Origin of the sequence: Nonomuraea sp. MG754425, assembly GCF_021699195.1 — a bacterium.
Lineage (GTDB): Bacteria > Actinomycetota > Actinomycetes > Streptosporangiales > Streptosporangiaceae > Nonomuraea.
Genome location: NZ_SSXE01000046.1, coordinates 1 through 52,179, shown reverse-complemented (window position 1 = coordinate 52,179; position 52,179 = coordinate 1). Strand labels below are relative to the sequence as shown.

At 73.2% G+C, this 52,179-nt stretch carries 40 protein-coding genes and 1 pseudogene; 10 read left to right on the top strand and 31 right to left on the bottom strand.

Features of this window, described 5'->3' with window-relative positions:
• The 9 genes and pseudogenes from FAF44_RS18210 to hutH all read right to left on the bottom strand — a co-directional run.
• Nucleotides 1-1,315 (bottom strand): annotated as a pseudogene (locus FAF44_RS18210) (hypothetical protein); the annotation flags it as partial.
• Nucleotides 1,315-2,316 (bottom strand): hypothetical protein, encoded by a 1,002-nt coding sequence (locus FAF44_RS18205; protein WP_237104379.1) that lies wholly within the window; start codon nt 2,314-2,316, stop codon nt 1,315-1,317. The pseudogene FAF44_RS18210 and the gene FAF44_RS18205, both read right to left, overlap by 1 nt.
• Entirely contained in the window at nt 2,313-3,338 is a 1,026-nt protein-coding gene (locus FAF44_RS18200; RefSeq protein WP_237104378.1) for a hypothetical protein, read from the bottom strand. The genes FAF44_RS18205 and FAF44_RS18200 overlap by 4 nt, the downstream gene beginning before the upstream one ends.
• Nucleotides 3,322-5,157 carry a hypothetical protein gene (locus tag FAF44_RS18195; protein ID WP_237104377.1) on the bottom strand — a complete coding sequence of 612 codons (1,836 nt, stop codon included), beginning with the start codon at nt 5,155-5,157 and terminating at the stop codon, nt 3,322-3,324. The genes FAF44_RS18200 and FAF44_RS18195 overlap by 17 nt, the downstream gene beginning before the upstream one ends.
• 2 nt (nt 5,158-5,159) lie before the next feature.
• Entirely contained in the window at nt 5,160-8,270 is a 3,111-nt protein-coding gene (locus FAF44_RS18190) for a tubulin-like doman-containing protein (RefSeq protein ID WP_237104376.1), read from the bottom strand.
• 7 nt (nt 8,271-8,277) lie between these two features.
• Nucleotides 8,278-10,458 carry a vWA domain-containing protein gene (locus tag FAF44_RS18185; RefSeq protein WP_237104375.1) on the bottom strand — a complete coding sequence of 727 codons (2,181 nt, stop codon included), beginning with the start codon at nt 10,456-10,458 and terminating at the stop codon, nt 8,278-8,280.
• Between the two features lie 403 nt (nt 10,459-10,861).
• Entirely contained in the window at nt 10,862-11,590 is a 729-nt protein-coding gene (locus FAF44_RS18180) for a TetR/AcrR family transcriptional regulator (RefSeq protein WP_237104374.1), read from the bottom strand.
• A gap of 149 nt (nt 11,591-11,739) precedes the next feature.
• Entirely contained in the window at nt 11,740-12,687 is a 948-nt protein-coding gene (locus FAF44_RS18175; protein WP_237104373.1) for a polysaccharide lyase family 1 protein, read from the bottom strand.
• 332 nt (nt 12,688-13,019) lie between these two features.
• The gene (gene hutH, locus FAF44_RS18170; protein ID WP_237104372.1) at nt 13,020-14,699 is read right to left on the bottom strand and encodes a histidine ammonia-lyase; all 1,680 of its coding nucleotides are present in this window, start codon (nt 14,697-14,699) and stop codon (nt 13,020-13,022) included.
• Nucleotides 14,700-14,839: 140 nt separating this feature from the next.
• On the opposite strand from hutH, the gene FAF44_RS18165 reads away from it, so the two are divergent.
• Nucleotides 14,840-15,193, top strand: coding sequence for an arsenate reductase family protein (locus tag FAF44_RS18165; RefSeq protein ID WP_237104371.1), 354 nt, complete (start codon nt 14,840-14,842; stop codon nt 15,191-15,193).
• Between the two features lie 245 nt (nt 15,194-15,438).
• Here FAF44_RS18165 and FAF44_RS18160 read toward each other — a convergent pair whose 3' ends face one another.
• Nucleotides 15,439-16,980 (bottom strand): MDR family MFS transporter, encoded by a 1,542-nt coding sequence (locus tag FAF44_RS18160; RefSeq protein WP_237104381.1) that lies wholly within the window; start codon nt 16,978-16,980, stop codon nt 15,439-15,441.
• Between the two features lie 148 nt (nt 16,981-17,128).
• Between FAF44_RS18160 and FAF44_RS18155 the strand changes: the two genes are divergently transcribed.
• Complete coding sequence (locus FAF44_RS18155) at nt 17,129-17,713, top strand: TetR/AcrR family transcriptional regulator (protein WP_237104370.1); 585 nt, start codon at nt 17,129-17,131, stop codon at nt 17,711-17,713.
• Between the two features lie 78 nt (nt 17,714-17,791).
• Here FAF44_RS18155 and FAF44_RS18150 read toward each other — a convergent pair whose 3' ends face one another.
• The 4 genes from FAF44_RS18150 to FAF44_RS18135 all read right to left on the bottom strand — a co-directional run bounded on the left by FAF44_RS18150 (nt 17,792) and on the right by FAF44_RS18135 (nt 22,480).
• Nucleotides 17,792-19,891 carry an iron ABC transporter permease gene (locus FAF44_RS18150; RefSeq protein WP_237104369.1) on the bottom strand — a complete coding sequence of 700 codons (2,100 nt, stop codon included), beginning with the start codon at nt 19,889-19,891 and terminating at the stop codon, nt 17,792-17,794.
• Nucleotides 19,888-20,877 carry an ABC transporter substrate-binding protein gene (locus FAF44_RS18145; protein ID WP_237104368.1) on the bottom strand — a complete coding sequence of 330 codons (990 nt, stop codon included), beginning with the start codon at nt 20,875-20,877 and terminating at the stop codon, nt 19,888-19,890. Before FAF44_RS18145 ends, FAF44_RS18150 begins: the two co-directional genes overlap by 4 nt.
• Nucleotides 20,878-20,888: 11 nt before the next feature.
• Nucleotides 20,889-21,707, bottom strand: a complete 819-nt coding sequence (locus FAF44_RS18140; RefSeq protein ID WP_237104367.1) for an ABC transporter ATP-binding protein — start codon at nt 21,705-21,707, stop codon at nt 20,889-20,891.
• Nucleotides 21,708-21,778: 71 nt separating this feature from the next.
• Entirely contained in the window at nt 21,779-22,480 is a 702-nt protein-coding gene (locus FAF44_RS18135) for a helix-turn-helix domain-containing protein (protein WP_237104366.1), read from the bottom strand.
• A gap of 206 nt (nt 22,481-22,686) precedes the next feature.
• Between FAF44_RS18135 and FAF44_RS18130 the strand changes: the two genes are divergently transcribed.
• The 3 genes from FAF44_RS18130 (at nt 22,687) to FAF44_RS18120 (ending at nt 26,730) form a co-directional block, all read left to right on the top strand.
• Nucleotides 22,687-24,048: a glycoside hydrolase family 43 protein gene (locus FAF44_RS18130; RefSeq protein WP_237104365.1), complete on the top strand. Its 1,362-nt coding sequence runs from the start codon at nt 22,687-22,689 to the stop codon at nt 24,046-24,048.
• 78 nt (nt 24,049-24,126) lie between these two features.
• Nucleotides 24,127-25,656, top strand: a complete 1,530-nt coding sequence (locus tag FAF44_RS18125) for an alpha-N-arabinofuranosidase (RefSeq protein ID WP_237104364.1) — start codon at nt 24,127-24,129, stop codon at nt 25,654-25,656.
• A 78-nt stretch (nt 25,657-25,734) separates the two neighbouring features.
• Complete coding sequence (locus tag FAF44_RS18120) at nt 25,735-26,730, top strand: LacI family DNA-binding transcriptional regulator (RefSeq protein ID WP_237104363.1); 996 nt, start codon at nt 25,735-25,737, stop codon at nt 26,728-26,730.
• A 29-nt stretch (nt 26,731-26,759) separates the two neighbouring features.
• Here the strand turns inward: FAF44_RS18120 and FAF44_RS18115 are convergent, their stop codons facing one another.
• From FAF44_RS18115 to FAF44_RS18105, 3 genes are all read right to left on the bottom strand, one after another.
• Nucleotides 26,760-27,977, bottom strand: coding sequence for a cytochrome P450 (locus tag FAF44_RS18115; protein WP_237104362.1), 1,218 nt, complete (start codon nt 27,975-27,977; stop codon nt 26,760-26,762).
• Between the two features lie 41 nt (nt 27,978-28,018).
• Complete coding sequence (locus tag FAF44_RS18110; RefSeq protein WP_237104361.1) at nt 28,019-28,507, bottom strand: GbsR/MarR family transcriptional regulator; 489 nt, start codon at nt 28,505-28,507, stop codon at nt 28,019-28,021.
• Between the two features lie 62 nt (nt 28,508-28,569).
• Nucleotides 28,570-29,043 (bottom strand): hypothetical protein, encoded by a 474-nt coding sequence (locus FAF44_RS18105; RefSeq protein ID WP_237104360.1) that lies wholly within the window; start codon nt 29,041-29,043, stop codon nt 28,570-28,572.
• A gap of 267 nt (nt 29,044-29,310) precedes the next feature.
• Here FAF44_RS18105 and FAF44_RS18100 point away from each other — a divergent pair, with 267 nt between their 5' ends.
• Entirely contained in the window at nt 29,311-30,039 is a 729-nt protein-coding gene (locus tag FAF44_RS18100) for an NPP1 family protein (protein ID WP_237104359.1), read from the top strand.
• Between the two features lie 62 nt (nt 30,040-30,101).
• Here FAF44_RS18100 and FAF44_RS18095 read toward each other — a convergent pair whose 3' ends face one another.
• Nucleotides 30,102-31,343: an MFS transporter gene (locus tag FAF44_RS18095; RefSeq protein WP_237104358.1), complete on the bottom strand. Its 1,242-nt coding sequence runs from the start codon at nt 31,341-31,343 to the stop codon at nt 30,102-30,104.
• Nucleotides 31,344-31,499: 156 nt separating this feature from the next.
• On the opposite strand from FAF44_RS18095, the gene FAF44_RS18090 reads away from it, so the two are divergent.
• Nucleotides 31,500-32,051, top strand: a complete 552-nt coding sequence (locus FAF44_RS18090) for a dihydrofolate reductase family protein (RefSeq protein WP_237104357.1) — start codon at nt 31,500-31,502, stop codon at nt 32,049-32,051.
• Between the two features lie 46 nt (nt 32,052-32,097).
• Here FAF44_RS18090 and FAF44_RS18085 read toward each other — a convergent pair whose 3' ends face one another.
• Entirely contained in the window at nt 32,098-33,105 is a 1,008-nt protein-coding gene (locus tag FAF44_RS18085) for a hydroxyacid dehydrogenase (RefSeq protein WP_237104356.1), read from the bottom strand.
• Nucleotides 33,106-33,330: 225 nt separating this feature from the next.
• On the opposite strand from FAF44_RS18085, the gene FAF44_RS18080 reads away from it, so the two are divergent.
• The 3 genes from FAF44_RS18080 to FAF44_RS18070 are packed head-to-tail and all read left to right on the top strand — an operon-like array spanning nt 33,331 to nt 36,892.
• The gene (locus tag FAF44_RS18080) at nt 33,331-34,299 is read left to right on the top strand and encodes a sugar ABC transporter permease (protein WP_237104355.1); all 969 of its coding nucleotides are present in this window, start codon (nt 33,331-33,333) and stop codon (nt 34,297-34,299) included.
• Nucleotides 34,296-35,183, top strand: a complete 888-nt coding sequence (locus FAF44_RS18075; protein WP_237104354.1) for a carbohydrate ABC transporter permease — start codon at nt 34,296-34,298, stop codon at nt 35,181-35,183. The genes FAF44_RS18080 and FAF44_RS18075 overlap by 4 nt, the downstream gene beginning before the upstream one ends.
• Before the next feature lie 56 nt (nt 35,184-35,239).
• Entirely contained in the window at nt 35,240-36,892 is a 1,653-nt protein-coding gene (locus FAF44_RS18070; protein WP_237104353.1) for an extracellular solute-binding protein, read from the top strand.
• Nucleotides 36,893-36,996: 104 nt separating this feature from the next.
• Here the strand turns inward: FAF44_RS18070 and FAF44_RS18065 are convergent, their stop codons facing one another.
• The 12 genes from FAF44_RS18065 to FAF44_RS18010 all read right to left on the bottom strand — a co-directional run.
• Nucleotides 36,997-37,866 carry a hypothetical protein gene (locus FAF44_RS18065; protein WP_237104352.1) on the bottom strand — a complete coding sequence of 290 codons (870 nt, stop codon included), beginning with the start codon at nt 37,864-37,866 and terminating at the stop codon, nt 36,997-36,999.
• A 134-nt stretch (nt 37,867-38,000) separates the two neighbouring features.
• Complete coding sequence (locus FAF44_RS18060) at nt 38,001-39,848, bottom strand: ABC transporter ATP-binding protein (RefSeq protein WP_237104351.1); 1,848 nt, start codon at nt 39,846-39,848, stop codon at nt 38,001-38,003.
• Nucleotides 39,841-41,877 (bottom strand): ABC transporter ATP-binding protein, encoded by a 2,037-nt coding sequence (locus FAF44_RS18055; protein ID WP_237104350.1) that lies wholly within the window; start codon nt 41,875-41,877, stop codon nt 39,841-39,843. Before FAF44_RS18055 ends, FAF44_RS18060 begins: the two co-directional genes overlap by 8 nt.
• Nucleotides 41,850-43,022 carry a lanthionine synthetase LanC family protein gene (locus FAF44_RS18050; RefSeq protein WP_237104349.1) on the bottom strand — a complete coding sequence of 391 codons (1,173 nt, stop codon included), beginning with the start codon at nt 43,020-43,022 and terminating at the stop codon, nt 41,850-41,852. The genes FAF44_RS18055 and FAF44_RS18050 overlap by 28 nt, the downstream gene beginning before the upstream one ends.
• Nucleotides 43,023-43,121: 99 nt before the next feature.
• Nucleotides 43,122-43,271: a hypothetical protein gene (locus FAF44_RS18045; RefSeq protein ID WP_237104348.1), complete on the bottom strand. Its 150-nt coding sequence runs from the start codon at nt 43,269-43,271 to the stop codon at nt 43,122-43,124.
• Nucleotides 43,272-43,317: 46 nt separating this feature from the next.
• Nucleotides 43,318-45,681: a lantibiotic dehydratase gene (locus tag FAF44_RS18040; RefSeq protein WP_237104380.1), complete on the bottom strand. Its 2,364-nt coding sequence runs from the start codon at nt 45,679-45,681 to the stop codon at nt 43,318-43,320.
• A gap of 5 nt (nt 45,682-45,686) precedes the next feature.
• Nucleotides 45,687-46,547: a thiopeptide-type bacteriocin biosynthesis protein gene (locus FAF44_RS18035; RefSeq protein WP_237104347.1), complete on the bottom strand. Its 861-nt coding sequence runs from the start codon at nt 46,545-46,547 to the stop codon at nt 45,687-45,689.
• A 67-nt stretch (nt 46,548-46,614) separates the two neighbouring features.
• Nucleotides 46,615-49,701, bottom strand: coding sequence for an adenylate/guanylate cyclase domain-containing protein (locus tag FAF44_RS18030; protein WP_237104346.1), 3,087 nt, complete (start codon nt 49,699-49,701; stop codon nt 46,615-46,617).
• Nucleotides 49,702-49,707: 6 nt separating this feature from the next.
• Complete coding sequence (locus tag FAF44_RS18025) at nt 49,708-49,893, bottom strand: aroma-sacti cluster domain-containing protein (RefSeq protein WP_237104345.1); 186 nt, start codon at nt 49,891-49,893, stop codon at nt 49,708-49,710.
• Nucleotides 49,851-50,585 (bottom strand): iron-containing redox enzyme family protein, encoded by a 735-nt coding sequence (locus tag FAF44_RS18020; RefSeq protein WP_237104344.1) that lies wholly within the window; start codon nt 50,583-50,585, stop codon nt 49,851-49,853. Before FAF44_RS18020 ends, FAF44_RS18025 begins: the two co-directional genes overlap by 43 nt.
• 84 nt (nt 50,586-50,669) lie before the next feature.
• A complete protein-coding gene (locus FAF44_RS18015) occupies nt 50,670-51,650 on the bottom strand; it encodes a radical SAM protein (protein ID WP_237104343.1) in 981 nt (326 codons plus the stop codon).
• Nucleotides 51,638-52,179, bottom strand: a 542-nt coding sequence (locus tag FAF44_RS18010) for a hypothetical protein (protein ID WP_237104342.1), incomplete at its 5' end; no start/stop codon positions are given. The genes FAF44_RS18010 and FAF44_RS18015, both read right to left, overlap by 13 nt.

The following is a 52,179-nucleotide window of genomic DNA, read 5'->3' as shown; positions in this document are numbered from 1 at the left end:
GTCTCTGACCGCCCTGCGCCGTCACGCCCTGGGCTCCCACGCCTGGCCCCTGGCCGCCGTGCCGTTGACCGCCCTGTCCCGTCACGCCCGGCTGACCTTCCGCTTCCACGACGCCGCTCGCCTCCGCTCCCGTGAAGCCGTCCGCGCCCGTGCTGCCCGCCCTCCCGACACCGCCTTCTCCCGCCGCGCCACCCGCACCCGCCGAGCCGCCCGCGGCCGGTGCCGTCGTGCCGGGCGCGTCGGGCGGCTCGGCCCGCCCCGGCGTGCGCCCCGCCTGCCGCCCGGCGGCCGGACGCGCCCGCGACGCGGACGGCTGGGCGCCCCGCGCCGGCTCCTCCGCGGCCGGGCGGTCCGTCAGAGGCCCGGACCGGTCCACACCGTAAGGCTGCCGGGGGCTCACCGGTGACCAGACCGGATCGTGCTGCGGCGGGTCCGCCGCCACGGCCGGCGCGGGCCGGGCCACGGGCGTGGTCGAGTCGTACCTGACCGACCCGAGCAGCCGCAGCCGCTCCTCCAGCGTCGTCCGGTCGTCGATCCGCAACCGCTTGACCAGTCCCACGAGCTGATCCTCCGCGTACGCGGCCACGACCATCGAGGCGATCTCGTAGCACCGGTCTTCCTGGCCGGGATCGCGTGGATCGACCCGGACGCGTTGCGAGCCCTGCGACCTCGCCCCCGGCCACTTCCGCAGGAAGATGATCTCGGCCTCCGGCTTGACGTCGTCGGTCTCATAGGTGGAGAACGTCTCCGGATAGCGCCCCAGCACCAGATCGACGATGTCCACCAGCCCCCAGAGCTGCACGATCGGATTCCCGGACGAGACCACCGAGAGCGGCACCTGCGGCCGGCGCAGGCACTCGGAGACGATCGGCGCCAGCGCCGCCGCCCCCGCCCGCGACTCCCGGTCGAGCGCGGCCCCCGCGACCTCGTACGAGCCGATCAGCTCGCCCAGGTCGAGCGGCTCGTCCGTGTCGGGCAGCCGCGCGGCCCAGCCGGAGGCCAGCGCGAGCGTCTGGCGCACGTTCGGCATGGCCTCCGGCCGCGTGGCCTGATTGCCCAGGTACGCCTGCACGCGGATGTTGCGCCGGCTGTCGGTGTCGTCGGTCCGCGTGCGGGAGAGCACCACCACCCGCTCGTTCAGCACGAGACGGCAGAGGCTGACCCCCGCCCCCTGCCCGGGGTCGAGCCAGTGGGCAAGCTGCTGGTACCAGCCCTGGGCGCGGGCGCGCTCCATGGACGAGCGCACGGGGCCGAAGCCGCCGCGCCGCTCGTCCCACTCGAACTGGATCCAGTCGACGGCGGCGTAACGTCCCATCAGATCCCCACCTCCGGATAGCCGCGCAGGACGCCTGTCATGGCGAAGAGCGAGATCAGCGGTTCCAGGACGCGCCGGGGCCGCACACCCCTGCGGAAGCGCCCCTCCTCGGCGGCGGCGCCCGTCGCCGAGACGAAGTGCAGCGTGCACCTGCGGCACTTGTCGTACGGGCTCAGCCACGCCTGCGCCCCCCGCCGGTGCAGGTAGGCGTAGACGTCCCGGCTCTCGCGCAGCACCGACGCCGGGTCGAGCCCGTCGGGCTCCGCGTACAGCCACGTGTCCACCGGCGCCTGGAAGCGCACCGCGTCGCTCTTGGTGACCGCGATGGCGGCCGGGACGTCCAGCCGCCCGCCGGCCTTGGGCAGCCGGTCCAGCACGGCGCGGAACGAGTCGTCTCCCATCCTGGCCGACCTGGTGGTGGCGTCGATGACGAACAGCAGCCCGCCGATGGCCGGCACGAACCTGGTCGCCTCGTGCGTGGCGCTGCGCAGCAGCTCGCCGGCGATGTCGAAGAAGGCCACCGCGGTCGTGTGCCGCCCGTCGTTGACGAGCAGCGCGTCCACCGGCTCGGCGGTGGCCCGGTGGGCGGTGCGGCTCAGCGCGACCCGCTCGACCAGCAGCGGATGCACGTACGAGTCGACGTACTCGGCGTGCCGGTCGATGTCCACCGCGTCCGTGGTCAGCCCGTACGGCCGCAGCCCGCCCTGCTCGATGGCGCCGATCATGGCGGCCAGCAGGTGCGTCTTGCCCGTCTCCGGCCCGCCGACCAGGCCGATCACCAGGGGACGGCCGTGCCGGACGTAGGTGTAGGGCAGGTGGTGTTCGAGGCCGGCGCCGGCGGGGGCCGGGCAGCGTACGTGGGCCGCGCGCAGCAGGTCCTCGCGGCGGGGCCCGCTCACCTCGTCCAGGGACAGCGGCTGGTACTGGCCCGCGGGGGTGCGTTCGTAGAGCTCGTCCTCGCTCCAGGAGAACTCGTGCAGGCAGATCGGGCACAGGATCACCGGGTCACCACCCAGAGGAGCACGGCGAGCAGGACGACGATCACGGCCAGCGGCAGCCAGCGGGCCCACGGGGGCGGCGGCTGCTGATCGTCCGAGACGGGCACGTGGTGCACCCGGGTCGCGCCCTCCCCGACGTCGGAGGGCTCGGGGGCCACCCGCTCCTCGTCGCCCGCGGGTTCGCGCCTGGCCGCGCGGGCCCGGTCGAAGGCGGCCCGGCCCTCCTCCAGCCCGAGGTCCCGCTCGACGGCGATGGCCTGCATCGGGTCGGGCATGCGCAGCCGGGCCAGCACCTCCTGGGCCGACGGGGGCGAGCCGGAGAAGACGTCGCCGATCGGCTGCAGGGCGGGGACGCCCGACAGGTCGGGCACCTCGGCGATCTCGCGGCCGGTGACCGTGCGGTAGATCACCATGCCCGCGCTCCAGAGGTCGTCGGCGGTGGACGCCACGCCCTCGCCGGCCCGTTGCGCGGGGCAGGCGTAGGGCGCCTCGCCCATCCGCAGCCGGCGCGAGCCGGCCAGCGTGGCGTGGCTGAGGTCGGTGAGCTGCACGGTGACGTCGTCCCAGCGCACGGTGGCCGGCTCGATGCGCCGGTGCACGATGTCGCAGGCCGACAGGATGCGCACCGCCCGGACCAGGCTCGCCTGCAGCGCCCGCTGGTCGTTGATCAGCAGCTTGCCGAAGCAGCGGCTGACCGGCTCACCCCGGTAGTCGTAGAGCAGCACGAACGGCTCCTCCTCGTCGAGGCTGTGCCCGGCGAGCCTGGTCAGCTCGGGCGGATAGGCGCGGTGCAACCGGGTGAGCAGCCTGACGCCCATGCGGGCCTCGTTCTCCAGCAGGTCGTAGAGGTACTCGCGGTCGCGGCCCGCCGCGCGGGGCACCCGCCGCTGCACGAGCCTGGTGCCGGAGGCGAGGTGGGTCAGCCGGCGCTCGAACGGGTCGTGCCACGGCTCCGCCTCCACCTCCCAGCTCACCGGGTCGCCTTCGGGGGAGTCGAAGTCCAGCGGCTCAGGCTCCATCACCACTCCAGTCCTCCTCCGCCGTCCCGGGACGCAGCGGCACCAGGCGCAGGGTGCCGGCGTACTGGCCCGACCGGGTCCACACGACCCCGGGCGGGTTGTCCTGGCCCCGCACGGCCCTGGGCGCGAAGCGCACCGCGGACGACTGCCGCAGCAGCGCCGACAGGTCGCGATCGCCGCAGAGCTGCAACATCTGCCCGCCGGGCTGGGCCCGCAGGGCCCGCACCACGTGCTGCGACTGCCGCCACACCGCGTCCACCAGCTCCTGCCGGCCCGCGTCGGCGGTGCCGAACTCCGGCTTCTCCTGCACGCCCCGGTGGGCCAGGTGGTAGCGGTACTGGCGCAGCGTCTCGTCCACCCGGCGCTCCAGGCCCGTCTGCACGTCCCGGAAGTCGCCGTGCTCCAGCGCCGTCCAGCCGGGCTCCAGCCAGCCCGTCACCGCGTCGAGCAGGTCGCCGGTGACGACCTCGCGCAACTGGCCGCCCCGGTCGCGCAGGCGCACGGTGACCTCCTCGTCCAGCGCGGGGCTCGCGGCGGCCTGCCCGGCCTCGGCCCGGCTCCAGTCGGACAGCGTGGCCGACACCTGCGCGCAGATCTCGTGCAGCGCCGCCGCCAGCGTCCGGGCCGCGTCGGAGGTGTGCGTACGGGCCTCGCCCAGCGTCCACTCGCTGGCGGCGACCCGTTCGAGCAGCGAGCGCAGCCCGTCGAGGGCGGTCCTGGCCGGGCCGAGCGCGAGCCGGTCGCGCCACCACGCCCGCGAGCGCCGCCAGTAGACGAAGCGCTCGGCCAGGCCGGGCGGGAACTCCGCGGGCGCGTGCAGGTCGTTGAGCAGCTCGTCGGGGCAGATCCGGCGGCAGTCGGAGACGAACGCGGCGCTGCCGATGGGCGCGCTCTGGTCGGCCAGCAGGCGCAGCCGCGCCACCATCCGCGTCAGGCTCCTGCGCTCGGCCAGGGCCGAAGCCACGTCGGCGCGCAGCTCGCCGACGATCTCGGCGTGCCCCATGCCGGCCGGGGTGGCGAACTTGACGCCGTTGGCGGCCAGCCGGTCGGCGGCGTCCTCGTCGCCGTGGTCGATCTCCGCGAACAGCCGCTCGACGGCGTCGCGGAACTCGGCCAGCGCCCGGCCCGCCGCGATCACCTCGTCCACGATCGCGGCCCGGACCGGGGCGGCGTGCAGGTAGCCCAGGTCGTCGAGGGCGCGGGCGGCCCGGTCGAGCTGCTCGCGGGCCCGCCGGTGCAGCCGGTCCATCCGGCCGCCGGGGACGAGCGCGTCCAGCAGGTCGGCCGGCAGGTCGGCGGTGCCGCTGAGCACCGGCAGCGCGGTGGCCAGCGGCGAGGCGAACAGCGCGCTCTCCTGCTGGATCGGCCCGCCGAACCGCTCGGCCACGTCGGTGAACGCCTGCGCGAGCACCTCCGGGTCGATCCGGCCGGCCACGATGCGCCAGCCGGGCGAGGCGATCCCGTACGGGATGTCGCCCAGCTCGTTGACCACCTCGTCGAAGACCTCGGGCTGGGAGAGCAGGTCGACCAGGATGGACTCGGCGCTGACGCCCGGCCCGTGCGTGGCCTCGCCGGTGTCGGCGTTCCACAGGATGCCGCAGGGGTCGCCCACCCACAACACCCTGCGGCTCTCGCCGTTCAGCGCTGGGGGCAGGCGCGGCTCGGGCCCCAGCGCCACCACCAGGACCTGCCTGACCAGGCGCGAGCTGAACACCTCCTGCAGCACCCGCTGCCCGTCGGCCAGCCGCTCGGTGTCGGTCACCACCAGCACCCGGGGGCCGAGCCTGGCCGCCTCGTCCTTGCGCAGGTCGAGCACTTCGACCATGCTCACTCCCCGGCGAGCGCGTCCAGGTCGCGCAGGTTGTAGGCGACGGCCTCGGCGACCCGTTCGAACGGCATGTCCAGCGCGGCCGGCAGCGTGCGGTCCCAGAACGCGACGAGCTGGTCGGCCCGGTTGCGCGCGCCCGACGGCAGCTTGGGCATCATGATCTCCAGCAGGCCGAGCTGGTCCGCGGCCATGCCGACGACCAGCTCGAAGAGCGGATCGGGGCGGCTGAGCGTGCCCGCCAGCCCTCTCGGCAGGGCGTTCATGAGCTGATCGCTGACCAGGCTGCGGAACTCCTCGTCGCCGCTGATCACCCACTGCTCGTACGCCCGGAGCACGCTCGGCCACGAGGACGCCTTGCCGTACCCGGTCAGCGGCAGCGTCATCGAGCCGCCCTCGACGTCGATCCGGATCCGCGACGGCGCGGCCGGCTCGCCCTCCACCACGCTGACCTGCCCGTTCCACAGCAGGCAGAGCAGCCGGTGCAGGATGCGGATCCGGTGCTCCTCGGTGGTGGCCAGGTAACCGAAGTCGTAGCCGAGCCGCTGGCGCCACTTCAGGTTGTCCTGCGGGCGCTCGTCGTGCAGCGCGTCGGCCCACGAGTGCAGCACCTCGCGCAACTCGCGCACCTGGGTGACGCTCATCGAGGTGCGGACCTGCGCGACCGTCACCGAGTCGGCGTCGATGTTGCGCCAGTCGGACTCGGCGGGCAGGTCGATCCGCTCCTTGAGGAAACGTTCGAGGCCGGTGTCCTTGGCCGGCGCCGGATAGGAGACGAGCACCCGCAGGTCGCCCGTGCCGTCGGGGGTGAAGCCGCCCGGCACCAGGTCGGCCAGCTTGAGCTGGAACTGCCGCACGTGCGGGTCGTCGCCGCCGGTCGCGGCCTGGCTGAGGATGTCGGCCAGCGACGGCAGCAGCGGCTGCTCGCCCAGCTTGGCGGCCTCCTCCTGGTCCTTGAACTGCTTCTTCACCTCCAGCTTGAGTTTCTCCCGCACCCAGGCCAGCGCGTCGGCCGGCCTGCCGGACCGCCAGGCCAGGTCGTAGGCGTGCCGCCAGCCGTCCGGCCCGATCAGCGTGTCGACCACGCCGGCCTCGCCGTCGGTGGGGCGCAGGAGCTGCTGGGAGACGAACACGTCGAGGAAGCGGCGCACCACCGTGTCGTAGAAGGACTCGGCGCCGGCGGGCGGCAGCAGGTGGTAGACGCCGACGCGGGTCTCGTACAGTTCGCCCGCGCGGCGCGCGAACCGCTCGGGGTCGGCGTCGGCGTGGTCGGCGAACACCTGGGCGAAGTCGCGCACCTCCCGGACGAGCTGCTTGCGCGGCGGCTCCCAGCGCGGCATCTGCTCGGCCCACGCCTTGTGCCACAGCCCCTGGCTGCGCCACAGGTACCAGGTCTCCTGGTCGTGCAGCGACGCCTGCACCTCGGGGTCGCTCCACTGCACCTTGCGCAGCAGCCGGTCGCGCATCGGCCGCGGCTGCGGAGGCGCCTCCGTCATGTTCTCGAACGGCTTGCGCGGCTGGGCCCTGCGGTGGTCGAGCAGCCCGGCGAAGCCCAGCTTGTCGGCCTCGTGCACGTCGCCGGGCAGGCCCGCCACCACCCGCTTCAGCCGGAACGGATCGACGTGCCGCAGCCCCTCCATCGCGCCGCGCCGCACGTCCATGTCCTTGGCCAGGGCCGGCACGGCGCGGGCGAGCCGCCGTTCCAGCGAGGCCAGGTTGTCCTCCATCGCGCGCAGCCGGTTGGCCAGCGACTTCTGGATCTCCGCCGCCCCGGTGGCCGGACGGGCCTCGGGCAGCGGCAGCGGCTCGCGGGAGTTGAGCGGTTCGAGGTTGGTGGCGGTGAACATGCGGCGGATCTCGTCCACGTTGCTCTCGGCCGAGCCCGGCGGCACGGCGTCGAGCTGCGTCGCCGCGCGGGCCAGCAGCCGCGAGCTGACCAGGTCGGCCAGCTCCTCGACGGGCACGGTCATCGACGAGACGAACGCCGTCGAGACGCCCCGGTTGCCGATGCCGGAGGCCGCCTGGACGTCGCGCTCCACCGCCCGGTTGATGAAGTCGTCGGCGAAGGTGGCCTCGCCGCGGTCCTCCATGCCGCCGGCGCCCTCGCCCGCGGCGCTCGGCCGGGTGCCGGCCAGGGAGACGATCAGCGAGGCGATCGAGCGGTGCAGGTCGTCGCGCTCGACGCCGGGCGGCATCGTGAACAGGAACGCGGTCTGCACGGTGCCGGTGGCCAGGCGCACCTCGCCCCTGCCCGGGTAACGCACGCCCAGTTCGCCGACGATGCCGTGCTCGTCCACCTGGGTGCCCGCGTGCGGCGCGTTCTGGTCGTCCACCAGCCGGAACAGGTCGAGCAGGCTCGCGCCCGCGTTCAGCTTGGCCCGCCGCCCGCCGCCCTTGCCCTCGGAGAAGGCCGACGGCATGACGACCAGCGGGTGGATGCGCGCCCTGATGTGGTTGCGGGCGAAGGCGTCGCCGATCAGGTGCAGGTAGTCGTAGAAGACGCCGCTGCCGGTGCCGCCCGCCACCGAGAAGGCCACGAACACGTCGCAGCTCCGCCGCAGCCGCCCGCCGAGCGCGGCCAGCTCGCTGCCCGAGTTGGCGATCGCGCCGATGGCGTCCTCGACGCCCTGCACGACCGGCCCGGCCCCGTGCCGCATGCGCTCGAACAGCGCCGCCCGCGCCACCGTCGGGAGCTGCCCCGCGCCCCGCATCAGCGGCGCGATCAGCGGCTCCTGCTCGCGCGGCGGCAGCCAGTCCTTGACGTGGTCGCCCAGCGTGGCCCGCAGGCTGCGGGCCACCTCCGGGTAGGAGTCGAACTTGGGCACCACGTCGTGGACGAGGTGCGCGGTGCGCCCCGCCGCGGGCAGGTCCCGCTCGGTCGGCACCACCCTGCGCCGCGTGCGGTTCAGCTCGTCCTCGTTGAGGTCGACGTAGACGAACTGCAGGCAGGACGGCAGCTCGTAGGGCAGGTAGTTCTGCCAGGCGAGGTCCCTGATCAGATCCATGCCGTCGGGACCGCACAGCTCGTCCCGCAGCCGGCGCTCCAGCTCCACCCCCACCCGGCAGCCGGTGCCGCCGAGCCCTACGAACATCATCGGATCGAAGATCCTCATGCGCCCCTCACAACAGGTCGTCGCCTGGCATCGGTCTCTGGGTCCTGCTCTGGTTCGGCTCGGCGGGCTGCGGCCGGGGCGAGCCGTACGCGGCCTGCCCGTTGTCGCCGCCGCCGGCCCGGCGGTCGTCCACGCCGAGGAACATGCCGCCGGGCAGGGCGATCGGCCGTCCGGGGAAGAGCGGCTCCAGCTCCCGCCCGGACGGGTCGCGGACCAGGACGGCCCGCCCCTGGCCGCGGCGCACGGCGTAGCCGGTTCGGTGGGTGGGGATCAGGTGGCCTTCGCCGATCTCGAAGGTGAACTCGGGGCCCCCGCCCAGCGGGGCCTGGAGCCGGCTGACGTAGGGTTCGCCGGGCCGGTCGAACAGGTGCAGGGTCAGCTCGCTCGGGTCGGCGATCCGCCGCTCCTTCTGCCGCTTGACCCACCAGACGACCAGGGCCGCCGCCAGGATCAGCAGGATGATCAGCAGGGCCCACAGCGCCCGCTGCCACAGGGGCGTCGGCGGGCGCACCTCCACGTCCACGAACCCCCCGCCCACGGGCTGCCCGGCCGGGCCGAGCACCTGCACCGAGCCGCTCACCCGGCTCGCGCCGGCGCCGGGGCCGACCCGGAGCGCGAAGCGCTGCTCGGATGTGCCCGAGGGTGCCTGGACCCGCTGCGCCGACAGGCTCACGGTGCCGGGGACGTCCACCAGTCGCAGGTCGAGCTGGGTGGGCCCGGCGTCGTTGGTGATCCCGATGACGCCGGTGATCTCGCCGCCCGGCTCGACGACGGCCGGTGGGAGCTGCACGGAGGCGCGCAGCGGTTCGGTGGCGACGGCGATGCGGGTGGCGTACGGCCGCACGTCACCGGCCACGCCGGGCCCGCTCACCTCGCCGACGAAGGACAGCGCGCCGGTGGCGGTCGCGGGGATGACGATCTGGCCGGAGGCCACGCCGTCGCCCCTGGTCCGGTCGGCCCCCTGGCCGGAGTCGCCCAGCTCGACCGGCTGCTCCTCGAAGCCGTCGCCGGACATCCGCGCGCTGAAGCGCAGGCCCTCCAGCGCCGCCGGGTCGGTGATCTCGCCGCTCCTGGTCTGCAGGCCCAGCCGCACGTCCACCCGCGCCCCCCGGGCGGGGCGGGGGTTGTCCAGGGTGATCCAGGCGCGCAGCGCGCCCTGCCAGACGACGGTGGCGCTGACGTCCTGGCGGCTGACCTGCGGCGGCGACGTGAGCTGGACGCGCCACCTGCCGGGCAGCGGGTTGCGGATGCGCAGCGACTCGACCGGGCCGGCCTCGCCCGCGGCCTGGAAGGCCGACTCCTTCATCTCGCCCTGCTTGGGCACCTGGTCGCCCTCGGGGTCGAAGTAGGCGACCTTGACGCGCGGGTCGCGCTTGACCACCACGATGGAGCCGTCGGTGGCGATGATCGGGATGTTGACGTGCAGATCGATGGTGGCGCCCGAGTCGAGCGAGTCGGTCACCGACTCCTCGATGCCCGCGCACCTGGCGTAGGCGAACGCCTCCAGCAGGGAGCGCTCGACGTCGGCGGAGTTCGCGACGACGCGGGCGGTCGGGGTGGCCGTCTTCTGGTCGCCGCAGGGCTTGGTCCAGCCGCCCGCCGCGAAAGTGTCGAGGGCCGCCTTGTCGGCGGCGCCGAAGCCCAGCGGCCAGATCTGCACCTGGTCCTTCTTCGCGTCGCCGAGGCTCTGCTTGATCTGCGCCTCGGCGGTGCGGTTGCGGGTGCGGGCGTCGGGGCCGTACTGGGGGCTGTCGCCGACGTCGAGCACGCCGTCGGTCAGCAGGAACACGATCTTCGCCCGCTGCTGGTCGTCGGGCTCGCTCATGATCTTCAACGCCTGGACCAGGGCGGCGGCGTGGTCGGTGTCGTTGCCCTCCGCGGCGCCGCGCAGGCGCAGCTTCTCCACGCACGGGTTCAGCGACTCGCGGTCCTGGACGGTCTCCACGCCCGTCAGCGGGCACACGATGTCGACGGCGGACTGCCCGGGTCCGTTGGAGCTGCCGAACCCGAGCACGGCCACCTGCGACTGGGGTGACAGCTCGCTGAGCGCGATGAGCTGGGCGGCGGCCCGCTCGCGCCGGACGTCCTGCTCTTTCAGGCTGCCCGACTCGTCGACCAGGACGACGACGCGGACGGGTTTGACGTCGGAGGGCGGAGCGGCTCGCGCGGCCGTCGGGGGGAGTACCACGGCAGCGGTCACGATCAGTGCGAAAAGAAACCTGAGGGATGAAGTGACGCGCACATGTCCTCGCAGTTGCCGTTTTCTTATCCGCAGAACGGAGTAAGGCCCCGAGAAGTTTCAGTCCCAGTTTTGGTCACGACGTCTGTCAGATTGTGCATGTCCGTAATTGCCTGTGTCTACCCCGCATAAAGGGATCCTATGGCGAAGGTCGCGAAGACCGGCGGCACCGGACGATTCCGGAGTGGCGGAAGGTGCCTGGTGCGCGGCGGATGGCCGGATGGAACGAGTCAACCATCCAGTAAATACCATTTTATATGTATATATCGGTATTGGATAAGGTTTTTGGGCCTGCGTGCGGGTGCCCCGCCCGGATCGGTGGGAGTTCCCGTGCCGCTCGGCGCTGCCGGCTTTACCCGGAAAGGGGTCGCGTGGTGACGAGGGCCTGCCACAGGCCGGTCAGGGCGTCGATGAGGCCGACCGCCGTGGCCTCCCAGCTCGCGCCCGCCGCCGCGTCCCCTTCCGCCCTGCCCTCTTGCGCTGTGTCCCCTTCTGCTGGGCCCCGTTCGTGCAGTGCCCGTTCCCGCTCGGCCAGCGTGTGCAGCATCAGCAGGCGGCTCATGTCGCCCCGCTCCGCGCGTACGTCCGCGGGCAGGCCGGGCAGCAGGCGGAACATGCCCTCCAGCGCGAGCCCCATCGACGGCGTCGCCACGGACTCGTCGACGATGATCCGCCGCAGCGCGGGCACGGTGTCGAACTGCGCCAGGCAGCGGGCCCGCCAGCTCGGCACGCCCAGCGCGGCGAGGTGCCCGGTGGCCGGGCGCACCAGGCAGGAGAGCCAGGCGCGCAGCTCGTCCGGCCCCGCGTCCTGGATCTGCGCCAGCATGTCCAGGCGGCGTCGCTCGGTCTCGGTGGTGTAGCGGCGCACGACCGCGCGCACCAGGTCGGCCTTGGTGCCGAAGTGGTAGCCGACGGCGAAGTTGTTCGCCTGCCCGGCCGCCAGGCCGATCTGCCGGTTGGACACCTCGCCGACGCCGCGCTCGGCGAAGAGCCGTTCGGCGGCGTCGAGGATGGCCTCACGGGTGTCACCGGCCCGCTCGGCCCTGGTGGACCCGGCTCGCACGGTTCTGGCGGTGGACATGCCCACCACCGTACGGGCACTCGTGCCGCTTCGCCCACGCCAGGACCGCCGCCGCGGCCGTGACGGGCCTGGCAACGCCGGAACGGGCGGCGCGCGACGCGCCGCCCGTCCGATCTATCGGGTCTGTGCGGTGGCCCCGGGCCGCCGCGTCAGATGGAGATGCGGCCCGCGCCCGCGCCCGCCGTCACGATCGACTTGACGCCGGAGGCGCTGTCGAGCGTGTAGGAGTACGGGATCGACTTGACGCTGCCGCCCTGGTCACCGCTGCCCGAGTTGACGAAGTGGTTGTTGCGGGCCACCAGGCTGCCGGCGGGGGAGCTGCCCTCGCCGCGGTGGAACGGGTCGCCGGTGTTCTCGAAGTAGTTGCCCTCGACCAGCACGCCGGCCTCCTGGGTGGAGGCGACGCCGTAGCTGCCGACGTTGTTGTAGTAGTTGTTGAACACGTGCACCGGGTTGCCGAAGCGCACCCGCGGGTGGCGCTGGTTGGTGCCCTCGAACCAGTTGTGGTGGTAGGACACCCGCAGGTGGTTGCGGTCCTCCGCGCCGTTGCCGTCGTCGTGGCCGAGCAGCATGGTCTTGTCGTGGCTGGAGAACTTGTTCCAGGACACCGTGACGTAGTCGCTCGACCGCTTGATGTCGAGCGCGCCGTCGTAGCCGTTGCTGAAGGAGTTGTGGTCGATGTAGACCCGGGTCGAGTACTGGACGTTGATGCCGTCGTCGTTCCAGTTCCGGAACGTTAGGTTGCGGATGATGACGTTCGACGCCTGCGACACGTTGAAGCCGCACCCGGAGATGGTCGCGCCCGAGTTGCCGATGACGGTCTTGTTCGAGGCGACGCGGAGCATGCCGGAGCAGGAGATCGTGCCGGAGACCCTGATCACGGCGGCCGAGCCGGACGACAGGGCGCTCGTCAGGGCCGAGGCGCTGCTGACGGTGGTCGGCGGGGTGCTGCCGCCGCCGGTGGTGCCGCCGCCCTGTGTGGCCCAGCCGACCAGGGGGGTGTCCGCCGCGGCCGGCGCGGAGGCGGCCACGGTCAGGCCGGCCGCCGCCGCTGCGACGCAGGTGACGAGGGTCAGGACACGTCGTGAAGTGCGCATGAGTGTGCTCCTACCTACTGGGGTTGTCTGTAGGTGCTGTCTGTGCCTGCCGTTCACATATGTGGACGACATGCATGGGAGTGAATGACTGTGAATCTAGGAAAGCGCTTTCCAGTCGTCAATCCGCCGCCGTTGGGCGATTCCGGCGGGATCGGCGTCCTGGCCGGTCAGGGCCTAACAACGCGGATTTACGACAGTGAAACTTTCAGGTCGGAGCCGTCCGGGTAGATCGGCTCCGCCCGGCACCGTCGCCCGCGAGGACCGCGCCCCGATGGGGGAGAGGCAGGTCATCGCGGGCGAGGCGGTGATCGCTCAGGATCCGGACGTCCGGGTCACCGCTCGACGGACGGCACCAGATGCCGGTTGTGCACCAGCCAGATGGCCCGCTCCAGCTCGGGCGTCATGTAGCGGTCGTCACCCAGCGGCGGGATGTAGCGCCGCAGCTCCGTCCGCAGCTCCTCCGTGACGACGCCCAGCGGCAGGCCGGTCATCCGCCCCGCGATGAGGTCGATGCCCTGGGCCGCCATCAGGTACTGGACCGCCAGGACGGTCTCGAGCCGGTCGAGGTTCTCGTGCAGGTCGCGGACCGAGGCCATGGCCATCGTGTTGTGGTCCTCCTGGCCGTCCTTGACCGGCCGGGACAGCGTGCCCGCCGGGTGGGCCCTGACCTGCATCTCGGGGACCAGCGCGGCGGCCACCGTCTGCACCTGGACCATGCCGGAGTTCAGCCCCGGCTGCCCGCCGGCCAGGTTCGCCGGCAGGCCGTAGCTCCACCGGGACGACAGCAGCCGTCCCGACAGTTCCTGCGACAGCACGCCGACGTCGGCGATCTCGGCGTTCAGGGTGTCGGCGAGGTGGCCCATGATGGAGCCGTCCCAGTTGCCGCCCATCACGAACTCGTACCCGGTGCCCCGGTCCCGCCGGAAGACCAGCGGGTTGGAGGTCGAGGCGTTGGCCTCCCTGGCCAGGGCCTGGCGGGTGTTGTTGAGCGTCTGGCGCAGGCCGGCGAAGATGTGCGGGGCGGCCCGCACCGACACCGCGTCCTGGACGCGCGGCTCGTAGTTGGCCGGGTCGAGGCGCCTGCGGCCCTCCTCGGTCATCCAGCGCGAACCCGCCACCATCTCGCGCAGCCGCGTGGCGACCGCGTTCTCCTCCGGGATGCGGCGCTCCTCGTGCGTACGGGCGTCCAGCGAGCCCCGCTCCGCCCGCGTCGCCTCCATGAACAGCGCGAACGCCCCTTCCGCCTGGTCGGCCAGCACGCTGGCGCGGTGCACGGCGTGGATCAGGGTGGCGGCCAGCACGGTGCTGCCGCTGACGATCGGCAGCGCCTCGCCCGCCTCCAGGGTGAACTCCCTGGCCAGCCCGGCGCGCGGCAGCAACTCCGACGCGGGGCCCTCCTGCCCCCGGTAGCGCACCGGCGCCTCGCCGCCGATCGCCGCCAGCCCGGCCGCCGCCTGCGGCTGCAGGTCGCCGGTGCCCAGCGAGCCGATCTGCGGCATCCGCGGCACGACCCCGGCGTTGACCATGCTCAGCAGCCGCTCGGCCACCTCGGGGCGGACGCCGTACTTGGCCCTGGCCATCTGGTTGGCCTTGAGGATCAGCGCCAGCCTGACCACGTCGTCGGGCAGCGGCTCGCCGACGCCCGCCGCGTGGGAGCGCAGGATGTTGCGCTGGAACTGCACCGCCTCCTCGGCCGAGATCGGACGGTCCTTCAGCGGCCCGAGCGCCTGGTTCCAGCCGTACACCCGCTGGGTCTCCAGGGCCGCCAGCGCGCCCTCGCGGGTCTTGGTCATGTCCGCGCGGGCGTCGGCGGACAGCCGGGCCGCGACGGGGCGGCCCTCGAGGATCGCGAAGGCGTCCCGGAGCGCGAAGGAGTCGCCGTTCAGCTCCAGGCTCAGCGTCGGCGCCGCCGCCGCCGGGGGCGCGGGCGGGGCGGCGGGTTCGGCGACCGCCTGCCCCGGTACGCACAGGGCGGCGACCAGGCCGAGACCGGTGGAGATGCGTCGGATCATGTGGATGCCCCTGTGGCGTGTGCGGAGAAGATCGATTCGCTCCGTTTATAGCCAGGAAGTGACCTCGTGCGACGGATGACCGGGCCTCGGTGGGAGGAGTGATGACCCGATCTCGACCGTTTCCATTACCGTCGTCTCTCATGGAGATCTGGATCAACCCCGCGTGTTCGAAGTGCCGCTCCGCCCTGTCCCTCCTTGACGCCGAGTCCGCCCAGTACACCGTGCGCCACTACCTGGAGGACCCGCCGAACGAACCCGAACTGCGCGAGGTGCTGGCCAGGCTGGGCCTGGAGCCGTGGGACATCACCCGGACCGGTGAGGAGCGCGCGGCCGAACTGGGGCTGGACGACTGGCCGCGCGACGCGCCCGAGCGGGACCGGTGGATCAGGGCGCTGGCGCAGAACCCGATTTTGATCCAGCGGCCGATCATCACGGCCGACGACGGGTCGGCGGTGATCGGCCGCTCCGACTCGGCCGTGCGGTCGGTGCTCTGAACGCCGGGTCCGGCCGCGGGGGGCTCGGAGGTCATGGACGGGTGGCAGCCGCGGCCTCACGGGCGGCACGGCGGCGCGAACAGGGCGCGGACAGGAGCGCGAGCAGGGCCATGGGCAGGGGCCCGAGCTGGGCTGCGTGCCGGGCTGTGGGCAGAGGCGCGAACAGGGGTGCGAACAGGGGCGGGGACAGGCGGAAGGCCGCGGCCCCGCGGGCGATGCGGGGGCGCGGCCTTCCTGGTCGGGGGTCACGCGCGGGTGACGGCCTCCTCCTTGGGGGCCGGCTCCGGCAGGTCGAGGCTGTCGCGGAGCTTGGCCGGCTTGAGGAAGGCCGCGGCGACGAGGCCGACGGCGGCGATGCCGGCCGAGATGAGGAAGATGTGGCCGGTGGCGTCACCGTACGCGGCCCTGACGATCTCCTTGATGGGCTCGGGCAGCGCGGCGATGTTCAGGCTGCCGCCCGCCGCCGACGCGTCGCCGCCCACCGGGATCCCGGCCTTGGCCAGCCCTTCGGAGATGCTCGCCGCGACGCGGTTGGCCAGCACCGCGCCGAGCACCGAGACGCCCACGGTGCCGCCGAGTGAGCGGAAGAACGTGACCGCGCCGCTGGCCGAGCCGATCTCGCTCAGTGCCACGGTGTTCTGGATGACCAGGACGAGGTTCTGCATCGACATGCCGACGCCGACGCCGACGGCGAGCATGTAAATCGAGATCAGGACCAGTGAGGTCTGGTGGTCGATGGTGGCCAGTCCGGCGAAGCCCGCCAGCAGGACGACCAGCCCGGCGAGGATGTACGGCTTGGTCCGCCCGGTGTTGGAGACCATCCGGCCGGAGATCGTGGAGGACAGCAGCACGCCGAGCATCATGGGGATGGTCAGCAGGCCCGCCTCGGTGGGGGTGTACCCGCGGCCGATCTGGAAGTACTGGCCGAGGAAGACCGAGCCGCCGAACATGGCCATGCCGACCGCGAGGCTGGCCAGGATGGCCAGCGCGGGGGTGCGCCGCCGGATGACGTGCAGCGGCACGACCGGCTCCTTGACCCTGGTCTCGACCCACGTGGCCAGGGCGAGCAGCAGCACGCCGCCGCCGGCCATGGCCGCGGTCTGCCAGGACAGCCAGTCGAAGTCGTTGCCGACGAAGGTGACCCAGATGAGCAGCACGCTGACGCCGGCCGCGATGAGAGTGGCGCCCCAGTAGTCGATGCTGACGTTCGCGCGGCGCACGGTGGGGATGTGCAGGGTCTTGGCGAGCAGCGCGAAGGCGGCGATGGTGAACGGCACGGCGATGAAGAAGCACCAGCGCCAGCCGAGCCAGGAGGTGTCGGCGATGAGGCCGCCGAGCAGCGGGCCGCCGACCGTGGCGACGGCCATGACGGCGCCGAGGTAGCCGTTGTAACGGCCGCGTTCCTTGGGCGAGATCATCGCGGCGATCACGACCTGCGCGAGGATCTGCAGCGCGCCCATGCCCAGGCCCTGGATGGCGCGGAACGCGATGAGCTGCCCGGTGTTCTGGGCGAAGCCACAGGCCAGCGAGCTGACCATGAAGATCACGATGGAGATCTGGAGCAGCAGCTTCTTGTTGAAGAGGTCGGCGAGCTTGCCCCAGATGGGGGTCGAAGCGGTCGAGGCCAGCAGAGAAGCCGTGACGACCCAGGTGTACTGCGACTGGTTGCCCTCCAGCGCGCCGATGATCTGGGGCAGCGCCACCGAGACGATGGTGCCGCTGATCATGGCGACGAAGAGGACGAGCAACAGGCCGCTGAGAGCTTCGAGGATCTGGCGGTGGGTCATCGGCTCCGCCGTGGACGGCGCTGCCGGCTGTGCGCTCACACGCACCCTCCGTTCTAGGTAAAAGGATTGCAACCCGGACACCTTACATGCACATGGGGCAACTTTGCGCAGCGGGCATTTATTCCCGTTGGGTAAGCTGTGCGGCATCATGGGCAACACACCAGGCTTGCGTGAGCGCAAGAAGGCCGAGACCCGGCAGGCGGTGCACGAGGCCGCGCTGCGGCTCACCGTCGAGCACGGCCTGGACAACGTCACCGTCGAAGCGATCGCCGACGCCGCCAACATCTCCCGCCGGACGTTCTCCAACTACTTCGACGGCAAGGAGGACGCGCTCCTGTACGGCGACGAGCAGCGCCTGAACAGCCTGGCGTTGCGCGTGCGCGAGCAACCGGCCGACCAGACCGCCTGGCAGGCGCTGCGCGGCGCGCTGCAGAGCCTCTACGCCGAGACCGGCGGCCCCGACCGCGAATGGCACCTGCGCGCCCGCCTGGCCATGCGCCACCCCTCGCTGCATGCCCGGCAGCTCGCCGGCCGGGTGCGGCTGGAACGCGAGCTGAGCCGGGTGGTGGCCGAACGGCGGCAGCCGGGGGAAGTCGGCCCGGAGATGGTCACCGCCGCCTTCCTGGCCGCGATGCGCATCGCCACGCAATGGTGGTGCGCCGACGGCGAGACGCGCACCCTGTACGAGCTCACGGTGCTGGGGCTGGACCAGATCGCCCGGCCGTTCGACTGACCTGCGCCCGCGGCCCGCACCCGCCGCCGGCCGAGGACGCCACGTCGTCCGGGGCGGGAAGGCGGGTGCGGGCCGGGTTCATGCCGCGCCGTCGCGGGCGCGGGCCCGCCACAGCAGGTAGACGAAGTACGGCGTGCCGATCAGCGCCGTCACCAGGCCCGCCGGCACCTGCGCCGGCGCGATCACGGTACGCCCGAGCGTGTCGGCGAGGCTGACGAGCAGCCCTCCGAGCAGCGCCGCCACCGGCAGCACCCGCGCGTGGGAGGCCCCGACGAGCGCGCGGGCGGCGTGCGGGGCCACCAGCCCCACGAAGCCGACGACCCCGACCGCCGAGACCGCCGTGGAGGTGAGCAGCACGGCCCCGGCCAGCGCGCCCAGCCGCACCGGCTCCAGCGGGACGCCCAGGATGCGCGGCGTGTCCTCGTCGAGGGCCAGCAGGTCCAGGTCGCGGCGCAGCCAGGCCAGCAGCGGCACCACGATCACCAGCGCCAGCACGACGGGGACGAGCTGCACCGGGACGCGCCCGTACGTGGAGCCGGACAGCCAGGTCAGCGCCTTGGCCGTGTTCCACGGGTCGGACCGCACGATGATCAGCACGGTGATGGCGGTGCACGCGGCCTGCACGGCCACGCCGATGAGGACCAGCCGGTCGGAGCTGAGCCCGCCCCGCCAGGCCAGCCCGTACACCAGGCCGAAGGCGACCAGCGCGCCCGCGCCCGCCGCCGCGGACATCGTCCAGATGCCGGCCATCGGCGCCATCGTGAGCAGCGCGACCGCGCCGACGCCCGCGCCGGTGGTGACGCCGAGCACGCCGGGCTCGGCCAGCGGGTTGCGGCACACCGCCTGCACGGCCGTGCCCGCCACGGCCAGCGCCGCGCCGGCCAGCACGGCGGCGAACACCCGGGGCCAGCGCTGGTCCAGCACGAACGTCAGGGCCCGCCCGCTGCGGCCCTGGAGCCAGTTGGCGACGTCACCGGTGAGCAGCCACCGGTCGCCGCCCAGCAGGCCCACCAGCACCGCGCCCGCCAGCAGCGCCACGCAGACGGCGACCACGGCGAGGAACGCCGCGCGCGAGCGGGTCGCGCCCGTCCGCACGGCCGGCGGCGTCCGGGTCGGGCCGGCGTCGCGGTAACGGCGGGCCAGCCAGATCATCACCGCCGCGCCGAGCACGGTGGTCACCACGCCGGGCGGCACCTCCACCCCGGCCTGCGCGCCCAGCACGGCCCGCAGCGCGATGTCGGCGCCCAGCATGATCAGCACCCCGGCCACGCCCGACAGGGGCAGCAGCATGCGGTGCCGGTGCACCCCGGGGATGGACCTCGGCAGCAGCCGCACCACCACCGGCGCGCACAGCCCGACGAACCCGATCGGCCCCGCGATCGTCACCGCCGCCGCCGCGAGCAGCACGGCGAGCAGCGTGAGCCACAGGCGCAACCTCCGCACGTTCACGCCGAGCACGGTGGCGGTGTCGTCGCCCAGGCCGAGGATGTCCAGGCGGGGCCCGGCCAGGATCGCCCCGGCCAGCACCACCGCGATGACCGGCCCGAACTGGGTGACCGCCGCCAGGTCGCTCTGCACGAGCGAGCCGCTGCCCCAGGCGAACAGCCCGGTCGTCTCCTGCTCGAACAGGATCATGACCAGGTTCGTCAGGGAGCTGAGCGCGAGCGAGGTGGCCGTGCCGGCGAGGATCAGCCGGGTCGTCCCGGTGCGCCCGCCCGCCGACAGCGCCAGCACCAGTGCGGCGGCGGCCAGACCGCCGACCAGCGCCAGCCCGCCCGCCACCGCCACGGGCAGCGCCAGCCCGAACGCCGCGGCCACGACCACCGCCAGGTGCGCTCCCGAGCTGACGGCCAGCGTGTCCGGCGAGGCCATCGCGTTGCGGGCGACCGCCTGGAGCAGCGCGCCCGCCACGCCCAGCGCGACGCCGACGCAGACGCCGGCCAGCAGCCGCGGCAGCCGCGAGGCCAGCAGCACGCGGGCCGCCTCCTCGCCGTTGCCGGAGCCGCCGCCGAACGGCAGCGCCAGCAGGTCGAGCGCGCCGATCGACGAGGTGCCCTGCGTGACGTGCACGGCCGCCACCAGGACGGTGGCGGCCAGCGCGAGCAGGAAGACCCCGGCGGCGCCCAGCCGCCGCAGCGGCGTGGTGGGCGGCGCCGGGGTCAGGACGTGCGTGCTCAACCCGTGAACGCCTTCACCAGCGCGTCGGCGTACTGCTGGCTGGACAGGGGGCCGCCGAACGTCCAGATGCCGTCGGGCAGCTTGGTGACCTGCTGCTTCTCGACGAACGGCAGCGACTTCCAGATGGCGTTGTTCTTGAGCCCGTCGGCGAACACGTCGGTGCCGTCGGAGGCGTTGTAGAAGAAGCGGATGTCGGGGTCCTTCAGCCCGCTCAGGCCCTCGACGTCGGTGCTGCCCAGGCCCCACTCGTCGTCGACCTCGCCGGTCCAGGCGTTCTTCAGGCCGAGCTGCTCGGCCACGTCGGAGACCAGCGCGCCCTTGCCGAACAGGCGGACCGAGATCGTGCTGCCCTGCTTCCACCCGTCGGCCATGATGAACGGCTTGCCGGCCGCGCCCGCGGCGGCGAGCCGCTGCTTGCCGTCGGCCAGCGCGGCGTCGAACGCGGTCAGCAGCTTGCCGGCCTCGTCGGTCTTGCCGACGGCGGTGGCGATCATGTTGAGGTCGTCGCGCATGCGCTTGAGGTTGTCGCTCGCGTCGCTGCCCTTGGCCACCAGCACCGGGACGAACTTCTCGAGCTGCTCCGCCAGCGCGGCGTCGTCGGACTCCATGATCACCAGGTCGGGCTGCAGGGCGCTGATGGAGTCGACGCTGGGCTCCTGCCGGGTGCCGACGTCCTGGACCGAGGAGTCGAGCTTGGCGGCGGTGACCCAGGTGGCGTAGCCCTTCACGTCGGCCGCGCCGACCGGCATGACGCCCAGGGCGGCCAGCATCTCGGTCTCGCCCCACTCCAGGCTGACCACCTTGGTCGCCGGGCGGTCGAGCGTGACCTGCTTGCCGCGGCTGTCGGTCACGGTCACGGGGCCGGCGGCGGCCGAGGCCGTGCCGGACGCGCCCTCGGACGGGGCCGATTCGGTCACGGGGGCCTCGGTCGTGCCGCAGGCGGCGAGGACGACGATGGCGGCGATGGCCGTCAGGGCACTGCGCATGGTGGTTCCTGTCATGTTGTCGCTGAGACGGTTCTGCTGTGCCGGCCGATCGGCCGGGTGCTCACGGTCCCCGTTCCGGGGTCGTGGCTGACCTCGATGCGGAGGCCGTAGGTGTCGCTGAGCAGGTCCTCGGTGAGGACCTCGGCGGGCGGGCCGTCGGCGCGGACGCGGCCCTTGTGCAGGAGCACGACGTGGTCGGCGACCTCGGCGGCCTGGTTGAGGTCGTGCAGGACGACGCCGATCGCCACCCCGTGCTCGTTCGCCAGGTCGCGGACGAGGTCCAGCAGTTCGACCTGGTAACGCAGGTCGAGGAACGTGGTGGGCTCGTCCAGCAGCAGGACGCCGGTGTCCTGGGCCAGGCAGGTGGCCAGCCAGACCCGCTGGAGTTCGCCGCCGGACAGTTCGTCCACGGGACGCTCCGCCATCGCCGTCACGCCGGTCAGGTCCATCGCCCGTTCGACGGCCGCGCCGCCCTCGGGGTCGGCGGCCCGCCAGCGCCGCCGGTAGGGGTGGCGGCCGTATCCGACGACGTCGCGTACGCACACGCCTCCCGGGGTGGGGCGGCTCTGCGCGAGCAGCGTCACCCGGCAGGCGAACTCGCGCGCGGACAGCGCGAGCGCGTCGGCGCCGTCGCCCAGCGTCACGGCACCCCCGTCGGGGCGGTGCAGCCTGGCCAGCGCGCGCAGCAGCGTGGACTTCCCGCTGCCGTTCGGGCCCACCAGGGCGGTCACGTGGCCCGGCCGCAGGGTGATGCGACCGTCCTCGACCACGGGGGTGCCGTGGTAGCTGAGGCGAAGCTCCGCGCCGCGGAGAGAGATCTCCTCGGTCATGGCCATAAGGTTAGGCTAACCTTGCCTAACTCGCCATGCCGGGGGTCGGGTAATCGTCTCGGAGATGCGGATCAGGCCCCGGGCAGCAGCGACAGCGGCTCCGCCGGCCGCGGTCCGGCCAGCTCCGTGGCGGTCCGCCCGACGAAGCGGGACAACGACCGGGCCAGGTGCGGCTGGTCGTAGTAGCCGAGCAGGTGGATCACGTCGTGCACCGGCCTGCCCCGCTGGATCAGCACCGCCGCCTCCCTGGCGCGCCTGATCTGCCGGACGGCGCCCATGGTGAGCCCGGTCGTCGCCAGGAAGCGCCGCTGCACGGTCCGCTCCGAGACCCCCGGTGGCCGGCCGCCGAGCACCGCGGCCACGATCGGGTCGTGGACCAGGACGTCCTCGCGCACGAGCCGCCGCACGAACGCCTCGGCGTCGTCGTAGCCGGGCGTCGGCCACGACGAGCCCTTCAGCGGGAACGACCGGCGCGTGGCGCCGGGGAGCTCCAGGTTGCCGTCGACCAGTAGCCCCATCGGCAGGTGCGGCATCGACGTGCCCAGGGCGAAGGTGATGCCGAAGAACGCGGAGTGCTCCGGGACCGGGGCCGGGCTCGCCCGCCGCTCCGGCCCCTGCACGGCCACGCTGACCTGCCCGCGGTGCTCCCAGAAGACCAGGTCCCAGCTCGCCGCCGCGACCGACGTCATCCGGCCGACGCCGTCGCTGCGGCTGCGCCACACCTGCTCGACGTACGGCGAGTCGGACGGCCGGCTCTCAACCTCCAGGCCCATCGAAGTCCCTCATCGGCTGTTCGGGGTTGTTTGTCACCATTTCACACGATTGCCCGCCCGCCCGCCACCGCCGCCTCGCGCGGCGGGGCCTCGGGGTGCTCTTGACGGTCGCGCTGTTCGCGTTAACACTCGTGCACATCTCCACGTGCTCGGTTGTTACCGGCCCTTTCGCCCGGCCGGATGTTAACGCTAACAAGGGAGCTGTCGTGAACCTCCGCCGAAAAGCGCTCGTCCTGCTGGCCGCGTTATGCGCGGTGCTCGCCGTCAACGTCCCCCCGGCCTCGGCCGCGAACACCGCGTACGTGTTCGCGTACTTCACCGAGTCGCCGAACATGACCGGCGCCAACTACGGCCTGCACCTGGCGGTCAGCCAGGACGGCCTGAACTGGGCCCCGCTCAACCAGAACAACCCGGTCGCCACCCCCACCGCCGGCACGCTGGGCCTGCGTGACCCGTTCATCCTGCGCAAGCAGGACGGCACGTTCGTCATCCTCGCCACCGACCTCAACGGCACCGACTTCGGGCAGAACAACCAGTACCTGCACGTCTGGGACTCCACCGACCTGACCAGCCTCACCGGCTACCGCCGCATCCGCATGCACGGCCTGAGCACCCACACCTGGGCCCCCACCGCCTTCTGGGACGCCTCCCGCGGCCAGTACGGCATCGTCTACTCGGCCAACAACGGCACCGACGTGTTCATGGTCAACTACACCACCGACTTCCGCACCGTCAGCGCCGACCAGGTGTACTTCAGCCCCGGCTTCCCCGTGCTGGACGGCGACATCGTCGTGGACGGCTCGACGTTCTACCTGTACTACAAGAACCTGTCGAACGGCCTGCTGTACGGCGCCCGCTCCACCACCGGCGCGCCCAACAGCTACACCACGTACACCAGCGGCCTGCGCCAGGGCAACGCCATCGAGGCCCCGCTGCTTGTCAAGAACAACAGCGGCAGCGGCTGGTGGTTGTGGGGCGACTCCTTCAGCCCGGTCAACAACGACTACTACGCCTGGTCCTCCGCCAACGTCGGCGGCAACTCCTGGACCGCGCTCGACCAGCGCGCCTACACCCCGCCGCTGAACGCCAAGCACGGCTCGATCGCCGGGATCTCCGCCGCCGAGTACAACGCCCTCGTCTCCCGGTGGGGGCTGCCGGGCTGGACCCGGCTGAAGTCCGCCAACCTCCCCGACCGTTACGTGCGGCACGCCGACTTCGTCGGCCGCGTCGATCCCTACCCCTTCGACCCCTACCAGGACCAGCAGTGGCGGATGGTGCCCGGCCTGGCCGACAGCGCGGGGGTGTCGTTCGAGTCGGTCAACTTCCCCGGCCGCTACCTGCGCCACTACAACTACGAGGTCCGGCTCGACGCCAGTGACAACACCGCCGCCTTCCGCGCCGACGCCACCTTCTACCGGGTCGCCGGGCTCGCGGACTCGGGCTGGTCGTCGTTCCGCTCGTACAACCTGCCCGACCGCTACCTGCGCCACTCCAACTACCTGCTGCGCGTCGATCCGGTCGGCACCGCGACCGACCGGGCCGACGCCACCTTCCGCGTCACCCCGTAGACCCTTGACACGAGGATGTGTATCGATAAAGTTGCCTGGATTTTTTATCGATACACATCTCCCCGAGAGGGTGCCCGGATGAGTGAGAACGTCGTGCCCGCCGTCATCAACCTCGACGTGCCGGGGCCGGTGATCAACCGGCACCTGTACGGGCACTTCGCCGAGCACCTCGGCCGGTGCGTCTACGGCGGCTTCTACGTGGGCGAGGACAGCGAGATCCCCAACGAGGGCGGCATCCGGCTGGACGTCGTGGCGGCGCTGCGGGCCCTGGACATCCCGAACCTGCGCTGGCCGGGTGGCTGCTTCGCCGACGAGTACCACTGGACGGACGGCATCGGGCCCAGGCAGGGGCGTCCGGTGATGGTCAACACCCACTGGGGCAACGTCGAGGAGAACAACCACTTCGGCACGCACGAGTTCATGCTCCTGTGCGAGTTGCTCGGCGCGGAGCCGTACATCAGCGGCAACGTCGGCTCGGGCACGGTCAAGGAGATGAGCGACTGGGTCGAGTACCTCACCCGCGACGGCGACTCGCCGATGGTGCGCTTGCGCAAGGCCAACGGCCGGGACGAGCCGTGGCGGGTGCGTTTCTGGGGCCTCGGCAACGAGGCGTGGGGCTGCGGCGGCAACATGTCGGCCCAGCAGTACGCCGCCGAGGCGCGCCGGTTCGGCACCTACTGCCGCGACCACGGCGACAACAAGCTCTACCGCATCGCCGCCGGGGCCAACGGAGCCGACTACGCCTGGACCGAGACGCTGATGCGGCAGTACGGCGAACTGGGCTGCGCCTACCGGCCGTCGTCGTTCATGCAGGCGCTGTCGTTCCACTTCTACACGCTGTCCGGCCCGTGGCGGGCCAAGGGCAGCGCGACGGCGTTCGACACCGACGACTACTACCGCACGCTGGTCCAGGCCGCCCGCGTGGACGAGCTGATCACCGGCCACTCCAACGTCATGGACTGCTACGACCCCGGCAAGAGCGTCGGCCTGGTGCTGGACGAGTGGGGCACCTGGTACGACGTCGAGCCGGGCACCAACCCCGGCTTCCTCTACCAGCAGAACACCCTGCGCGACGCGCTGGTCGCGGGCGTGCACTTCGACGTCTTCCACCGCCACGCCGACCGCCTGATCATGGCCAACATCGCGCAGACCGTGAACGTGCTGCAGGCCATGATCCTCACCGACCCCGAGTCGAAGGCCCTGGTGCTCACCCCGACCTACCACGTGTTCGAGATGAACAAGGGCCACCAGGACGCCGCCTCGCTGCGCGTGGACCTGCCCGCCGGCCTGCCCGAGCGCGCGGCCGGCGACGCCACGCTGACCACCGTCTCCCTGTCGGCCAGCCGCAAGGACGGCCAGGTGCTCGTCTCCCTGTCCAACCTGGACGCCGAGCAGCCCGCCGACGTCGAACTCGACCTGCGCGGCGGGACCCTGACCGGCGTCCAGGCCCGGATCCTCACCGCCGGCGCGCTCCAGACGCACAACACCCCCGACACGCCCGGAGCGGTCGCCCCGCGCGCCCACGACGGCGTCACCGCCACGGCCAAGGGGCTGCGCGTGCGGCTGCCCGCCCACTCCTTCGTCACGGTCGCGGGCCGGCTCGCCTGATCAGGCCCGCAGGTGCGGCACGATAGGCTCGGCGCGGACGGCGGCCACGGCCGCAGGAGCGGAGCGGTGGGGCACGGCATGGTGACCATGGAAGACGTCGCCCGGCTGGCCGGGGTGTCGAAGATGACCGTCTCCAACGTGGTCAACAACCGGGCCGGGGTCAGCGAGCCGGTCCGCCGCCGCGTGCTGGAGGCCATCCGCCGCTCTGGCTACCGCGTCAACGTCTCCGCCCGGACGCTCAAGTCCGGGCGGACCGGGGTCATCGGCCTGGCCGTGCCGGACGTCGAGAGCGCCTACTTCGGCCACCTCGCCTCCCACGTGATCGCGCAGGCGCGGCGGCGGGGCTTCCACGTCGCGATCGAGGAGACCGGCGCGGGCGCGGCGGGGGAGGCGGGGGCCATCGCCCACTCCCGCACGCTCCAGTTCGACGGGCTGATCCTCAGCGCGGTCGAGCTCGACCGGCTGGAGGAGCCGGCCGACGCCCACTATCCCATCGTGATGCTCGGCGAGCAGGACTTCGGCGGCCGGTTCGACCACGTCGCCATGCCCAACGAGGAGGGCACGAGGGTCGCCACCGCCCACCTGGCCGAACGGGGCTGCCGCCGCATCGCGATCGTCACCGGCGGCGCGCTGGAGGGCGTGAACGTGGTGACCCGCCGCTACCAGGGCTACCGCGCGGCCCTCGCCGAGCGCGGCCTCGACGCCGGCCCGCCGCTGCTGTTCGCCCTCGACGGCATGAGCATGGCGGCGGGACGCGCCGCCGCCCACCGCATCGCCGACTCGGGCCTCGGCGTGGACGGCGTGGTCGCGGTCACCGACACGGTCTGCCTGGGCATCCTGCGCGGCCTGGCCGACCGCGGCCTGCGGGTGCCCGGCGACGTGCGGCTCGCCGGCTTCGACGACATCCCCGAGGCGGCCTTCAGCGTGCCGTCGCTGACCACCGTCGCGCCCGACCACCGGTGGATGGCGGCCAGGGCCGTCGAGCTGGTGACCGCCCGCATCGAGTCCCCGCTGCGCCCGACCGGCCAGTACGTCGCCCCCTTCGAGCTGATGATCAGGGAGTCGAGCGACTGACCGGTCCGGCGCCGATCACGTCCCCGGGCTCACTTCCCCAGCAGCGGGAGCCGCTGCACGCCGCTCATCGTCGGCGTGGGGATGAAGCGCACCGGGTCCTGCGGATCCGTGCGCAGCCGCTCGAACCGGTCGAGCAGGATGCCGAGCGCGACCCGCCCCTCCAGCCGGGCCAGGGGAGCGCCCAGGCAGAAGTGGATGCCCCGCCCGAAGGCGAGGTGCGGGTTGGGGTCGCGATGCGGGTCGAAGGAGTCGGGGTCGGGGAACTGGCGGGGGTCCCGGTTGGCCGCCGCGACCCAGCACAGGACCATCTGGTCGGCCGGGATCGTCACGCCGCCCAGCTCGACCTCGCGCGTGGTGGAGCGGCCGAGCGCGGCGAACGGGGTGAACAGCCGCAGCGACTCCTCGATGACGGCCGGGATCGAGGCGCGGTCGGCCCGCGCCCGGTCCTGCTGCTCGGGGAAGGCGTCCAGGCACAGCACCGTGTTGCCGAGCAGCATCGTGGTGGTGATGTGCCCGGCCAGCAGCAGCAGGATCGCGAAGTTGACCACCTGGTCGTCGGGCAGGCGGTCGCCGTCCACCTCGGCCTCGACCAGCTTGGTGAGCAGGTCGGGGCGGGGCCGGCGGCGGCGTTCCGCGGCGTGCCCGGACAGGTAGTCGGACATCTCCTTCCACGGCTTCATGGCCTCCCGCATGTCTTCTCGCATGCCCGCGTCGAGCTCCGCGGCGGAGGAGTTCATCGAGACCTTGGCGTCCCGCTGGAAGAGCGCGTCGGCCCACTTCTTGAACAGCGCGCGATCGCTGCTGGGCACCCCCAGCAACTCGGCGATGACGATGACGGGCAGGGGATAGGCCAGGTCGGTCACGAGCTCGAACCGCTCCCGATCGCGCGCCGCGTCCAGCAGCTCGTGCGTGAGCGCGGCGATCCTGGGCTCGAGATCCGAGACGACCTTGCGGGTGAAGGCGCTGCTGACGAGCTTGCGAAGCTTGCCGTGCTCCGGCGGGTCGATCTGGGTGATGAAGCCGTCTAGGGAGAAGTCGTCCTTCGACGGCATCAGGTGCTTGGGGACGACCCGCATGGTGTCGGAGGAGAACGTCACCGGGTCGCCGAGCACGTCGAGCAGCTCGGGGTAACCGTAGACGTTCCACATTCCGGCCTCGGGCGAGAACTCGACCGCCGGGCCCGATCGGGGCCCGTGCAGCCAGAAGTGTTGTACGGGGATGTCGTACCGTTCGACGATGTCGGCCATCGCCTCTCCTTGTTGTAGAGATCCCTCTGTGGAGATGTACGTCAGGGTGACGGGTCGCGGTACTGCCGCCAGCGGTGGAACACCTCGTCGGCGTCCTGGACGAGGAAGGCGAAGAAGTCTCTTGTCTCCCCTAATCGGGCGCGCTGGCCGGGCCGGTCGCGGTCGAGGAGCGACAGCCCGAGGTCGAAGGTGTCCAGGCTCTGCCGTACCGCCTCGAACTGGACCCTGAGAATCTGCTCCCACCCGCCGCCGACCGCCCGGTAGCGGTGCTCGCGGGTGGCGGTGGGGACGCGCTCGATGATCGCGCTCGTCTCCAGTTGCCGGGCGACCGTGCTGACGGCGGTCTTGCTCAGGCTCAGCTCCGCCGCCAGATCGGTGAGCGACTGGTCGGCCGGGTCGCAGACCATGAGCCACGCCCACAGGCGGCCCATCGAGCGCGTGCCGCCGAGGCGCTCCATGGTCAGTCCCATCCGATCGACGAACTCGCTCTCCGCAGGGGTCACCGGCGTCAACTCCGCAACGAACGTCAAGTACGTACTTGACGAACTGTACGCCGGAGGCCGCCGGACGGACAGAGCCGGACAGGCAGATCTCACCCCTGGGCCGGGGGCGCGCCTCCCACCTCGTCGAGACGGACGAAGGTGGCCCCCTGGGCGGCGGCGCGGGCGCCGAGGACGTGCCCGTCGCACATCCGGGTGACCGCGCCCGCCTGGTCGATCACCTTCCACGTGGCGGGCTCCGCGCACGGCCGGCGCAGCCGGTCGTGGTCCCAGGTGCGGCGGCAGACCCGGCACTCGGTGACGCCCGCCCGGGACGAGAGCGTGTTGCCGTGCTCCGCGCACACGCCCCACGGCAGGCCGCACGGCTGGACCTGCAGCCTGGCCAGCTCGGCCGCCGCGCGCTGGAGGTCCTCGGCGCCCCTGGCCAGATAGCCCGCGGCCTGCCGCGCCTCGGCGAGGGGATCGGAATGCCCGCCGGAGGGGACGCCGCACAGCGCCCAGACCTCCGCGGTGAGCGCCTCGGCACGGGTGGCCAGGGCGCGGAGCTGCTCGGGAGTGACGGTCATCCAGCCTTCCATCTCGCAGCGGGGCCGCTGTTGACACGGCCCGGGTGACTGGTCGCTGATCTGGACCCTACGTCCTGCCGGTGGCGACCGCGCCACCAGGCCCAGGCACGCCGGAATTTCCGGTGAATCACTATCCCGGACTCTGGTCAGCACGGCGATTTCGTGAGACGAAGACCCCACAACCCGTCACTGACCATCGTCAGGAGCTGAGTCATGCGTGCTTCGCAGTCGTCGAAACGCCCATCCAGCCGCGGATTATCCTTCGCCGTGCAGGCGCTCCTGGGCGCCGTGGTGATCGTCCTGGCCGTGCCGGGCGTCGCGCACGCCGCACCGCCGACGGCGCTCGACGGGGCCGCGCCGTCGAGCGACCGCACGTACCAGCCGGCCTTCGACTACGACGGCGACGGCTGCTACCCGACCCCCGCCATCGGCCGCGACGGCACCATCGCCCCCGGCCTGGCGCTCGGCGGAGCCGTCAACGGGCAGTGCCACGACGCCTCCGACCTCGACAACACCAACTCCTACTCCCGCTCCAAGTGCGACAACGGCTGGTGCGCCTACATCTACGGGCTCTACTTCGAAAAGGACCAGGCGCTGCCGGGCTGCTGCGGGCACCGGCACGACTGGGAGCACGTCGTGGTCTGGGTGCAGAACGGCACCGCCCAGTACGTGGCGGCCTCGGAGCACGGCGACTACAACGTCCGGGCGCGTGCGCAGCTCCAGTGGGACGGCACCCACCCCAAGATCATCTACCACAAGGACGGGCTGACCACGCACGCCTTCCGCTTCGCCAACTCCGGCGAGGAGCCGGAGAACCACAAGGGCACCTGGCAGTTCCCGCCGCTGGTCGGCTGGGACGACTACCCGGCCGGATTCCGCGACCGACTGTCGGCCCACGACTTCGGCTCGGCCAGCTTCGGGCTCAAGGACGCCTCGTTCGCGTCGGAGCTGACGAAGGCCAAGCCGGCCGGCATCACGTTCGACCCGAACGCCTGACCTGACGCCGCCGGCGCGGCCCCCAGCCCGCCGGCGGCCGGTCGCCGCAGACCGAGCCGCGGCTACGAACCCGCGCCGCGGCCGTCCCGTGCGGTCGCCGACGGCCCCCGGACGCCGAACGCGGCCACGAGCGCGACCGCGCCGACCCCGGCCAGCGCCGCCGTCGCGCTCGCGGACCCCAGGTCGAACAGCCGCCCGACCGCCATCTCGCCGCCGAAGGAGAACATCCCCGCGCAGAACGCCAGCACCCCGTAGTACGAGCCGAACCGCTCGGCCGGCGCGTGCCGGGTGACGCGCTGGAAGATCGACGGCTGGATCAGCCCGTTCGCCACGCCGTTCAGCACGGCGGCGAGCAGCAGCGGGCCCAGTTCGGTGCCGTCCAGCGGGGCGAGCACGAAGAACGCCGCCGCGGCGCACAGCAGTCCGGCGCGCAGCACCCAGGGGCGCTCGCCCCGGCGGCCGGCGGCGACGAACGGCTGTGCGGCGGCGGCCACCGCGGCCAGCACGCAGAAGCAGAGCGTGGCCGCGCCGGAGCCGAAGCCGAGCAGCGGCACGGCCGTCATGATGTGGTTGGCCAGCAGCGTCGTGGGCGCGGTCAGCAGCGCGAACAGCAGGAACGTGCGGTCGCCGAGCACCCGTCGCACGCCGGACCACACGCCCAGGAGAGGCCGCGCGACGCGGGCGGCGCCCGATGCGCCGGCGGGCGGGCGCGAGGGCCTGGGCAGCAGCAGGAACAGCGCTCCCGCGACCGCCCACATGACCGCGGCCACCCCCGTCAGCAGCGCGAACCCGGGCCCGAGCCCGATCAGGACGAGCCCCACCGGCGGCCCCGCGACGGTCGCGACGTGCTGCGCGGCGACGTAGGCGGCGAAGCCGCCGGCCCGGTGCGCGGGACCGGCGGCGGCCAGCAGGCTCTGGGCCGCCGGGTTGTAGAGCGCCCCGCCCACGGCGAGCACGACCGCCGCGCACAGCAGCGCGCCCACCCCCTCGGCCACGCCGAGCAGCGCGAAGCCCGCCGCGCGCACGACACAGGCGATCACCCCGGTCCGGCGCGCCCCGAGCAGGTCCGTCAGCGCGCCCACCGGCAGCAGCAGCGCGAACTGCAGCCCGGTCCGCGCCCCGAGGATCAGCCCCACCGTCCCGGCCAGCAGGCCGAGGTCGTGCCGGAGGTGCGCGACCAGGTGCGCCATCACCGAGAAGAAGCCCAGGCAGGCGGCGAGCTGGATCGCCACCACCGTGACGACGACCCGGCGGCCGGAGGGGTCCGCGGCGGGAGGGGACAGGGCGGGGGCGGCGACAGTCACGGCACCGAGGAGACCAGAGTCGCCACCGGCCGGTCCAATATCGATATGAGGCCCGGCCGATACCCGAATCGATATGACCGCCCCGCTGTCGTTTCCGTACAAGACCGGACCGGCCATACGCGATTGGCTGTCAGCCGACGAACTGAGGAGTGAATGATGGCAAGGATCGTTGCGAACTTCTTCATCTCGGTGGACGGCGTCGTGGAAGGGCCGGACCAGTGGCACTTCCCGTACTTCAACGACGAGATGGGCGCCATGGTGGACGCGGGCATGTCGCGCGCGGCCGGGTTCCTGATGGGGCGCAGGATGTACGACGAGTGGTCGGCGTACTGGACGACCACGGACAGCGACCCGGAGATCGGCGAGCGGCTCACCGGGACCAGTAAGTACGTCGTCTCGAACTCGCTGCGGCAGGCCGACTGGGCCAACACCACGATCGTCACCGGCGACGTCGAGGCCCGGCTGCGCGAGATCAAGGAGCAGGTCGAGGGTGACCTGCAGATCTCCGGCTCGGCGACGACCGTGCGGTGGCTGCTGGCGAACGGGCTGCTCGACGAGCTGAACCTGCTCGTCCACCCGATCGTCGTGGGTCACGGCCAGCGCCTGTTCGAGGACACCCCGACCCGCCCGCTGAAGCTGACCGGGAGCGAGACGTTCAAGACGGGCGTGCTGCACCTGACCTACGTGCCGGAGGCCACGAAGGACTGACACCGGTAGAGATCCGTGGGCCCGTGCGGCGATGCGCCGCACGGGCTCACGCCGTGTACGGGAGCTGCTCGGGCAGCACCTCGCCGCGCAGCGGGTCGCCGGACAGGAGGCGTTCCAGCTCGGTGACCGCGAACTCGCCGAGCCGGCGCAGCTCGCGGCCCTGCGCTCCGGCCAGGTGCGGCGTGATGAGCACGTTGGGCAGCGCGAAGAGCGGATGGCCGGCCGGGAGCGGCTCGGGGTCGGTCACGTCGAGCACGGCCGAGACGCGGCCGGAGGCGCACGCGTCGGTGAGGGCCTGGGTGTCCACCAGGGAGCCGCGCGCGGTGTTGACCAGCACCGCGCGGTCGGGGAGCAGGCCGAGGCGGCGGCGGTCGAGCAGGTGGTGCGTCTCGGGCAGCGCGGGCGCGTGCACCGTGACCAGGTCGCTGCGCCGGCACAGGTCGTCGAGGTCCACGAGCTCGGCTCCCAGCAGCGCCGCCTCGGCGGGGGTGAGCGTGGGGTCCGACAGCAGGACGCGCACGTCGAAGGCGCGCAGCCGCTGCAGGACGAGCCGGCCGATACGGGAGGCGCCGATCACGCCCACGGTGCAGTCGTGCAGCCCGGTGCCGTCGCCCGGCTGCCACAGCGCCCTGTCGAGCCCGCCCGCGTAGTGGCGGGCGCGGGTGAAGGCGAGCTTGGCGCCCAGGACGAGCGCGGCGACGGTGTAGTCGGCGACGGGCACGGCGTTGGCCTGCGCCGCCGACGACACGGTGATGCCGCGCTCGAAGACGGCCGGCTCCACCAGCCCCTTGACGCTGCCGGCGGCGTGCAGGACGGCCCGCAGCCGGGGCGCGGCGGCCACGGCCCGCGCGTCGATGCGCGGGCAGCCCCAGCCGGTGAGCAGGATCTCCGCCCCGGCCAGCGCCTCGGCCGCGCCGGGGCGGTCGAAGGAGGTGAGCCGGACCGCGTCGTCCACGTCGGCGGAGCGGCGCAGCCGGGCGATGAGGTCGGGCGGGAAGACACCCGGGAAGGCCCAGGGCGCGATGGCGAAGACCGCGACGGGTCGTCGTGGCACGGGGTGGTCTCCTTCGGCGGGGGAGCGAGAAGCGGTGTAAACGGTTCCGCATATTCTGCCATGCCGTGGGCTCTCCGCATCAGGGCGGCGGATGGGAGATCGTATCGAGATGCTGTTACTTGGACGTTGCCCTTGACCGTCCGAATGTAACCGTTTTATCTTTCGTGAACGCCGTGTTACGACGGACAACCGTCCGGGCCGCGAGAGAGGGCATCGAACGTGATCATGACGCGCGCCCGCGCCACCCCCATCGGCAGCACCGCCACCCCGGCCGCGCACCGATCGCGCAGCCGGCCACGACAGCGGCTCAGAGCCAGCCGGGTGTTCTGGCTGCTCGCGCTGCCGGGCCTGGTGTACTTCCTGGTCTTCCACTACGGCGCGTTGTTCGGGAACGTGCTGGCGTTCATGGACTACGTCCCGTTCCTCGGGATCTCGGGCAGCGAATGGGTGGGCCTGGCGCACTTCGAGCGCATGTTCACCGACCCCGACTTCTGGAACGCGGTCGGCAACACGCTGTTCATCGCCGTGCTGCAACTCGTCTTCTTCTTCCCCGCGCCGCTCGCCCTGGCGCTGCTGCTGCACAGCATCGTCGGCGACACGGTCAGGAAGTTCGTGCAGAGCGTGGTCTACTTGCCGCACTTCCTGTCCTGGGTGATCGTGCTGGCGCTGTTCCAGCAGATGCTCGGCGGGGCGGGCGTGGTCAACGGCTGGCTGACCGGCCTGGGCGCGAACCCGCTGTCGATCATCGGCAACCCCGACGTGTACGGGCCGCTGGTGGTCGCCCAGCTCGTCTGGAAGGAGTGCGGCTGGGCCACGATCATCTTCCTGGCCGCGCTGTCACAGGTGGACGAGCAGCAGTACGAGGCCGCCGCCCTCGACGGCGCGAGCTGGGGCCGCCGCCTGTGGCACGTGACCCTGCCCGCCATCCGCCCCGTCATCGTGCTGCTGCTGGTGCTGCGCCTGGGCGAGTTCCTGTCCATCGGGTTCGAACAGTTCTTCCTGCAACGCCAGTCCGTCGGCCCGGAGACCGGCGAGGTGCTGGAGACGTTCGTCTACTTCACCGCCTTCACCGGCGGCGACTTCGGCTACGCCGCCGCCGTCGGCCTGTTCAAGGGCGTGATCGGCATCGCGCTCATCTACACCGCCAACAAGGTCGCGCACCGGCTCGGCGAGCAAGGGGTATACAAGGCATGAGCAGCACCCAAGCGCCCGCCTGGATGGGCCGGCCGAGCCTCGCCGTCCGCGCGCTCAAAGCGGTCGCGCTGACCGTCGTCGTGCTGCTCGTCCTCTTCCCGATCTGGACGGTGCTGGCCACCAGCCTGGCCGGCCCGCAGAACGTCATCGACAACGGCGGCTGGGTCATCTGGCCCACCGGCTTCTCCTTCGACGCCTACGCCGACATCCTGGCCGGCGGCATCATCACCCGGGCCCTGCTCGTCAGCGCCGGGATCACCCTGATCGGCACCACCCTCAGCCTGGCCTGCACCATCGCCCTGGCCTACACCCTCAGCCGGCCCGAGACCTACGGCGGCAAGCCGATGCTGCTGCTGGTGCTGTTCACGTTCCTGTTCCCGCCCGGCATGGTCCCGCTGTTCCTCGTCGTGCAGAGCGCCGGGCTGGTCGACAACTACGCCGCGCTGATCCTGCCGTTCCTGGTCAACGTGTTCAACCTGGTCGTCATGCGCGGCTTCTTCCAGGCGATCCCCCAGGAGCTGGTGGACGCCGCCCGCATGGACGGGGCCGGCGAGCTGGCGATCCTGCGCAAGGTCGTGCTGCCGCTGTCGAAGGCGGTCATCGCCGTGATCGGGCTGTTCTACGCCGTCTCGTACTGGAACCGGTTCTTCGAGGCGATCATCTACTTCAACGACCAGACCAAGTGGCCGATCGGCACCGTCCTGCGCCAGTACGTCACCGGCGGGGCGTCCATCTCGGAGGCCAGTGGCGAGCTCGCCGTCAGCTCCCCGCAGTCGGTGCAGATGGCCGTCGTCATCCTGGCCACCCTCCCCATCGTGCTGGTCTACCCCTTCCTGCAGCGTTACTTCGCCAAGGGCGTCCTGACCGGCGCGCTCAAAGCCTGACCCCCCTCCACCCCCCACCGGCACTTCCGGCGACACCGCCGCGAGAGGAACCCGCCATGACCCACACCATCGATCGCCGCGGCCTGCTCAGGCTGGCCGGTCTGACCGCGGCGGGAGCCGCCGCGGCCCCGCTGCTCGGCGCGTGCGGAACCGGCTCGGGCGGCGGGACGTCCGGCGGCGTCTCCAACGCCGGCAAGCAGCTCGCCCCCTGGCCGGCGTACGTGCCCTTCGCCGGGCCCACGCCGGACGCGCCCGGCGACGACACCGGCGTGCAGCCCCTCTACCTGAAGTACCCCGAGACCCTCGCCCAGTCGGTCAGCGACACCGTCGGCGACGGCTCCAAGGTGACCGCGGTCGTCGTCACCTACGGCCCGCCGCCCACGCCCGTCACCCAGAACCGGTACTGGCAGGCGATCAACAAGGCGCTCAACGTCGACCTGCAGATCACGGTCGTGCCCGACCCCGAGTACGGCCAGAAGATGACCACCCTGATGGCCTCCGGCGGCGACCTGCCCGACATCATCATGTTCACCAACCTCGCGCTGCCGCACTCCCTGGAGTTCATCCAGGCGCAGTGCGCCGACCTGTCGGAGTTCGTCGCGGGCGACGCCGTCAAGCAGTACCCGAACCTGGCCAACCTCCCCACCTACGCCTGGAAGGGCATGGGCCGCATCAACGGCAAGATCTACGGCGTCCCGCTCGAACGGCCGATGCCGGCCAACAGCCTGTTCGTCAACCGCACCACCATGGACAAGGCGGGCATCCCCAAGACCTGGAACTCCGAGCAGTACCTCGACGCGATGAAGGAGCTGAGCGGCGACCGCAAGTGGGGGCTCGGCTGGTACAAGACGCTCTTCGGCGGGCTGGGGGCCGTCACCTTCCACGCCGGCGCGCTCGGCGCGCCCAACACCTGGTCCGTCTCGGGCGGCCAGTTCGGCTCCACCCTGGCCACGCCCCAGTTCGAGCAGGCCATCGACGTCATGCGCAAGCTCGTCGAGGCCAAGGCGGTCTACCCCGACAGCCTCACCGTCAGCTCCACCGACATGCAGACGCACTTCCACAACGGCACGGTCGCCTCCGTCCAGGACGGCTTCGGCGCGATGGCGCTGACCACCCTCACCAAGATCGACGGCAGGTACGAGCTCGACATGGGCTACCCCTACGGCCCGTCAGCCACGCCGTGGCAGGGCGCCGGCATGTTCGGCTACGTGACGTTCAAGAAGGCCGCGCCCGAGCGGATCAAGCTGCTGCTGCGCATCAGCGACTACCTCAGCGCCCCCTTCGGCACCAAGGAGTACGAGCTGGCCAACTACGGCGTCGAGGGCGTGCACTTCACCAAGGAGGACGGCGGCATCAAGACCCTCGACCTGTACCAGACGGAGAACAACAACTCGCTGCCCTTCCGCTACATCGGCACCGCGCCGTCGGTGCTCTACCTGCCCGGCTACCCCGACACGGCCAAGGCGGTGCACGAGTGGCAGCGGGCGACCCTGCCCAAGAGCGTCGCCAACCCCGGCAACGGCCTGCGCTCGGCCACGGCGGTGAGCAAGGGGGCCCAGCTCGGCCAGATCTCCGGCGACGGCCTCGCGGCGATCGTCTTCGGCCGCAAGCCGCTGTCGGCATGGCAGGACGTCGTCACGCAGTGGCGCAACGCGGGCGGCGACAAGATGGCCGAGGAGCTGGCCACGGAGTACGCGTCGAACCAGTGAGCCCGCGCGCACGGCTCTGACCTGGCGTATCGTGGGAGCCGAGTCCGGCACACCGTTCCTGTGCCGGACTCAACCCACGAGCGCGTCGCGCGGCGTACCGCCGGTCAGCCCTTGCTCCACACGGAGGCGATGACGCCGTCCTCCGCGCTCAGGATCTGCGGCCGGTAGCCCAGCGTCTTGAGCTGCGCGGACTTCAGCGTGTACGTCACCTTCGACAGGCTCAGGTACTCCTTGATCCCGGTCGTGTTCCCCTTGCCCCACGCGGTGGTGTAGAGCTTGCCGGGGCCGACGGCCATGAGGACCGGGCGCAGGCCCTGCCGCGCCTTGGTCAGCAGTTCCGCGCCGCGCTGCTCGACGGTCTGGCCGAGGGTCACCTGCAGCGTGCCCGCGGCGGCGCCGGCCACCCAGACGGCGGCGTAGAGCGGCTTCTCCACGGTGCCGTACACGTCCAGGGAGGCCAGGCTGAAGCCGGCGGCGCCCAGTTCGGCGTTGACCTTGACGAGGGTCTCCTTCGTCAGGGCCAGCTCCGACTTGACGAGCTGCGTGGTCCGCTCGAGGACCACCCCGAAGACCGCGCCCGGCCCGGTGCCCGTGCCGGTGATCAGCTTGGGCTGGTAGCCCAGCTTCACCTGCTCGGCGATGCGCTGCGGCAGGTCGGTGGCCGACAGGCCCTGCAGCACGTTGACCTTGCGGGCGGTGTCCTTGACCCACAGGGACGTGTACTGCGGGTTCGCCGCGTTGGTCACGTTCAGCGCCGTGGGCACGTAGCCCCTGCCCAGCAGCTCCTTGACCTTGGTCAGCAGCTTCGAGCCGCTGAGCGCGTCGAGGGAGAGCCAGTCCAGCACCTGGGTCTGGGTCTGGACGGACTGCGTGGCGGCGGGAGCGGCCACCGCCGGAGAGGCGACGCCCAGCAGGGGCGCCGCGGCGAGCGCCACGGACGCGGCCAGGACGGTCGCCCTCTTCGTGCTCCTCATGTTCCTCCTCAGGAAGTAAAGGTCATCCCATTTACGGACAAGAGGGGACCATAACGGAGCATGAGGGGAAGGCGACCTACCGTCACGGTGATCGTGACAAGACTGTGTCAAAGCTGGTCACAAGTGAGCGAAACTCATGTCCCGGCGAAGTCGTCGTCCAGGGCACGCGTCCACGACGGCCTCGACTCCTCGTAGCCCTTGGCGTGCAGCCGGTACAGCGTGGCGTACAGGCCGCCCAGGGCCATGAGGTCGTCGTGGCCGCCGAGCTCCTTGATCGTGCCGCCGTCCAGCACCACGATGAGGTCGGCCGTACGCACCGTCGCGAAGCGGTGCGAGACGAACACGGTGATGGTGCCGTGGTCCGACCGGCTCGCGGCGAGCTGGAACCGGCGGAAGATCTCGTACTCGCTGGCGGGGTCGAGGTTGGCGGCCGGCTCGTCGAGCACCCGCAGGATCGGCGTGTCCCGCATGATGGACCGGGTCAGCGCGATCTTCTGCCACTGCCCGCCCGACAGGTCGGTGCCGCCGGGGAAGGCGGGGCCGAGCTGCGTCGCCAGGCCGTCGGGGAGCAGGCCGGGCAGGGCGGAGGCGCCCGCGCGCTCCAGCGCCTCCCGCACGGCGGGCTCGTCATGGATGCGGGGCAGGTCGCCGATGCCGGCCGACTCCTGGAGGGTGAACTCCAGACGGCAGAAGTCCTGGAAACACGCCGTCACCTCCGCGCGCCAGGCCCGCACGTCCTGCGCGGCGAGGTCGCCGCCGTCGTGGGTGATCCGGCCCGACGTGGGCTCGTACAGCCGGCACAGCAGCTTGACCAGCGTCGTCTTCCCCGCGCCGTTCTCGCCCACGATGGCCACCGTGCGGCCCGCGGGCAGCCGTACCGACACGTCCCGCAGCACCGGCCGGGCCGCGTCCGGATAGCTGAACGAGACGTCCTCCAGGACGAGGTCCCCGCCGGCGCGCGGCGCGGGCGCGTCCGCGGCGGGCGGCCGGACCCGGGCCCGCGCGTGGTCGTCCAGCCACAGGTAGTGGCCCATGGCACGCAGCGTCTGGAGCATCCAGGCCAGCATCTGGATCAGCCCCGAGACGCTCCCGGTGAGCTGGCCGCCCAGCGCGATCGTCAGGACGACGTCACCCGCGCTCGCCTCCCCCCGCAACGCCGCCATGACGACCAGGAAGAGCGCCCCGGCGAAACCCGCGCCGAAGACCACCCAGCCCGCGGACGTCCACAGGGCCGTGCGCACGTCCGCCCGCCGCCGGGGTGCGTCCACCTGCTCCCACAGGGCGCGGTGCCGGCCCGCGATCTCCTCCTGGAGGCCGAAGACCCGCAACTCCTTCGCCGCGGCCGGCGAGCAGGCGATCGTGAACAGGCCCTGCCGCTGCCGCTGGGGCGCCGCCGTCTCCTGCTCCGCCAGCGCGGCGGCCCGCTCGCCGCGCCGCACGGCGAGCACCGTCGGCAGGGCCAGGAGCAGCAGGAACAGGAACTCCGGGCGCACGCTCACCAGCAGCACGACCGTGGCGCCGAAGGCGACCAGCGCCCGCAGGTTCTCCACCAGCGCGCCGAAGGCCGAGCCCAGCGAGGTGCGGTGGCTGCGCAGCAACTCCAGCCGGTCCTGGTAGGGCGGGTACTCGTGGTGGTCCAGGTGCGGCAGGCCGCTGGTCATCGCCATGATGCGCTGGTCCAGCAGGAGCCCGACCCGCTGCTGCAACCGGATGCGCAGATCGGCGGCGGCCGTGCCGGCGAGCTGGGTCACGACCAGCGCGCCCGCCAGGATCGCCGCGGCGGCCACCATGCCCGCCAGGTCCGCCGCGACCGCCGCGTTCACCATGCGCTGCAGCCCGACCGCCGTCACGGCCGCGGTCACGCCGACCACGGGGGCCAGCGCCAGCACCAGCGCGGCCCGGGGGGCGTCCGCCTTGAAGGCCGCCCCCACCAGCAGGGCGATCGCGCGGACCGCCATCCTCGGGGAGATCCGGTCAGCCATGGGGCGCCTCCCTGAACGGCTCGCTCTGCAGGGTGAACAGGTGGGCGTAGCGGCCACCGAGCGCCATCAGCTCCTCGTGCGAGCCGTACTCGGCCACCTGGCCGTCGTCGATCACGCAGATGCGGTCCGCCAGCCGCACCGTGGCGAAGCGGTGGGAGACCAGGATCGTGGTCAGCCCGCGGGTGATCTCCAGGAAGTGCTCGTAGATCTGCGCCTCGGCCCGTACGTCGAGGTTGGCGGTGGGCTCGTCCAGCACGAGCACCCGGGCGCCGTGCTCGACCGCGAACAGCGCGCGGGCCAGCGCCACCCGCTGCCACTGGCCGCCGGACAGGTCGGTGCCGCCCTCGAACCTGCGGCTCAGCGGCGTGTCCCAGCCGGCGGGCAGCCTGGGCAGGAAGTCGTTGAGCCCGGACAGCTTGGCGGCGCGGTCGAACGCGCCGTTGGCCCGGTCGGCGTCGAGCCGCCCGAACCCCACGTTGTCGCGCAACGGCAGCTCGTAACGGACGAAGTCCTGGAAGACGATCGCGAGCTGCCGCCGCCAGGCGATCGGGTCGAGCGTGCGCAGGTCCGCGCCGTCGATCGTGATCCGCCCCCCGACCGGTTCGTAGAGCCGGGCCAGCAGCTTGATCAGGGTGCTCTTGCCCGCGCCGTTCATGCCGACGACGGCCAGCGACGAACCGGCCGGGATGGTCAGGTCCAGCCCCTTCAGCACGGTCCGGCCGGGGTAGCCGAAGCGCACGTCCTCCAGGCGGATCTCCCGCGCGGGCAGCCGCTCGTCCGCGACGACGACTCCGGCGGACGGGCGGCGGCTGTGCTCGGCCTCCACGTCCAGCCGGCCGATCGCCAGCGCGTGCGGCACGGTGGCGCTCGCCTGGGTCAGCATCCACTGGATGTCCCCGATCCAGCCGAGCGCGGCCATGCCGGCGGTGGCCTGCAGGCCGATCGTGACCGCCGCCACGTCCAGGCCGCCGCCCGCCGTGCTGACGGCCAGGTAGCCGAACACGACGGCGTGCGCGGCGGCCAGCAGGAGCGGGCCGGCGAGCCTGGTCAGCGGGCGGGCCTGGCCGGCCAGCGCGTCCATGCCGGCCAGCCAGGCGCGGGTGAACCGGTCGTGCAGCCAGTCCTGGAAGCCGAAGACCCTGACCTCCTTCGCGGCGGCGTCGCCGATCGCGAGATCGCGGGCGTAGGCGGCGTGCCGCAGGCCCGGCATCGCCTCCTCCTCGGCCGCCACCGCCTTGCGCACCTCGCGCAGCCGCCACCGCGACACGGCGATCCAGGCGGCGGCCAGCGGCAGCGGCAGCCACCACGCGACGGTCGCGAGCAGGATCGCGGCGGCGATCCCGTTCAGCCGGCTGGACGTCAGCCGCGCGAGCGACGTCACGGCCTTGCCCGGGGTGTGGCCCGTCGCCAGGCCCTGCGCGAGCTGGATGCGGTCCGCGACGCCGGGATCGCTCAGGTGGCCGATGCCGACCGGGCGCAGCGCCCCTTCGAGGGTCGTCTGCCCGAGCGCGCCCTCCAGGCGGCGGGCCAGCTCGGCGGAGATCATCCCCGTCAGGGGCGTCAGCGCGAGGCGGGCCACGAAGACGGCGATGAGGATGGTCAGGTGCGCCATCGCGCCGCCGGTCGCGCCGCCCGCCTGGGCGACGTCCGCCACGACGGTGGCGCTGGCCAGCATGAACGCGCTGCTCAGCAGGGCCTGGAGGAGGATGGTCGCCGTCAGCGCGGTGGTCAGCGCGGGCGAGACGCGCGGCAGGACGCGCAGCACCTCCACGACGCCGTTCCGGCCGGTCACCCGCCCGGCCGCCTCGGTCGTGTCGCGGGCCGGTTCGGGGTCGTTCGCGCGGGCCTGGTCGTGGGCGGGTCCATGACCGTTCACCTGAGCCTGGTCGTGGCAGGGTCGGTCGGGTCCGGGGTCGTTCGCCTTGGCCGTGTTGTGGCTCGTCGCCTCGGTCGTGTCGCGGGGCGGGGCGTGGTCGTTCGTCCGGGCCGGGTTGTGGCCGTTCAGCTCAGGGCCATCGTGGCGAGCCATCGCCGGTCACCTCCGCTTCTCGTCAGCAGCGCCGACAGCACGCCGGGCGCGCCTTCCAGCAGCGACCAGCCGGTCCCGGCGAGTGCGCGAGGGTCGTCGAGGCCGTCCATCAGCCGGTCCGTCAGGTGCTCGGCGAGCCGGGCCGCCTCGGGCAGCCCCGCGTGCCGGGCGAAGGCGTCGAACACCGTCATCAGCCCGGCCGCCCCGTGGCACAGGCCCAGGCCGTCCAGATACAGGTCGTCGTCGTAGGCCGCGACGAACGAGCGCGCCGCCTCCAGGGCGAAGGCGGCCAGGTCGCCGTCCCCGAGCACGCGGGCCGCCTCCCACAACGTCCAGGCGTTGCCGGGGCAGCCGTAGCACCACGCCTGCCGCCGCCCGTCGCCCTTGGGGGCGCGATGCCCGTCCGGGCGGGTGGTGCCGAACGGCCAGGTGATCACGTTCCGGCCGTCGACGTACGCCTCGGCGACCAGCCGGGCCGACAGCCGCCGCAGCAGGCCGTCCTGTTCCTCGTCGAGCCCGTCGGCCTCGGCGGCGGCGCGCAGCGCGGCCACGATACCGGGCAGCCCGTGGGCGACGCCGAGATTGACGCGGCCGAAGTTCCAGCCGCGCAGCTTCTCGCCCTCGTACCGGCCGACCCGCAGCCCGGACAGCTCCGGGTCCGCGCAGAGCAGCGCCAGCCGGGACGTCAGCGGCGCCCGCTCGGCGGCGGTGGCGTCGGGGTCGGCGGCGAAGGCCAGCAGCACGCCCGCCGGGCCCACGATGAGGTCGTAGTCCTCCCACCCGACCCCCGTGGTCCGCCAGCGCGGCGCGGCCACGTACTCGACGAGCCTGGCGCGGAGCTTGGCGGCGGGCCCGGCCAGCATCGGCCACGTCCCGGAGGCGATCCGCAGGGCGAACATCCTGGCCGCCGCGCCGCCGCCGAACAGGCCCGGATGGGTCAGCGGGGCACGGGAGCCGCGCAGCCACGCGGCCATGGCGCGGCCGGCCGCCGAATCGTCCGGCGGACGCTCCCGGCCGGTCACCAGCGCGGCCAGGATCGCCGGCCCGGGGTCGGACCCCTGCCCGGCCGCCGAGGCATAGTCATCAAGCAGGGTCTCGGCGACCGCCTGGACGGCGGCCCGCTCGAGCACGGGGGTCGAGGTCACGTCGATGCCTTTCAGCGCGGGAGCCGGCTCAGAGCCGAGCGCCAAGGACGCCGCACGGCCGGGCGTCCTTGGCGATCGAGGGTTCAGCAGGTCGCGGCTTCAGCAGGACCCGGTGCAGTTGCCGCTGCACGCGACGGTGCCGTCCTCAGGGGCGTCGATCGAGTGCGTCTCCAGCTCCTCGACCAGCGACTCGACCTCGTCCTGAGGCTCGGTGCCGTCCTGGGGCTCGGGCGCGGTGTTCTCGGACATTGACTCGCCACCTTCCTTCTCGATCGATCTTCCGAGCTTCGGCCGGTCACGTCGTGCCGGCCGAAATCTGGGCCGCGGTGGCCGCCAGCGCCTCGGGCGCCACCGCGTGCGGGAGCCGGACGAGGACCTCGGCGGCCACCCGTTCGGCGTCGTGATCGCGCACGCTCAGCTCGTCGGCCGCGGGCGCCATCTCGGTGATGGTCAGCTCGGGCGGCTCGTCCTCGGTGAGCGTCCGCATGGCCTGCTCGAACGCGCGCACCGCGCGCAGGCTCTCCAGGTCGCAGGCCAGCGGCCGGTTGCCGGACGGCCCCGCCACGAACACCCACCGGGGCAGCCCCAGCCGCTCGCGCAGCGCCGTCAGCTCCCTGAGCCCGGCCAGGTCCCCGCGCGCGGCCAGGCCCAGCGGGCCGGCGGGCACCCGCCACTGAGCCGGGGAGATCACCAGGCACCCGGCCACGGTGATCCGGGGGACGAAGTCCCGCCCGGGGAACGCGGTGAGCGAGCGGCGCAGCCTGCGGGGCGGCGCGTGGTGCTGGGGGGAGCCGGCACACAGGATGCCGGTCAGCACCGGCCACGGCATCAGCGGGTTGCGGGTCGCGTGGGTGCAGATCCGGACGGGCCGGCCCGCGTGCGCGATCACGACCCGGTCCGCCTCGCGGTGGGCGGTCAGCTCGTTCAGCGGGAGGTGCCGGGCGCTCCCGGGCCGCCACGCCGGGCCGTAGTGGCGCGGGTCGGGGTCGCCGGTCCAGGCGGAGGTGTATCTCGGCCGGCGGATCGCGTTGGCCGCCCGTACGGCCAGCGGCGGGATCAGCAGCTCCACCGACGGGACGCCGGTGAGCCGGTCGAGCTCGGCGAGGAAGGCCCGGTAGGCGTCGGCGGCCGGGACCGTCCCGTGCAGCCGGCGCAGCGTCTCGACGAACCGCGCGTCGAGCACCCCGGCCGGGCCGGCGTTGTCCAGCACCCAGCCGCCGGACGGGAGCGGGCGGAGCACGCAGTCGGTCGGCCAGGTGATCGGCGCGTCCGGCGCTCCGACGGCGTCCAGCAGCTCCGCCGTGAGGTCGATGACCGGCGCGGACCCCGCCGCCGCGGCCATCAGGTCCAGCAGCCGCGCGTAACCGGAGCCGGCGCGGCCCGGGAGCGGCCACGTGTGCTCCCTGGGGTGGCGCCGGGTCAGCTCGCCCTCCTCGACGCGGGCCGCCAGCTCCTCGGCGAACACGTCCATGACGGGACGCGGCCGGGCCCCGATCCGCTCCCGTGTGCGGGCGGGCGGACGGGGGGAGTCGTCCTCGATCAGCCGGTTGATCCTGCGGTACTGCTCGAAGGCGTGCTGCAGGGCCGCCAGGTCGGCGGTGAGGGCGCCGTCGGCCCGCCGGTACACGTCCACGAAGCCGGAGCCGGAGCCGGCGTCCTGGCCGCCCCGGTCGCCCCAGCGGGCGGGACGCTGCCGCAGCGGGGCCGACACCTCCAGCACGCCGAGCCGGACCAGCCCGGCGGTGAAGGACGAGGGCGCGTCCAGCTCCGAGACGGGCCGCGCGCCGGAGCGCAGAGCCTTGACGAGCGAGGCGAGCGCGGGGCTCAGCCGCAGCCGGGAGGTGACCAGCCGCTGCGTCTCGCAGGCGCGGTCGGTCGTCCAGATCGCGAGCCGGTCGCCCTCCACCCGGTGCAGGGGCGTCAGCGACACCAGGTGCTCCGGGCCCGGCTCGGCGGCGCGGGCCGCGTGCTCGCGCCTGCTGTCGTGGACGTTCTCCGTCCAGTCCACGGCGACCTGCCCGGTCACCGACAGGCCCGCGCCCGGCCCGGCGACGGGCACCAGCGACACGTGGCCCAGCCAGGCGCGCGGCGTCGTCTTCACGCCGCCTCTGTCGATCATCCGCCAGAGGTAGTCGCTGCGCCGGCGCAGCCGCTTGGACGTCCACGGCTCGCCCGCGGCCAGCCGCCGCTCGATGTCCGCGACCACCTCGGGCGGCGCGCACGACAGGCCGCCGGGCACCGAGTGCAGCAGGTGCCACGGCGTGGCCAGCAGCCGGTCACGCTCCTTGCCGGCCCGTTCCCGCGCCAGCTCCTCCAGCCGGGCCGTCGCGCCGGACAGCGACGTCACCCGGTCCAGGAGGGCGGCCAGGGCGGAACTCGCGAGGATCTCGCGCAGCCGGGCCGTCTCGCCGGGGGAGAGGGCGAGCCCCTGGTGCAGGCGGCGGCGGGCGGACAGGACCAGCCGCCGCGCCCCCGCGGTCAGCTCCGGCCTCGGCACCACCTCGTCGCCGAGCCGCACGGCGAGGCCGGCCGCCGCCGCGCGGTGGTCGTCGTGCGTGCGGTTCAGCGTGCGCAGGCAGTCGGACAGGCCGGGCGAGGCCGCCGCCAGCCAGAGCCGGACGGGCAGGCCCGCGACGCGGAGCAGCGCGGAAGCGCTCATCGTGCTCACCGGGCCTCCTCGGCGTCACGAACCAGCAGCGCCTCGGCGATCAGCGCCTGGTGCGCCGCGGACAGCCCCGCCCGGTTCCAGTGGAAGATCACCAGGTACGACGCCACCGCGCGCGGCCCCATGCCGGCCGAGCCGCTCTCGAAGTAGTCGCGGAACCAGCGCTCGCCCTCCACGGAGACGATCTCGCGGTACTCCCCGGCCAGCTCCGCCGCCTCCGGCGACACCTTCGCGGCCAGCGCGGCGGGCCTCGGCCAGGCCGCGCGCAGCACCCTGGCCAGCCGCACGAGCCGGGGGTCCGCGCTCACGGACGGGGCCAGCGGGCGATGCCGCCGCACGCGCTCCCAGACACCGAGGTCCTCCCAGCCGGCGATCCGCAGCGTGCCGAACAGGGGCTGGAGCAGCAGCAGCGACATCGCCCACGTCGGGCCGGGCCGCGCGCCGGCCAGGCGGAGCCGGTGGTGCTCCAGCCAGGCCAGCGAGTCGGCGGTGAAGACCCGGTGCACGCTGCGCATCGAGGCCGGCCCGCCGAACAGGTACGTCTCCGGCTCGTACACGCCGGGCCGCCAGCCGGTCAGGACGCCGTCGCCGGTCCACCGGGTCAGCCGCTCGCGCAGCAGGTGATCGAGGCGGGCCTGCTCGCCGTCGCCGGGACGGAACCGGACGCGCAGGCCGGGGGGCTTGTGCATGAAGAAGAAGTCGTGGGCCAGCCCGTCGCGCACGGCCTGCCGGGCCACCAGGGCGAGTCCGGCGTAGAGGTCGCCGGAGCGTTCCCGGTCCGGGGTGAGGCCGTACTGCAGCCAGCGCTCGGCCGGCTCCTCCTGCGGCAGGATCTCGGCCAATCCGGCTGACCACTTCATCGTCCACCTCCTCGGTGTCTGCTTCTCGATCCTCGGGCGGGGGCTTCAGAACCGGTTCATAGTCGGCTCATACCAGCTCGTCGATCGTGCGCAGGGCTCTGACGTCGCGTTTCACCTGGGCGGCGGCCCTGGCTTGGGCGGCGATCCGGTCAGCCACCGCCTGGCCGGTGTCCTGGGTCGCGCAGCGCACGGCCAGGCGCAGGGACACCAGCAGCGGGGTGATCCGCGCGCCCGCGCCCCGCACCTCGTCCAGCCGCTCGCCGGCGCGCAGCAGGTGCCCGGCCGCGACGTCCGGCCGGCCCGCCCGCAGCGCGTCCGCCGCGGCGGCCTGCTCGGTCAGCACCTCGACGTCCCAGCTCCCGGCCGCCGGTCCCTTCTCCTGCTCGGTCTGGGGGCAGGCGGCCGGGGCGAAGGTCGCGTGCCAGAGCCGGGCCGATCGCGCGCCCGCGCTGAAGCCGATCGTGTCGTAGCGGCGGATGGCCCGCTCCAGGGCGCGGCCGGCCCCGTCGAGGTCGCCGTGCCGCTCCGCGAGCGTGGCCCTGAACAGGTCCAGCCCCGCCAGGCCCGGCTGGTGCCCGATGCCGGACAGGATCGCCAGGCCCTCGTCCAGCAGCGTCGCGGCGGAGGCCGGGTCGCACGTCATGTCCGCGAGCAGGGCGGCCGGACAGCCGACGGCCGCGCGTACGGTGTGGGCGTCCGCCAGCTCGGCGTGCAACTGGGCGCAGATCGCCGTGGCGGCGGGAGCCGGGGTGTTGCCGTAGGCCAGGCAGAGCGCCAGGTTGCCGTGGATCTCGGTGGCGCCGAAGCACCACCGGGCCCGCCGCGCGTGGCCGAACGCCTCCTGCAGCACCGACTCGGCCGTCACGTAGTCGCCGACCTCCATGTGCCCGATGCCGTCGAGCAGCAGCACCCGCGCGTACGCCGCCGGGTCCGCGGCCCGGTGCGCCAGCTCGCGCGCCTGGCCGATCAGCGACCGGTGCCGGCGCCCGGTCATCGTGGAGCGGGCCACCGCCTCGTTGAGGGTGAGCTGCACCGCCGCCGCCAGGTTGCCCTCGGTGTCCCAGCGGCTCCTGGCCGCCGCGATCCGGGCGAGGGTCTCGTCGGCCCGTCCGGCCGCCGCCGTGGCGTACGTCTCGATGGCCGCGATCTCCAGCTCCAGCCCCGGCAGGCCGGCGTCCAGCTTGCCGACCTGGTCCGCGGTCTGCAGCGCCATCGACAGGTCGCCGCGGGAGACCGCGAACTGCGCGGCGGCGCACAGCGCGCGGGCCGCGCGGGCGGCGGCCCGCCGCTCCTCCGGCTCTCCAGGACGCAGCTCCAGCCAGGCCGCGTGCGCGCGCCCGGCGTGCAGCGCGCACAGCTCGATCTCCGCCGGACGCCGCTCGGCCGCGGCCTCCGCCAGGTCGGCCACCTGGGCGTGCACCTGGGCGCGGTCGGCCAGGGGCAGCCTGCCGTACGCGACCTCGGCCACGACCGGCGACTCGACCTCCAGCTCCCGCGCACGGGTGACCAGCAGCCGATGATCGAGGAGCTGCCCGAGCGCCTCGTCGAAGCTCTGCTCCAGCGGCGGGTCCAGGGCGTCGGCGACCCGCTCCAGATCCCCGGCCACGCAGCTCCCGCCCAGCGCGTTGGCGATGGCGAGCAGCCGCTGGGCGTCCGCGCCCAGGTGGTCGAGACGGGCGCCCACCGCGGCCTCGGCGCTCGGGGCGATGAGGTCGGTCCGGCCCTCCGCGTCCACCTGGAGGCAGGCGAGCTGTTCGAGGTGCAGCGGGTTGCCGGCGCTGCGCCGGGCGAGGTCGTCCACGAGGTCGCCGGGCAGGGGCGCGCCGAGCCGGGCGACGACGCTCGCCGCCAGCTTCGCGGTGTCCCCAGGGCCGAGCGGCGCCAGCCGCAGCACACCCGCCGCGTCGCCGGCCTCCCGGCCCGCGTCGCCGGTCGTCCGGGCCGTCCCGTCGGCCGCCCGGCCTGTGTCGCCGGGTGGTCCGGCGGACCCGGCCGGGTCGTCGAGCCGGCCGCTGAGCAGCAGCGCGGCCGGGACGTTCAGGCCGGGGCCGGCGAGGCCGTCCAGGAACTCGCGCATCGCCGGGGACATCCACTGGCAGTCGTCGAGCACGAGGACGACCGGCCGCCGCGCCGCCGCCTCGCGGAGCAACTGCCGCAGGGTCCAGAACAGCTCCTCCTTGCCCTGCGGACCCTGCCCGCGCGGCACGGACGCCCCCTGCCGCGCCCCGGCGTCCGCCGGCGACAGGTCGGCCCCGAGTTCGTCGGCGAGCTGGTAGAGCGGCCAGTAGCCCAGCCGCTGCCCGTCCCGGCGGCAGCGCAGGGTGACGAACCGCGCCTCCGCCCCCATCCGCCGCGCCGCCTCGGCCACCAGCCGGGACTTCCCGACGCCCGGCTCGCCCGTCAGCAGCACCGCGGGCACGCCGGGCCCGAGCAGGCCCGCCCGCAACGCGGCGAGCACCTCGTCCAGCTCGGAGCGCCGGTCCACCATCGGGGTGTCGGCGGGCTCCTCGACCTGGTCGCAGACCTGCCAGGCACGCAGCGGCCGGTTGAAGCCCTTGGCGGTGATCGGTTCGAGCGGGCGGGTGGGGACGGCTCCGCGCACGAGCAGCCACGTCCGCACGTCGATGACGATGCCGTCGGCCGGCGCGGCGGCCTGCAGCCGGGCGGCCCGGTTCATGACCTCGCCGATCGCGAACGAGGAGTCCCGCTCGGAGAGCGCGACCTGCCCCGAGGCGATCCCGAACCGCACGGAGAAGTCCACCCCGCGCGTCCGCCGCAGTTCGGCGGCCTGGCGGGCGATCCGTTCCAGGGACACCCGCGCGCACTCCACCGCGCGCACCGCGTCATCCTCGTGGGTGGCCTCCACCCCGAAGACGGCCACCACCGCGTCGCCGATGAACTTCTCCACCCGGCCGCCGTGCCCGGTCGCCGCCCGGCTGACGTCGGCGAAGTAGGTGGCCAGGGTGCCCTGCCAGACCTCGGGGCTGAGGCTGCCCGCGAGCTGGGTCGAGCCGGCCACGTCACCGAACAGCACGGTCACGAACCGCAGCGTCGTACGGGCTGTGGGCAGCGGGGACAGCGGGCTGCCGCAGGTCATGCAGAAGCGGGCGGCGGGCGGGTTGTCACCGCCGCATCGAGCACAGGGCCGCGTCATCACCGGTCACCAGCACCAGCCGCCGCTCGCGTACGCATGCCCTTCGACGTCCGCGGCCTCCTCCATGCGTTCCCTGATGGAGGCGAGCACGTGGAGTTCCTCGTCGCTGAGCGAGCGCAGCACCGCGAGCTGCTCCTCCGACGCGGTCGTCAGGTCGAAGCCCGCGGCTTCCAGTTGGTCGACGGTCGCCATGTTGTCTCCTTTCGCGCGGCGTTCACGCGCAGTTGCACGGCTTCGACGAGCTGCGCCAGGCCGTGTGCCGTGTTGAGCGCGCTCAGCCCGATCAGCGTCTCGGCCTCGGGGGTGAGCGGGAGCCGGTCGATCGCCTGCCACAACTCCTCGCGATGCCCGTCGTCCAGGACGGCGTGGGTGGCCAGCGTGCGGAACGCGTCCAGCGGCAGGCCGGTGCGCCGGGACAGGAAGGGCGCCAGGCCGGGCGGGGGCGGATGGCCCTCCAGGACGGCGATGTGCCCGAGCAGCGCCACCGGGTGGGCGTGCCTGATCCAGTAGTACTGCGCCCCGACCACGGCGGCCACGCAGGGCGGCGGCGGGTCGGCGAGCAGGGTGGCGGGGTCGCCGCCCGCGCGGGCGTAGTCGGCCAGCACGTCCTGGTCGTGGCCGTACTCCTCGTGCGCGTGCCGGGCCAGGTACGCCGCGACGGCCCGCGACAGGTCGTCGTCGCGGGCCAGGCAGGTCGTGGTGGCGTCGAGGATGAGGGGGACGGTCGCGCGGATCATGCCGTGCAGGGCGCGCAGCCACTCCCGGTACAGCTCGCCCGGCTCGGGGTGCCCCCACATGCGCCGCGTCTCGGCGAGCAGCCCCGGCATGACGAGCCCGAGCTTGGCGGCCAGCCGCCGGCTCGGCGTCCCCCGAACGCCGGTCATCACGGGCCTCCCACACGGGCGGCGATCACGACGGGCCTCCCAGCCGGACGGCGGTCGCGACGGGTCTTTTGGGCCGGGCGGCGGTCATGGCGGGTCTCCCAGGAGGGCCGTCAGCAGGCGGGGGCCGTCGCCGCCGGTCTCGGCCATCTCGTGCAGGCGCCAGCACAGGCCGCAGACGTCCGGGTGCCGCTCGCCGGCGAGCCCGGCGAACGGCGGCAGCCGCACCAGGCCGTCCGCCGGGACCGAGCCGACCGCGCGCAGCAGCGGGTCGGCGCGGAAGGCGGCCAGCGCGTCCCGCAGTTCCGCCGCGCCCGTCACGCGGCGGCGCAGCCCCCGGGGCCCGCCGCCGGTGATGACGCTCTCGTTGCAGCAACCGGTGACCACCCCGTCGTAGCGGACGGTCGGCGACCCGGTCAGCGGGCACGTGCCCAGCTCGGAGACGGCGCGGTGGCGGGCGATCGGGAAGACCTCACGGCCCCGCCCCGCCCGCAGCGGGGTGATCAGGTTGACCTCGGCCTGCCGCTCCCAGTCGCCGCCCAGCGCCTCGGCGAGCACGTCCCGGGCGAACGTGGCCGCGCCGGGCTCGTCCAGGATCTGCGCGATCACGTGGCAGCCCGCGCCCGCCGCGTGCGCGACCGCGCGGCCGAACCGCGTCCGGCCGACGGCCGCCCGGTGGAAGGCGTCGGTGCTCAGGACGATCGTCGAGGACCGTTCCAGCACCCCCGTGATCCAGCCCGGACAGCGGTCCGCCGCCCAGTGGCCGCTGGTGAAGAGCACGACGTCCTTACCGGCGTCCGCGAACGCGTCCACGGCCAGGACGAGCCCGCGCCGCTCCGCGAACGGCTCGCCGCCGGAGACGGCGACGGCCTCGACGCGCGGTTCGGCGGCGATGCCCGCCACGATCTCCTCGAACAGCGCGCGGTCGGTGATGCGCGGCCCGGCCGGCAGCGCGCCGACCGAGCAGTGCGCGCACCCGACCGGGCAGCGGTCGGTGAGGTAGAGCAGCACGGTACGGCCACGCGCGCGGCGCAGCCGTTCGATGTCGGCGAGCCTCAACCGGCGCATGACGGCTCCCAGCCGAGCGTCACCAGGTCGCTGTAGCGGGGGATGCCGTGGCGGCGGGCGAAGGCGTGCGGGCCGCGCTCCTCCACGAGGCCGCGTACGGCGCGCTCCATCGGCGGGCCGGACGGCGAGTCCAGGTAGTCGGCGACCTTCCGGTCCAGGTCGCGGGGCAGGGCGACGCACACCTCGCAGTAGCCCGCGCCGGGGGGAGTCTCCGGCGGGCCGAACCGGGCCAGGGTGTGCCGCGGGCCGAACATCCGGATGGCGCGTGTCAGCGGCCGGTCGAGCTGCCGTCGCCGCAACACCGGCCAGGGGTCCCGGTCGGCGTGCCCGAGGACCAGGTGCGGGGGGCGGGCGGCGGCGACGAGGCTCTCGTTGCAGCAGGCCAGCACCGTCCCGTCGTAGGTGACCAGCGGCCAGGCCGCCATCCCGCACGGAGCGGGCGCGACGACCCCCACCCGGCCACCCGCGTCCGGGGCGGGGCCGGTCGGCGGGCCCGTGGCCGGAGCGGGGCCGGACGACTGACTCGTGG

What these genes read in the sequence shown, in the direction of transcription:
- FAF44_RS18035 (WP_237104347.1), bottom strand. Translation starts at nt 46,547, where the DNA reads ATGAAGTGGTCAGCCGGATTGGCCGAGATCCTGCCGCAGGAGGAGCCG.
- FAF44_RS18025 (WP_237104345.1), bottom strand. Translation starts at nt 49,893, where the DNA reads ATGGCGACCGTCGACCAACTGGAAGCCGCGGGCTTCGACCTGACGACC.
- FAF44_RS18105 (WP_237104360.1), bottom strand. Translation starts at nt 29,043, where the DNA reads ATGACCGTCACTCCCGAGCAGCTCCGCGCCCTGGCCACCCGTGCCGAG.
- FAF44_RS18125 (WP_237104364.1), top strand. Translation starts at nt 24,127, where the DNA reads ATGAGTGAGAACGTCGTGCCCGCCGTCATCAACCTCGACGTGCCGGGG.
- FAF44_RS18195 (WP_237104377.1), bottom strand. Translation starts at nt 5,157, where the DNA reads ATGGTCGAAGTGCTCGACCTGCGCAAGGACGAGGCGGCCAGGCTCGGC.
- FAF44_RS18155 (WP_237104370.1), top strand. Translation starts at nt 17,129, where the DNA reads ATGGGCAACACACCAGGCTTGCGTGAGCGCAAGAAGGCCGAGACCCGG.
- FAF44_RS18120 (WP_237104363.1), top strand. Translation starts at nt 25,735, where the DNA reads ATGGTGACCATGGAAGACGTCGCCCGGCTGGCCGGGGTGTCGAAGATG.
- FAF44_RS18165 (WP_237104371.1), top strand. Translation starts at nt 14,840, where the DNA reads ATGGAGATCTGGATCAACCCCGCGTGTTCGAAGTGCCGCTCCGCCCTG.
- FAF44_RS18080 (WP_237104355.1), top strand. Translation starts at nt 33,331, where the DNA reads ATGACGCGCGCCCGCGCCACCCCCATCGGCAGCACCGCCACCCCGGCC.
- FAF44_RS18065 (WP_237104352.1), bottom strand. Translation starts at nt 37,866, where the DNA reads ATGAGGAGCACGAAGAGGGCGACCGTCCTGGCCGCGTCCGTGGCGCTC.
- FAF44_RS18135 (WP_237104366.1), bottom strand. Translation starts at nt 22,480, where the DNA reads ATGGGCCTGGAGGTTGAGAGCCGGCCGTCCGACTCGCCGTACGTCGAG.
- FAF44_RS18040 (WP_237104380.1), bottom strand. Translation starts at nt 45,681, where the DNA reads ATGAGCGCTTCCGCGCTGCTCCGCGTCGCGGGCCTGCCCGTCCGGCTC.
- FAF44_RS18160 (WP_237104381.1), bottom strand. Translation starts at nt 16,980, where the DNA reads ATGACCCACCGCCAGATCCTCGAAGCTCTCAGCGGCCTGTTGCTCGTC.
- FAF44_RS18090 (WP_237104357.1), top strand. Translation starts at nt 31,500, where the DNA reads ATGGCAAGGATCGTTGCGAACTTCTTCATCTCGGTGGACGGCGTCGTG.
- FAF44_RS18075 (WP_237104354.1), top strand. Translation starts at nt 34,296, where the DNA reads ATGAGCAGCACCCAAGCGCCCGCCTGGATGGGCCGGCCGAGCCTCGCC.
- FAF44_RS18145 (WP_237104368.1), bottom strand. Translation starts at nt 20,877, where the DNA reads ATGCGCAGTGCCCTGACGGCCATCGCCGCCATCGTCGTCCTCGCCGCC.
- hutH (WP_237104372.1), bottom strand. Translation starts at nt 14,699, where the DNA reads ATGATCCGACGCATCTCCACCGGTCTCGGCCTGGTCGCCGCCCTGTGC.
- FAF44_RS18180 (WP_237104374.1), bottom strand. Translation starts at nt 11,590, where the DNA reads ATGTCCACCGCCAGAACCGTGCGAGCCGGGTCCACCAGGGCCGAGCGG.
- FAF44_RS18140 (WP_237104367.1), bottom strand. Translation starts at nt 21,707, where the DNA reads ATGACCGAGGAGATCTCTCTCCGCGGCGCGGAGCTTCGCCTCAGCTAC.
- FAF44_RS18115 (WP_237104362.1), bottom strand. Translation starts at nt 27,977, where the DNA reads ATGGCCGACATCGTCGAACGGTACGACATCCCCGTACAACACTTCTGG.
- FAF44_RS18045 (WP_237104348.1), bottom strand. Translation starts at nt 43,271, where the DNA reads ATGTCCGAGAACACCGCGCCCGAGCCCCAGGACGGCACCGAGCCTCAG.
- FAF44_RS18190 (WP_237104376.1), bottom strand. Translation starts at nt 8,270, where the DNA reads ATGAGGATCTTCGATCCGATGATGTTCGTAGGGCTCGGCGGCACCGGC.
- FAF44_RS18175 (WP_237104373.1), bottom strand. Translation starts at nt 12,687, where the DNA reads ATGCGCACTTCACGACGTGTCCTGACCCTCGTCACCTGCGTCGCAGCG.
- FAF44_RS18055 (WP_237104350.1), bottom strand. Translation starts at nt 41,877, where the DNA reads ATGGCTCGCCACGATGGCCCTGAGCTGAACGGCCACAACCCGGCCCGG.
- FAF44_RS18070 (WP_237104353.1), top strand. Translation starts at nt 35,240, where the DNA reads ATGACCCACACCATCGATCGCCGCGGCCTGCTCAGGCTGGCCGGTCTG.
- FAF44_RS18060 (WP_237104351.1), bottom strand. Translation starts at nt 39,848, where the DNA reads ATGGCTGACCGGATCTCCCCGAGGATGGCGGTCCGCGCGATCGCCCTG.
- FAF44_RS18020 (WP_237104344.1), bottom strand. Translation starts at nt 50,585, where the DNA reads ATGACCGGCGTTCGGGGGACGCCGAGCCGGCGGCTGGCCGCCAAGCTC.
- FAF44_RS18030 (WP_237104346.1), bottom strand. Translation starts at nt 49,701, where the DNA reads ATGACGCGGCCCTGTGCTCGATGCGGCGGTGACAACCCGCCCGCCGCC.
- FAF44_RS18015 (WP_237104343.1), bottom strand. Translation starts at nt 51,650, where the DNA reads ATGCGCCGGTTGAGGCTCGCCGACATCGAACGGCTGCGCCGCGCGCGT.